Raw genomic sequence first — 56,799 nt, 5'->3', positions numbered from 1 at the left:
TACATCACCCCGATCAAGGAGCCTCCACAGGGCACGCCGGTTCAGGGTCATTCCTTCGAGTGGCTCTATTACTGCGGACGCGGAGAACTCCCTGCCGACTGTCACGATGAGGGATCCGACGAAGGCCGGTCGTGCTCAGGGGGCACCGGCACCACAGGAGGTTTCTTGTTGTCCCGTCGTCAGCTTCACGCCCAGCAAGTCGATGACGAAGTACAGAATCCGGACCACACCACCAAAGCGTCGGTCGAGATCCTCCCGGTGACCGCGGGACAGCGCGAGGTCTGGCTCGCCGAACAACATTCCCCGCACATGAGTCCGGCACTGCGCCTCGGCGAGTACCTGGAGATCAGCGGACCTGTTGATCCGGACCGGTTCGAGGCGGCGCTGCGCCACGTCGTGGCCGAGACGGACGCGTTACGGGTGCGTCTGCTGCCCGGTGACGACGGACCCGTGCAGATCGTGGAGAGCGAGCTGCCCTGGTCGCTGTCGTTCGTCGACGTCTGCGACGAGCCCGATCCGGAGGCGGCCGCACACGCGTGGATCTCGGCCGACATGGCCCGGCCCATGGACCTGTCTTCCGGCCCGTTGTTCAGCTACGCGCTGTTCAAAATCACGCCGGAGCGGTTCTGGTGGTACCACACGTACCACCATGCGGCCGTGGACGCCTTCGGCTACGCACTCGTGGCCCACCGGGTCGCCGAGGTGTACACGGCCTTCGTCCAGGGGGAGGAGCCCGCCCCCGGCCCCTTCGGCCCGTTGTCGGCGCTGGTCAAGGCCGACGTGGACTACCGGGACTCCCAGGACCGTGCCGCGGACCGGGAGTACTGGGCGGGTGAACTGGCCGGATGGACCCGTACACGCGCGCCGTCGGCTTCCGTCGGCCCCACGGACGGGCCCGTTCCGCGAACGGAGTTGCTTCCCCTTCCGCGTCCTCGGGAGCTGAAGGAGGCGGCCTCCCGTGCCGACGTCTCCCGCTTCCGTTTCGTCTTCGCCGCAGTGGCGCTGCACACCCATCGCCTGACGGGCGCTCGGGATGTGGTCGTCGGACTGACCGTGGCCGGTCGGGTGGACGAGGCCTCCCGTGCGACGCCGGGGATGCTGGCCAACAGTGTGCCCGTACGCCTGACGATGCGGCCCGACATGCCGCTGAGGGAACTGCTGGCCCAGGTCGACGAGCGGATGCGCGAAGCGCTGGCACACCAGCGCTACCGCGCCGAGGACCTGCACCGCGACCTCAGCCTGTCCCGTGGACCCGGCAGTGTGTTCTCGCCCGTGGTCAACCTCATCGGGTTCGACTACAACCTCTCCTTCGCGGGCCACAAGTGCATCGCGCACAACCTCTCCTTCCCGCTCGGTGCCGACCTCCTGATCATGGTGTGGGATCGCCGGGACGGCTCCGGCCCGCACATGAGACTGCACGCGGCCCCCGGGACGTACGGCGAAGCGGACCTGATCGACACCCAGCAGCGCCTGCTGCGCCTGCTGGCCGACATGTGCGACCTGGACCCCGAGCTGCCGGTCGGCATGCTCGACGTGCTGTCGGCCGACGAGCGACGCTCCCTCTTCGACCAGGGCGACGCCACAGCGGCAGGCAGCCCTCCCGTGCCCTTCCCGACACTGTTCGAGGAGCAGGTGCACCGCACCCCGGCCGCGACCGCGCTGGTGGGCGACGGCACCTGCTTGACATACGGGGAGTTGAACGCGCGGGCGAACAGGCTCGCGCACGCACTGATCGCTCGCGGCATCGGGGCGGAGGACGTCGTCGCGCTCGCCCTGCCTCGTTCGACAGACCTGGTCGTGGCCGTGCTCGCCGTACTCAAGGCCGGCGCCGCCTACCTGCCGGTGGACCCCGAGTATCCGGCGGCGCGCAGGGACTACATGCTGAGCGACGCCCGCCCGGCCCTGGTGATCGACGACCGGCGAGCCGTGGCCGAGTTGTCGCAGGGACAACCCGACGCCGATCCGGCCATCGCTGTGGACCCGCGGCATCCGGCCTACGTGATCTACACCTCCGGCTCCACCGGGCGGCCCAAGGGCGTGGTGGTGACGCACACGGGCATCGCCTCAATGGCGAAATTCCAGGGGGAAGGAGCGGAGATCACCTCCGACAGCAGGGTGTTGCAGTTCGCCTCGCCCAGCTTCGACGCCTCAGCGCTGGAGATGTTCGCCACCCTGCTGAACGGGGCCGCACTCGTGGTCGCTCCCGCCACCGACCCGGTGTCCGCCCTGACCGGCGGCACCCGCCTCACCCATGTGGTCGTGCCTCCATCGGTGTTGGCGGCCATGTCCGAGACGGACGTATGTGCTCCGACCGTGCAGGTAGCAGGCGAGGCCTGTCCGCAGGGGCTGGTGGCGCGCTGGGCGCCGGGCCGGCGCATGCTGAACGCCTACGGGCCGACGGAAGCCACCGTCATGGCGACCCTGAGCACACCGCTGGTGCCCTCGGCCTCGGCACCCCCGATCGGGCACCCGACCGCCGGCAGCCGCCTCTACGTGCTGAACGGCACGCTGCAACCAGTGCCGTCGGGAGCCGCCGGGGAGCTCTATATCGCCGGCCTGTCGCTGGCACGCGGCTATCTGCGCCGGCCGGCGCTCACGGCCTCCCGTTTCGTGGCCGACCCGTACGGGCCCCCGGGAACACGGATGTACCGGACGGGGGACGTGGTGCGGTGGCGGCCCGACGGTCAGCTGGAGTACATCGGCCGCGCCGACCACCAGGTCAAAGTGCGCGGTTTCCGTATCGAACCGGGAGAGATCGAGGCCGCGCTGACCGCATGCCCCGGAGTGACGCACGCCGCGGTGCTCGCCCGGCCGGGCCGAGAGCAGGGTGATGTCAGGCTCGTCGCCCACGTCGTAGGGGACGAGCAGAGTACGCGACCACAGCTGCTGCGCGAGCTGCTGCGTGAGAGCCTGCCCGGACACATGGTGCCCGCGGTGTTCGTGAAGCTGGAAGAGCTGCCGCTCACGCCGAACGGAAAGCTGGACCGAGAAGCCCTGCCGGATCCGCTCGAGGAGGAGCCCGAGGCATCCGCCGCGCGGGCAGCCCGCACCCCACGCGAACAATTGCTGTGCGAACTGTTCGCGGACGTCCTGAACCGTTCGCGTGTCGGCCCGGACGTGAACTTCTTCGACGCGGGCGGGCATTCACTGCTGGCGATCCGCCTGGTCGCCAGGATCCGCGCCGTGCTCGGCGTGGACCTCAACCTGAGTGCGCTGTTCGAGGCACCCACGGTCGCCGAGCTGGCGGCGCGCCTGGACAGCGCCCACGGCGCCCGCCCGGCCCTGAACGTCCAGGAACGCCCGGACCGCACTCCCTTGTCCTTCGCGCAACAACGGCTGTGGTACCTGCACCGGGTCGAAGGACCCGGCGCCACCTACAACATCCCCCTCGTGCAGCGACTGTCCGGCGCACTCGACCGCAGAGCGCTGGAACAGGCCCTGGGCGATGTGGTGGGCCGGCACGAGAGTCTGCGCACGCTCTATCCGGACGTCGACGGCGAGCCCTTCCAGCGGATTCTCGACGCCACCGTGGTGCGCCCCCCGCTGCCCGTCACCGACGTGGACGACGAGGAGGCACTGCACGCGCGGCTGCTGGACGCCGTCCGCTACCCGTTCGACCTGGCGATCGAGCCGCCGTTGCGTGCCGAGTTGTTCGCGCTGGGGCCCGCCGAGCACGTCCTGGTGATCGCCGTGCACCACATCGCCGCCGACGGCTGGTCCCTGGCCCCGCTGGCCCGCGACCTGGCCACGGCCTACACCGCCCGGAGCCGCGGCGAGGAGCCGGACTGGGACCCGCTGCCGGTACGGTACACCGACTACACCCTGTGGCAGCGCCGGCTCCTGAGCCAGGCCGACGGACCGCTCGCCAGCCAACTGGACTACTGGGCCGTCAGGTTGGCGGACCTGCCCGAAGAGCTCACGCTGCCCTACGACCGCCCCCGTCCGGCCCTCGCCTCCCACAGCGGAGCCCGGGTCGGTCTGCGGATCGACCCGGAGCTGCACACGGCGCTGACCGAACTGGCCCGCCGGTCGGGGACGAGCCTCTTCATGGTGCTGCACGCGGGGCTGGCCGCGCTCCTGACGAAGCTGGGCGCGGGCACCGACGTCCCGGTGGGCACCGTGATCGCCGGGCGCGGTGACCAGGCCCTGGACGACCTGGTGGGCTTCTTCGTCAACACACTGGTGTTGCGCACCGACACCTCGGGCGATCCCACATTCTCCCGGCTCCTGGAACGTGTCCGGGCCGCCGCGCTGGCCGCCTACGCGCACCAGGACGCGCCGTTCGAGCAGGTGGTGGAGGCCCTGAACCCCACGCGGTCACCCGCCCGCCACCCGCTGTTCCAGGTTGCGCTCTCCCTCGACGCCGACGAGGGCGCGGTGTTGGGGTTGCCGGGCCTGACGACCGCCAGGATCACGGTGCCGACCGAGACCGCCAAGTTCGACCTGGACATCGGCGTCTACGAGAATCGCTCCGCACAGGGCGAATGCCTCGGTCTGAACGCGACCTTCGACTACGCCACGGACCTGTTCGACCCGCGCACGGTCGAGGATCTGGCCGCGCGCTGGGTGCGGCTGCTGAACGCGGTCGTACAAGACGCGGACCGGCCGCTCAGCCACATCGACGTCCTGTCCGACAGCGAACGCCGTCACCTCTGCGGCGACCACGACCAACCCGCTGCTGCAGCGGGCACCATTCCTGAGCTCTTCCAGGCCCGGGTACGCGCCACGCCCGACGCGGTCGCCGTCGTCTCGGACGGCACGACCTTGACGTACACGGAGCTGAACGCCCGGGCGAACCGGCTCGCGCACGCACTGGCCGCCCGGGGGATCGGCCCCGAGGACGTGGTCGCGGTCGCCCTGCCACGCTCGCACGACCTCGTGGTGGCCCTGCTCGCCGTCCTCAAGGCGGGAGCCACCTATCTGCCTCTCGACCCGGAATACCCGGCCCAGCGCCTCGCGGCCATGGTCGAGGACGCACAGCCCGCGTTGCTGCTCAGGGACACGACCACCACCGTAGGCCCGGGGATTCCGGCTCTGCTGCTGTCCACCCCGGAGACCGAGGAGGCGCTGAGGGGGCTGCCCGACAGCGACCCGATGACAAGGATGTCACCTGAACAACCGGCCTACGTCATCTACACCTCGGGATCCACCGGCACACCGAAGGGGGTCGTCGCCCGTCACGCGAGCGTGGCCAACCTCGCCGCACAGTATCGGGACCGGGTCTTCGGACCGGCGGCCGAACGACTCGCGGGCCGTCCGCTGCGGGTCGCCCTGACCGCCTCGGTGTCCTTCGACGCCTCATGGGGTCAGCTCTCGGCCCTGACGGCCGGTCATGAACTGCATGTACCCGACTCCGATACCTGGAAAGACGCCGACCGGTTCGTGAACTGGCTGCTGCGGCACCGGATCGACACGGTCGACGTCACGCCCTCGTACCTGCGGATCCTGTACGACCGCGGCCTGTTCAGCGACGCACGCCGACGGCCCAGCGTGGCCGTGATCGGCGGCGAGGAACTGCCCGAGCAACTGTGGACCGAACTGCGGGCCGTGCACGGGCTGATGGCCCACAACATGTACGGTCCGACCGAGTGCACCGTGGACGCGCTCCAGGCGCGGCTGGACACCGCTTCGAGTCCGGTCCTGGGCCGGCCGGTCCCCGGCACCCGGGCCTACGTCCTGGACACCGCGCTGCGGCCTGTGCCGCCCGGAGTGACCGGAGAGCTCTACGTGGGCGGTGCGGGACTCGCCCGCGGCTACCTGCGCCGCCCGGGTGCGACGGCCGAGCGGTTCGTGGCCGACCCGTACGGCCCGCCAGGGACCAGGATGTACCGCACCGGCGACCTGGTCCGTCGGCGCGGCGACGGCCAACTCCTCTTCGCCGGAAGGGCGGACGACCAGGTCAAGGTCCGCGGCCACCGTATCGAACCCGGCGAACTCGAAGCCCTCCTCGCCACCCACCCCGAGATCGCCCAGGCCGCCGTGATCGCCCGCGACGACCACCGCGGCGACACCCGCCTGGCCGCCTACGCCGTACCCGTCGCGGGAGCCGGTCTCGACCCGGCCGAGCTGCGGACCTTCCTGCGCGAGCGAGTGCCCGCACACATGGTGCCGTCCGCGTTCATGGTGCTCGACGCCCTGCCGCTGACCCCGAACGGAAAACTCGACCGCCGTGCCCTGCCCGCGCCGGACTTCTCCGCCGGAGCAGGCGGCGGCCGCGCTCCGGACACCCCTGAGGAACGGGCCCTGTGCGAGTTGTTCGCCGAGGTGCTGGGCCTGCCCGCGGTCGGCGTCGACGACGACTTCTTCGCTCTGGGCGGCCATTCCCTGCTCGCCACCCGCCTGGCCGGCCGGATCGGCGAGACCATGGCCGCCCCCTTCAGCCTGTCGGCGCTCCTGGAGGCACCGACACCGGCGGGCCTGGCCCTCCACCTCCGTACGGACGGCGCGGACACCGAGCCCTCATACGTGCCCCGCACGGAAGCGAAACTCAGCCCCGTCCTGCACTTCGCCTCCGATCCCGAACGCGTCGGTGACCCCCGAGAGATCCTGCTGACCGGAGCCACGGGATTCGTCGGAGCCTTCCTCCTGGCCGAACTCCTGCACAGGACGACGGCCCGGGTGCACTGCCTGGTCCGCGCGCGTACCGACGCCCAGGCACGCGAGCGGCTAGCCAGGGCCCTGCGGGCCTACGGCATCACGGCGACGGCAGACGATCCACGGCTGAGCATCGTGCGCGGAGATCTGACCGCCGTGGACCTCGGCCTCGGCTCGGCACTCTGGGCGCGGCTGCGCGAGACGGTCGACACGATCGTCCACAGCGGCGCGTACGTCCATCACCTCTCACCGTACGCACGGTTGAAGCCCGCCAATGTGGAGGGCACCAGAACCCTGCTGCACCTGGCGGGTGAAGGCCGGCCGAAGGCGTTCCATTACCTCTCGACCCTCGGTGTGTTCCGCTCCGGCCACGACCCACGGCTGGTGACGGAAGACTTGCCGGTCGATGGTGAACGGCACCCGTTCGGGCGGGGCTACGCGGCGAGCAAATGGGTGGCCGACCGGCTCGTGGAGCATGCCATCGAACGGGGAGCGAGCGGCGGCATCCATCGCCTCGGCCGCATCTGGGCCCATTCCTCGACCGGTGCCGTCAATCCGGACGACATGTTCTCCAGGCTGCTCACCAGTTGCGCCGCCCTCGGCTGTTACCCGGCGGACCCGGAACTCGAGGAGACGCTGCTTCCCGTCGATGTGCTCGCAAACGCCGTCGTAGCGCTGCTTCTCGACCGTGAGAAGACCGGCTTCGTGCATCACCTTCACGACTCGCGCAGGACCGGACCCGGCGCCTTCATGGCCGGCTACGACCGGCTGTACGGGACGCACACCGAAGAGGTTCCGCTCACCGACTGGTTGCGCCACCTGTGCGCTGCGACCGAGCGCGGACAGGACCTGCCGATCCTGCCCTACCAGCCCCATCTGGAAGAACACGCCAGGAGGGCGCAGAGCGCGAAGCAGCGGAGCGTGGAGTTCGGCAACGACCGGACGGTCCGCCGACTGCGGCGACTCGGCGTGGAGATCCCCGAGATCGACGATGCCGCGGTGTGCGGCTACTGGGGCTTCATGGAAAGGAGAAGGCCCGGCCACGCCCGCACGAGTGGTGGGCGCGTTCGTGAAACGGAACCCCCTGATGCCGTTGGTGGCATGGCCGCCGGGAACGGTGATAGTTGATGGCCCTGCCCGAAAGCCCTCCGGTCGACCGCCCGACGACACGACGGGCCCCTCTCCGAGCGAGGATGCGACCACGCTCGATCGTCCCCGGCCGCCAGCGCTGGGAGATCGACCTCCTGCGCGGCAGACCCGCCGCCGCGCGGCTGACCGAGACCACGCTCCTCGAAGCCCCGGGCATCGAGGAGGTGCACGCCAGTCCGGTCACCGGCCGGGTCCTGCTGCGGCACGACCGCACGGTCAGCCCCCGTGCGGCCACCCGGTTGCTGCGGCAGGCGGTTTCCCGGACCCTGGCAGCCCTGCTGACGACGACGCCTCGGAAGGACAGACCCGAGACGCCTCCCTCGGCCGCCGTGCCCCGACAGGACGCCGAGAGCACCGGACGCCGGCTGCCGAGCATCCTCTTGGCCGGCGGTGCGGTCGCAGCGGCCGTCGTCGGCGGGCCGTTCCTCCTGACACTGCTCAGCAGACCCCTGCTCATGCTCGGAGTGACGACCGCGGCGACGGCAGGAGTCGTCCGCGGAGCGTGGCGCAGATCTAACAGGGCGAAGCAGTCATCGGACGAAGCCACGGCCCGCCGCCACCCCCTGCGCCGCATCATCGGCCCCCACAAGCGGAAGTTCGCCCTGGCAGCAGTGCTGTCGGGCCTGTCGCAGCTGGGGGAGATGGCGCTGTTCGCCCTCAGCCCCTCGATCGTGCTGCTGGTCGCCAAGGGCGGCAGTTCGACCCTGGCCAGATACGGAGTGGCCGGTGTCGGCAGTCAGTTGGGGCTGCTCGTGGGCGCCGCGGGAACGGCCTGCCTCGCCATGGCGGCCTTCGGCTACGGCGCCACTGTCGCCTGGCGTCAGCTGGCGCAGACCATCGAGGACGACTGGCGCACCCGCACCTACGAGCACGTCCAGCGCGTGGCGCCCGCCGACCTGGAGAACGAGCGCATCAGCAGGGTCAACACCGTCCTGTCCGAGGACATCAGCCAGATCAGCACGTTCGTCGCCTCCAACATGAACGACGTCGTGCAGATGGTCACCAGCCTGGGACTGCTCATCCCGGCCTTCCTGCTGCTCGCTCCGCAGATCGCCTGGGTCGCCTTCGCGCCCGTCCCGCTCGTGGCCTGGCTGTCCTTCCGCTTCCACGAACGGGCGGTCGCCAGCCATGCCGCATCCGACGAGCGGCGGTCACGGCTGAACGGCCGTATCACCGAGAACCTCCACGCCCACACCACCATCAAGTCCGCCGTCACCGAACAGCACGAGATCGTGCGCATCACCGAGTTGAACCGCGAGTGCAGCGAGGCCAACCGCGTCAGCGACCGCAGCGCGGCCGTTCCGCCCCAGATCCTGCGTCTGGCCGGAGGTTCGGCCCTCGTCGGCACCGTGCTCCTGGGTGGCACGGCCGTGCTGCGGGGCACCCTGTCGACCGCCGCCTTCGGCCCGCTGATCGAGATGCCCGGCATCGCCATGCTCAAGCTGTCCCGGCTGGGCAGCACCACCGACCAGTACCAGCGCACCGTCACCGCCCTGGACCGCGTGGAGCGGCTGCACCGCCTCCCCCTCGAACCGGTCTCGGGCGGCCGCCCGCTGCCCGGCCGGCAGGTGAAGGGCGAGATCGAACTGCGGAACGTGACCTTCGCCTACCCCGGCCGGCCACCGGCCCTCAGCGACACGTCCCTGGCCATTCCGCCAGGACGGACCACGGGCATCGTCGGCACCAGCGGTGCCGGGAAGACCACCGTCGCCAAACTGCTGATGCGGTTCCACCACCCCGACCAGGGCCGGGTGCTGCTCGACGGCGCCGATGTGCGCACCCTCGCCCTGCCCGACCTGCGCCGCGCGATCGGATACGTCACCCAGGAACCGTTCCTGTTCGACGCCACCATCGCGGAGAACATCCGCTACGGCACCTTCGACGCCACCGACGAGCAACTCGTGACCGCTGCCCGCACGGCCGGCGCCGACGCCTTCATCGACAGCCTGCCCGACGGCTACCAGACCCGGGTCGGAGAACGAGGTGCCGCGTTGTCCGGCGGGCAGAAACAGCGCATCGCGCTGGCCCGCACGATCTTGCGCGACCCACCGGTCATCATCCTCGACGAGGCCACCTCCGCCGTCGACAACGAGACCGAGGCCATCATCCAACAGGCCCTCCAGGTATTCGGCACGGACCGGACGATGGTCGTCATCGCCCACCGGCTGTCCACCGTCCAGAAGGCGGACCAGATCTATGTCATGGGGCCGGGTGGGCTCGTCGCCGAACAGGGCACCCATGAGGAGCTGGTGAACCGTGGAGGCACCTACACCACACTGTGGCAACTTCAGGCAGGCCGGCCGGCACTGGCCTGACAGCGCCCGCTCAGCTGTCCGTCATCCGTTCGGGTGGCAGCGACTTGCAGCCCCTGGCCGAAGGTACCGCTGAGCTGGCAAAATGAATGATTGATCCGCCGCCTGTCCATGGGCTGGTGTCAACCGGTCGCTCCACATCGGTGAGGTGTGGGCGGCCGAATCCCAGGCCCTCACCGCGCGCCCGCCCCGTTTCAGGGGCGGCGCGACGAAGCCTCGTACCGCCTCAGGCCCGCTCATGCCCGCCTGTCCGTTCTTGCACGCTCAGCTCGGCGAAACACCGTTCGACCGGTCCCGGTCACGCGAGCCAGGAGAACCGCCATGACGCATGCGACCAATCCGTTCGACGACGACGAGATCCGCTTCCTGGTGCTCGTCAACGACGAAGGCCAGCAGTCGCTCTGGCCCGCCTTCGCCGAAGCGCCCGCCGGCTGGACCGTTGCGCATCCGGAAGACACGAGGCAGGCATGCCTCGACTACATCGACCAGGCGTGGACCGACATGCGGCCCCGCAGCCTCGCCGAGGCGGCGGACGGCGGAGGGTGAGGCCTCCGGGACCACATGACGTCCGCCTCGACGCCGTGCACCACCGGAGAACTGCACCCGGACTCCATCTCGGTGAACATCCCTCGTCCCATGAGCCGTTAGGACACCCCATTGTCTCTCTCGGAATCCTGCGCCGTTCTCGCCCGTCATCCCGCTCTGAAGGACTTCGCCTCCCGCGTCAGCGACTTCCTCGACATGCATCTGCCCGAGCCGGTCGCCGAGGAGGCGCCTCGACCGCCGTGGCTCCACCTGCGCAAGCGTGCCGCCCAAGCCGGACTGACGGGGTTCGACGTAGTGTGTGCCAACGTCGGGACAAGGTATGCCCATGGGACGGAGGGGGACCGGGGTGCGGCCGCGGTCGTCCCTCCGCACCTCGCGCGCGTGGCCCAGGGGCTGGCCATGTTCCTGGCCGGGCGACGGGACTGTGACGCACGGGAGGTCTTCAGCTCGGGACACGGCGCCATGGCATTGCGGTACGGCAGACCCGTCGTGGCTCAAGCCGTCTACGACCAGGTCGTGTGCGGGGGCGAGTTGGCCGGCGTCGCGTCCAGCGAGCCGCACTCCGGCTCGGATCTGCGTGGCCTGCGCACCGTAGCGGTCGACCACGGCGACCATTTCGTGCTCTCCGGCATGAAAGGCCTGGTGGGCCGTGTGGACGAGGCCACCGGCTTCGTCGTCTTCTGCAAGGTGGTCCCCTCCGAGCAGGCCGCCGTGCAGGGTGCCGACGTGGCGTGGCTGCGTGAAGTTCCGCTTTCCGCGCTCTGGTTGCCGACAGCGACCGCCGGCGTCCTGACCGAAACCACCGTGCCCCTCGGGCTACGAGGCTGGAGCCTGGGCCACCTGCGCTTCGACGACGTACGCGTCGGCAGTGAACTCCTGCTCGGGGTGCCTGGCGACGGCCGCAGGATCTTCGACACCCACTTCTCCGGCTGGCGGCTGATGATGGCGCTGGTCTGCCTGGGCGCTGCGACCGCCGCGATCGAGGAGACGATGGCGCGAGCCCGCCGGCGCAGTGTCGGCCGCACATGCCTGGCGAACGTCCCCTCCGTCGTGTCCCGACTCGGCATTGCGGCGGCCGAAATCCAGGCAGCCACCGCCTGGTGCTTCTCCCTGTTGGAGCGCATCGAGCAGGAAGGGGACGAGGTGGACGTGGCCGCCTGCTCCGCGGCAAAGGCCCTTGCCACAGACGCGTCCTACCGCGCCGTCGACATTGGGCTCCAACTGCATGGAAGTGAGGGCTACACCCGCCGCACCCCCATGGAGAAGCGCCTCCGCGACATCCGGGGCCTGCGCATCGCCGACGGACCCAACGACACCCTCTATGGCGTCCTGGCCCAGTCTCTGCTCAGCGAGACCCGGCCGGCTGCGCCCTTGGTGGCGCAGCGGCGGGCGTGAGGTCAGGAGAGTTTGCTCCTGAGCATCGTGAGATAGAAGGGGAACTTCTTCACCGCTGTCGCAGGAATCACGAAAACCTCCACCTCTCCGTGTAAATGATCGCTGATGGTCAGTGTGCATTTCCCGTTCGTATGGCGCACTTCAGCGGAGTAGAGAATTTCCCCGGGTGAGGGCTCGCCCGCAGCAATGGTCTCGTCAGTTGCTGTGTTTTCCACATTCACTCCTGGCTCATATCTCTCAGGTGGAGACGGGTATTCACAGCTCGCCCCATGTGACGGTAGGTCACTTGGCGGCCAATGAGATCAACTCGAGCCGGTATGCACACGAACGGGTGAATGATATGAGAAGGCCTGGTGAGAGGCCATGTTGGGTGGCTAGGCTCGGATTTCGAGGATAGCTCCGGTGAAATTCCGGAGTGCCGTGAGAAAGGCTGAAGAAACTATGCTTCCTGTGCTTCCCGTCTTCTTGGTCGGTGTGGCTTCCGCCCCCCTGCTGAAGAAGGTGATCAGGCCGGTGATTCGAGGGACCGTAAAGGGCTCCGTGAAGCTGGCGATGGACGCCAAGCGAGTCGCTCACGAGATCAACGAAGACCTGAGCGACATTGCCGCCGAGGCGACAGCCGAGGCGTTCGCCGCCGATCTGCAGGAGGGGTCGGACGTTCCCCATCAGACCACCAAGAAGGCCCGTACGAGCGCCGTGAACGGGTGACAGGACGCGCGTTACCGGAAAAAGCAGAGTGTCGGCCGGTGAGGGCATCCTTCGATCGAAAGGGAACTCGTGACAGCTCCTGTCGTCCTCGACCACCGGGCATCCGGCTACAGCCTGCGGCACGCCTACTGTCTCGCCCAGGCGTGCGCTCTGGCCTACAAGGACCCGGTCACGATCGAACAGCAGGCGGCCACGTGGGGCTTCGACCGGGTACGCCACCACGAGACGCGGTTCACCCCGCCGTTTCCGCTTCAGGACACGCAGGCCTACACGCTGGCCGGCGACCACATGATCATCACTGCGTTCCGCGGCACGGAGTCGGACCAGATCAAAGACTGGCTGACCGACGGCACAGCCCCGCCCCGGCGAGGCCGAACGGCACGGGGCGTAGCACCTGCCACGGCCCCGGTGCTCCCTCCGCCTCGACCGTGACCCTGTCGCCGTCGCGAGTCGTCCGGAAGTAAGCCGTCGTGGCGTCCCGGGCGGCCGTGACCGGGACCCGGGTCGTGACCGTCGCACCGTCGCTCGGCAGCGCCCGCGTGGTGCGTGGTGCGGATACCGTCACGCCCTCGGCCGGGGACCAGCACTAGACGGTCAGCAGTGGGCTGTTGACGGTGTGGCCGCGGCGCGTGACCTGCCGCACGGGTGCGTGGAGCGTGAACCGGTCCTCGTCGACGCGGACGTCGGCGACCTCGGCGGCGTACGACGCATGGAAGCCGTCGCGCATCAGCCAGTGGCCCTCGGCGAACTTCGTCGGGGGTCCTCACCGGGGGTGGTGCGGGCGCGGTGGGCGGCGATCAGCCGCTGGTACCAGCGGTAGCTGTCCTTGGGTGTGCGTACTTGCGTGTCGTAGTCGACCCGGACGATGCCGAAGCGCTGGCCGTAGCCACGGGCCCACTCGAAGTTGTCCAGCAGCGACCACACATAGTAGCCGCGCACGTCGACACCCGCGCGCAGGGCGGCGGCGAGCGCGTCCAGATGGCTGTGAAGGTAGTCGACCCGCTCCACGTCGCGGACCCGGCCGTCGGCGTCGAGGGTGTCCGCCTCCGCCGAGCCGTTCTCGGTGATCAGGAGCGGTGGCAGCGCGGGGTAGCGCTCGGTCAGGCAGACCAGCAGATCCGTGAAGGTGTGCGGGACGACGGGCCAGCCCATGGTGGTGTGGCGGACATCGTCGCGCCAGGTCTCCTCGGCCCGGACGTCGACCGCGGTACGGGTGGCGGGGTCGGCGTCGCGGTACGGGGCATCGGAGACGGTGATCGGGCGGTAGTAGTTGATGCCGACGAAGTCGAGCGGTGCACCGATGAGGTCGAGGTCGCCGTCGAGGCGGTACGAGCCGTCACGGGAGGACAGCAACTCGCCCCAGGTCTCGGCTTCGTGCTCCGGGTAGCGCCCGGCGAACAGCGGCTCGAACCATACGTCGTTGTGGAGCGTCTCGACGCGGCGTACGGCGGCCAGGTCGGCGGGGGAGTCCGTGGCCGGTAGCAGCCGGTCGGGGTTGAGCGTGATCCCGACCTCCCGTGCCCCCGCAGCGCGCAGGGCGTGCACGGCCAGTCCGTGGCCGACGAGCAGATGGTGCGCGGCGGCGAGCGCGCCGCGGCCCTCGCGGGCACCCGGGGCATGGGCGCCCGCCGCGTAGCCGACGAAAGCGCTGCAGAAGGGCTCGTTGAGCGTGATCCAGCGCTCCACCCGGTCGCCGAGCCGGGCGGCGACGACCCCGGCGTACTCGGCGAACCGCTCCGCCGTCTCGCGTACCCGCCAGCCGCCCCGGTCCTCCAGGGCCTGAGGGAGGTCCCAGTGGTAGAGGGTGGCGGCGGGTGAGATGCCGGAGGCCAGCAGCTCGTCCACGAGCCGGTCGTAGAGGTCGAGCCCGGCCGCGTTGGCGGGGCCGGAGCCGGCCGGCTGGACACGCGGCCAGGCGACGGAGAAGCGGTAGCTGTCCACGCCCAGTTCGCGCAGCAGCGCGATGTCCTCGCGGTAGCGGTGGTAGTGGTCGCAGGCGACGTCACCGGTGGCACCGTCCGCGACGCGCCCGGGCTCACGGCAGAAGGTGTCCCAGATGGACGCGCCTCTGCCGTCCTCGTCGTATGCGCCCTCGATCTGGTAACTGGCCGTGGCGGCACCGAAGAAGAAGCCGGCCGGGAACTCGGGGAACTCGGAGAAACTCACGGGGAGGCACCTGTCTACTTGACCGAACCGCCGGTGATCCCGGCGGCGATGTACTTCTGGGCGACGACGAGCAGGATCGCGGCCGGTACGGCGGAGAGCACCGCGGTCGCCATGACCGCGCCCCAGTCGCTGACATGTGCGCCGACGAACTGGTAGATGCCGAGCGTGATGGGCTTGACGTCGTCCGTGGTGTTGAGGGTGAGCGCGAACATGAAGTCCGACCAGGCGAAGAGGAAGGTGAACAGTCCCGCGGTGATCAGGGCGTTGCGGCTCATGGGCAGCACGATCCGCACGAACGCGGTGAAGCGGTTCGCGCCGTCCACCATCGCGGCCTCGACGACCTCGCTCGGGATCGACACCATGAACGCCCGCAGCAGCACGACCGCGAACGGCAGACCGAGCGAGGCGTCCGCCAGGATCAGCCCCAGATAGGAATTGACGAGGTCGAGCTGCGCATAGGCGCTGTAGAGGGCGTTGGCGATGACGATGCCCGGAACCATCTGCGTGATGAGCGTCGCGAAGACGATGCCCTGCCCGCCGCGGAGTCCGAACTGGGCGAGCCCGTACGCGGCGGGCGCGGCGAGCGCGAGACAGACCACCACGGCGCCGAGTGCGACGACGAAGCTGGTGAGCAGCGAACCACCCTGGGTGCTGATCGCCGTGTCGAAGTTCTTCAGGGACGGTGAGACGGGGAACCACTCGGTGCCGGCGATGCTCGACTCGGGCTGAAGGGCGGTGTTGAGCATCCAGTACACGGGGAAGAGCAGCACGGCGAGGATCAGCAGCGCGGCGGCGGTGTTCCACACCGAACGCATGAGGAGAAGGCTCGCCGGTCGTTGCATCGGTCGGTTCATCGTCGGTCACTTCCCCTTGCCGAAGTCGGCGCGGTTGGCCCGCAGGTACAGCACGGCGAAGACCGCGCTGATGAGGATCAGGACATTGCCCACCACGGCGCCCTGGCCGAAGTCGAGCTGAAGGAACGAGAGCTGGTACGTGACCGTGCCCAGCGTCTGGGTGGAGTCCGCGGGCCCACCCGAGGTCAGCGCCAGGATCAGGTCGAGGATCTTCACCGTCGACATGAAGCCCAGCACGAGCACGACGGTGATCACCGGGCGCAGCATCGGCAGCGTGATGCTGCGGAACGTCCGCCATGGGCCGGAGCCGTCGAGCGACGCGGCCTCGTACAGCTCGCGCGGGATCTCCTGGAGACCGCCGTAGAGGATGACCATGTTGAACGGGATGCCGATCCAGATGTTGACCAGGACCGCCGACAGCAGTGCCACACCGGGGCTGCTCAGCCACGGCACGCCGTCCTGCGGGACCAGGCCGACCGCGTGGAGGGCGGTGTTCAGCATGCCGTGGTCCTGGTCGAGAATGCGCCGCCAGACGACGGCGGAGACGACCATGGGCACGAGCCACGGCAGCAGAAGGACGGCGCGCACGAAGCCGGAGAGCCGAAAACGGCGGGAGAAGAAGACGGCGAGGGTCAGGCCGATGGTGAACTGGCCGAGCAGCGAGCCGACGGTGAACAAGGCCGTGTGCCACAGGGCGTCGGTGAACAGCTCGTTGGCGAAGACGGCCCGCCAGTTGTCGAGGCCGTTGAACGGTGCCTCGCCGGTGAAGTACGTCTTCGGCGTGTAGTGCTGGAAGCTCATCACGATGTTGCGGACGAGCGGGTAGCCGAAGAAGAGCGCCATGTAGGCGAGCGCGGGAGCGACGAAGAGCCAGCGCAGCAGCCCACGGCGCAGGGGAGCGCGGCCGGCGGCGGATTTCGCTTCGGCGGCGCCCGAGGCGGGCGCCGGGGAGGTGATGGTGGTCATGGCCGGTTCCTCACTTCCCCGCCGAAGCCTGCTGCTGGGCCCGGTGCAGGGCCTGTTCGGGACTGGTCCGGCCCGTAAGCACCGACTGGAAGGCGCCCGCGAGCGCGTCGCCGACGACCGGCCAGCCGGTGCCGACCTTCGCGGTACGGGAGCGGGCGGTGGTGACGAGCTCGGCGAACGCGGCGAGCTTCGGGTTCTGCTTCGCGTACGCCTGTGCGGCCGTGGCGCGGGTGGGCACGTTGTTGACAGATTCGCCCCACTGGAGCTGGTTCTTCTCGGAGTTGAGGCAGTTCAGGACCTTGCCGGCGTTCTTCTCGCGGGCCGGATCGTCGTCGTTCTTCGGTACGGCCATGACGGTGCCCCCGATGGGCGGCACCGCCGGCTTGCCCGCCTCGGGTACCGGGATGCTCGCGACCGCCCAGTCCACGTTCTTCTGGGCGCTGAGGACCGGCACCTGCCACGGCCCGTTGATCATCATGGCGGCGCGGCCCGCGACGAACTGGTCGTTGACGTCCTGCTGGTTCCAGTTGACGACGGACCTGGAGGCGGAGCCGTCGGCGACCAGGTCCTTCCAGAGCTGGAGCGCGGCCTCGCCCTTGCCGCTGTCGATCTCTGCCTCGTCACCGCCGGCGGACCAGAAGAACGGAAGGAACTGGTAGACGCCGTCCGCGTTCGGGCTCGCGCTGAAGGCCATCCCGTAGGTGTCGCCCGCGGTCAGCTTCCTCGCGGCGGCCCGCAGCTCCTTCCAGGTGGTGGGCGGGGCGATGCCCGCGTCCTTGAGGAGCTCGGTGTTGTAGATCAGCGCGAGGGAGTTGACGGAACGGGCGATCCCGTACTGGGTGCCGTCGTAGGACCCGAGGGACTTCGCGCTCGCGGAGAGGCCGGAGGTGTCGACCCCGACCGCGTCGAGCGGCCGCAGGCCCTCGGTCTGTGCGAACTGGGGCAGCTCCGAGCCGTCGAGCTCCAGGATGTCGGTGAGCGAGTCGGACGACGCCATCCGAAGCGCCTTGGAGGCGATCTGGTCGGCGGGCACGCTGATCTGCTCGACCCTCAGGCCGAGCGGTTTGCCGCAGCGGTCGAAGAACCGCTGATTGGCGGTGTGTTCGGCGGTGTCGGTCGCCGAGTTGAGCACGGTGACAGTGCCCGGGTCGGGCTCCGCGGCACAGCCGGCCAGCCCTGGCGCGACGATGACACAGGCAAGGGTGACGGCGAACGCGGGAACGCGTCCGCGTCCTGTTCTGCTGCGTCCTAAGAACGGCAAGGTTGATCCTCCGTTACATGTGCGACTGTGGACATGCGGTGGTCCGGCGATGAAGCGTCGCCGGCCGTGCCGTACGGGCGGTCCGAGTGGTCAGCCGGGCGACGGCGGGGCGATGACGGGCCCGGCCATCCGCGGCTGGATCAGGTGGTGCGGCGCGCCGGAGGGCATGCTCGGGGCAGGTGCCCCGAGGGACTCCCGCGAAGTCGATGACCGGTCGTCGCGGCCGGGGCCGATCGCGTCGATGGCGAGCCGGGCCACTGCCGTGGACATCTCCGCGACGGGCAGATCGATCCGCGGCAGATGCCGGATGCCCATCTCGTCGGGGAGGCTGCCGACGAGCACGACGGTCAGATCGTGGGGAATCCGCAACCCGGCCGCCGCCACCGCGTCCAGCAGGCGGGGGAGGAGGATCAGGTGCTGGACGACCAGCGCGGTCGGGACGGGCCGCGCGGCCAGCGCCTCGCTCAGCCGCCGCGCGAGGACGTCCGGGGCGAGGTGGGACGGGATCACGCGGACATCGGCCCCGGTCTCGACGGCCGCTCGCCGCGCGCCGTCGAGGCCGTGCAGGGCATAGCCACGGCGTGCGGCGACCTCGTGCTCGGCCGACGAGAGGAAGAGGATCCGCCGGTGGCCGGCAGCGGCGGTCTCACGCACGGCGAGGGCGACGGCGGCCTCCCAGTCGAGGTCGGTCCAGGGCAGCGCCGCGTGATCGTCGTGACCGAGCAGCGCCCCGGGGAAGCCCAGTTCGCGCAGGACCTCGACACGGGGGTCGCGGTCCTCGACCGCCATCAGCACCGCGGCGTCCGCGAGCCTGCTGCGGGCCACCCGGCGCAGCCCACCGACGCCGTCGCCGTCCGTCATCAGCAGCACGTCGTACCCGTGCACACGGGCGGCGTCGGTGACGTCGATCGCGAACCGCCCGTCGATCGCCCGGTACGCCCCGGGCACGCGTGGCGCGGCCAGCGCGAGCACCCGGGTCCGTGCGCTGCGCAGCGTGCGCGCACTCGCGCGCGGGTGATATCCGAGCTCGTCGATCGCGGCCCGCACCGCGCGCCGGGTGTCCTCGGAGATTTTGCGCGACCCGCTCAGGACGTACGACACGGTGCTCGGCGCGACGCCTGCGCGCTCGGCGACGTCCTTGATCGTGGTCATCTCCACCTCCACCGGCCCGTCTTGGGGGTCCGTCGGCTTCCTCGAATCATTCGAATCGATTCGACAAACGGGGTGACCATAAGCACGGCGGGCCGGGAGGGGCAATACCTTGGGCGGACGTCCTGCCGCGGCTCATCGACGACCGGTCACCAGCGTGGGCGTAACGGAACGTTCGTCGCTCAGGCGGCTTCCACCGGGGGAGAGGTCGGGTCGAGCGCGGAAGCGTGCGGGTGGCGACAGCGGCGACGCCGGCCGCTGTCACCGGCTCGGGACACACCAGGCCTGCCGGCGGCGGCTGGAGAGGTGACCGCTCCGCGGCCCTGCGAGCCACCATGGCGGCCCCGGTCACGGAAACGCCGTGACCAGGGCCCCCGGATCAGCTACCGCCGAGCGTGCCGACCGCCGCTAGTTCCGGTACCGGAACACGATCCTGCCGCGCGTCAGGTCGTACGGCGGAAGCTCCACCAGCACCCGGTCCTCCAGCATGATCTTGATGTAGTTCTTGCGGATCTTCCCGCTGATGTGCGCGAGCACCTGGTGGCCGTTCTCGAGCTCCACCGTGAACATGGCGCTGCGCAGGCACTCGACAACCTTGCCCTCGACTTCGATGACGTTCCTGTTCTTCGTCATCGCACCAGCTCCAGATTGCTGCTCATCGGCCGGGCGCCGATGTCCTCGAACAGTGCCGAGGCTGCCTGGTTGGCCTCGTGGACTTCGGTCCAGGCCGCGGCGAACCCGGAACGGTGCAGCGTCCCCAGCGCATGGGCCAGCAGCGCCCTGGCGATGCCACGGCGCTGCTCGTCGGCGCGGACCGCGACCAGCCCGATGCGCGGCCGGTTCCCCGGCACCACCCGGATCAGACCCAGGTAGCGGTCCGGGGCCGCGGCCACCGCGTACTTCGACGGGTCGACGATCGTGTCGCCTTCGGGGCGGGACATCACCTCTGCGGGCATCGACTGCCACCCGACCGTCGCTTCGACTTCGTCACGGATCGCGCGGTCCACCGCCCGCAGCAGACGCTCGTCCGCCTCACCGGCGGGCACGATCGTCACGCCCGAAGGCGGCAGGACTTCGTTGAGCCCTGTGACCCGCGGGTCGGTCGGCACGACGTACTCCCACTCGCGGCGCCGGATCGTGAAACCGGCCCGCCGCCAGCCGGCCGTCAGCTCGACGTCGGCTTCGTCGACCACCGTGTACAGCGGCGCCGGCAGTACCGCCGGCATCGCCTCGGCGAGCCGGTCGAAGACGGCGTCGTGCCAGGCGTCGATGCTGACGAACAAGCGTCCGTCGGGCCGGTGCTCCGCATGCCCGCGTCCGACCACCAAGTCGTCATCCAGCGCGTGCCATTGCCCTTCCGCGACGCGCGTGATCATCACCGCGTGCTCGCTCAGGCCAGATGTGAAAGGCTTCGTGTCCATCGGAGTCTCCTTCCAGGAGTGCCTCGATCTCAGGCGCTCCTGGCGACACCGAACGTCAGCCGCCGGACCGTGGCGGGTTGAGGGAGCACCCATGGGTAACTGTGTTCACGGGTCTCACCTCCCTACGACGACTTCACGGTCCACCAAGAACGTAGCAGCGAGACTCCGCCTCGCTCAAACCCTTTTCCATGACCTCGTGACGCGATCATGATCCGGTCTTCTTGGGGCACCTCCAGCAGATGAGGCTGCATCAACGAAAGGGTAGGAGGCGTGGACGGCAGGCAGCCGCCTCCGTGAGAACGGGCGTGCCATGGCGAACCGGATGGCCTCCGCCTGCTTGGAATACCCCCGCGCCCCAAGGCCGTTCGTCGTTTCGTCGTCCGTCTGGCGGTCGTCCGTGTGGTGACGGAGCCGACGAGTCGCATCGAGAGAACGAACTCGACACGGGGTCGACCCCCATCGAAGAGGCGGTCCGGGCAAACGTCCGCGAGTGACCCTTTCTACGTCTGCCGCGACGGCCCGTGGCGGTTCCCACGTCGCGCTCGACCACGTTCGCGCCCAGCGGGCCGTCTGGGCAAGGGCGTTGTCCAGCACGTCCTCGGCGACCGGATGACGTTCGGCCTCGTAGGTGTCCAGCAGTGTTTTCCGGAGCCCAGCCGCGGATCTGTGCGGCCAGGTTCCAGCCGAGGTTGAATCCGTCCTGAACGCTCAGGTTGAGGCCCTGGCCGCCAGTGGGTGGATGGATGTGTGCCGCATCGCCGGCCAGCAGCACCCGCCCGACCCGATAGCGTTCGGCCAGCCGGGTGGCATCCCCGAAGCGGGACAACCAGCGCGGCGAGGGCACGCCGAAATCGGTTCCGGCGACGGAGCGCAGCTGTTGTTTGATTGACGCCGTCGAAGGTCAGGCGCGTGCAGCGGGGACTCTCTGCTCCAGGCGAGCGCCCAGGGTGGCGGCGAAATCCTCAGCTCGGGCCAGCTGGATCCGGAGTTTGTCGACCTGCTCGGTGGCGGCCTGCTCGTAGACGCGGACCCGAGCCAGCAGCGCCTCGCGCTCGTCGGTGTCGAGGTCGCCATCGGCGTCCAGGCGATCGGTGGCGTCCAGGAGGTCGCGCATCTGCTCCAGGGTGAAGCCGAGCGGTTTCATGCGGCGGACGACCATGAGCCGGGCGACGTCGGTCTCGGTGTAGAGGCGGAAGCCGCCCTGGGAGCGTGCGGAGGGGATGACCAGGCCGGTCTCCTCGTAGTGCCGGATGGTGCGCAGAGACAGCTCCGTCCGCGCGGCGACCTCACCGATCTGCATGTGTTCGTCATCCACGCCCGTGGTCCTGGCCCTTCCCGTCGTGGTGGGCCGCGTCCCGTGCACCCCACCAGTCTCTACTCTAACGTTAGGGTAGAGTTGTTGTGGCGAGGGCGGCTCGGCTGCCCCGCTACTGCAGTTCCGGGGCCGATGGCGCCCCCGGCGAAGATCCCGATTCTTGCAGGAGAGAGCGTGCGCGAGCCCATGACGCCGATCGCCGCCGCCTGCCCGCCGTGACGCCTCGCCACCAGGTGTGAGTCGCCCGGCCGCGCTTCCGCGCAAGGCCCCGCCTCCGCCTTCCCTTCCGAACTCCGGCCCGCCCTGCGGGTCGTCCGCGGGGCGCCGGCCCGGTCCCTGCTAACTTCCCGCACGTCCCGGGCTGCTGGTGGGGTGTGCCCGAGCACGACAGGTATCCGTCTCCTTGTCTTCTGACGCAGTGACTCCTGCCACGCGACTGCGCGGCCTACGCCCCGACTGGCTGACCAACCCGAAGGTCTGGCGCACCGAGATCCTGGCCGGCCTGGTCGTTGCCCTGGCCCTGATTCCCGAGGCGATCTCGTTCTCGATCATCGCCGGGGTGGACCCGGCGGTCGGCCTGTTCGCCTCGTTCACCATGGCCGTGGCCATCTCGATCTTCGGCGGCCGCCGAGCGATGATCTCCGCCGCCACCGGCGCCGTCGCGCTCGTCATCGCCCCGCTGAACCGCGAGTACGGCCTGGGCTACCTGACCGCCGCCGTCATCCTGGCGGGCATCATCCAAGTAGCGCTCGGCGCGCTGGGGGTGGCGAAGCTGATGCGGTTCGTGCCGCGCTCGGTGATGGTGGGCTTCGTCAACGCCCTGGCGATCCTGATCTTCATGGCCCAGGTGCCCGAGATGCACGACGTGCCGTGGGCCGTGTACCCGCTGATCATCGGCGGCCTGGCGCTGATGGTGTTCTTCCCGAAGGTCACCAAGGTGATCCCGGCCCCTCTGGTATCCATCGTCATCCTCACCGTCATCACCGTCGCGGCCGGGATCGCCGTGCCCACCGTCGGCGACAAGGGCGCCCTGCCGTCCTCACTGCCGGTGCCGGGTCTGCCCGACGTGCCGTTCACGATGGACACCCTGACGACGATCGCCCCCTACGCGTTCGCGATGGCGCTGGTCGGCCTGATGGAGTCGCTGATGACCGCGAAGCTGGTCGACGACATCACCGACACCCACTCCTCCAAGACCCGTGAGTCCATCGGCCAGGGCATCGCCAACATCGTCACCGGCTTCTTCGGCGGAATGGGCGGCTGCGCGATGATCGGCCAGACGATGATCAATGTGAAAGTCTCCGGGGCTCGAACCCGCGTCTCCACCTTCCTCGCCGGTGTCTTCCTGATGGTGCTGTGCATCGTCTTCGGTCCGGTCGTCTCCGACATCCCGATGGCGGCGCTGGTCGCCGTCATGGTCATGGTGTCGTTCGCGACCTTCGACTGGCACTCCATCGCCCCCAAGACACTTCGGCGGATGCCCACCGGTGAGATCGCCGTCATGGCCATCACCGTGATCGTGGTGGTGGCCACCCACAACCTCGCCATCGGCGTGGTCGTCGGCTCTGTGACCGCAATGGTCATCTTCGCCAAGCGGGTCGCCCACCTCGCCGACGTCACCGCCGTCACCGGCCCCGACGGCACCACCGTGGTGTACTCCGTGACCGGTGAGCTGTTCTTCGCCTCCTCCAACGACCTCGTCGGCCAGTTCGACTACTCCGCTGGTCCCGACAGGGTCGTCATCGACCTGTCCGCCGCCCACATCTGGGACGCCTCCTCGGTGGCCGCCCTCGATGCCATCGAGACCAAGTACGCCCAGCGCGGTAAGACGGTGGAGATCATCGGCTTGAACGACCCGAGCGCCGACCTGCACGGCAAGCTGACCGGCGAACTCACCAGCCACTGACCCCGGCCACCACACAACACGAGGGCCCCGGCCGCCGGCCGGGGTCCTTCTCCCTTCTCAGTAACGACCTCTTCTCCGAGGCAAGACCGAGAACGGTCCGCGGCAGCGGTCCGGAGTACGGACTGACCTGCCCGGCTCCGTCGGCCGGTTGCCCCGTGCCGACGGTCGGCAGGCCAGTCAACGGAAGGAGTCGGCGTTCTCCGAAGCCCACTGCCGAAACGTGCGGGCCGGTGTTCCAGTGACCTGTGAAACCGTATCGCGCACCCTCAGCAGCTCCTCGTTCACGTCTCCGCCCGTGACGTCCAGCACTGCTTCCGCGGCGTCGGCCCCGAAGACCGCGGCCATCTGGGCGTGGGCCTCCTGGCGGCCGATCTCGGCGAAGGGGACCTCTCGGCCCAGTACCGCCGCGATGGCCTCGGCCTGCTGGCGGGCGGTGACCGGCTCTGGACCGGTCAAGGTGTACGTCTGCCCCTGATGGCCGGGCTCGGTCAGTGCCACCCGTGCCACCGACGCGATGTCCGCTGGATGGATGGTGGGCAGGGCGGTGTCCGCGTACGGAGCGCGGACGGTCTCGTGGCCACGGATGGAGGCCGCCCACATGAGGGCGTTCGAGGCGAACTGCGTCGGCCGCAGGATCGTCCAGGCCATGCCGCTCGCCTTGAGCAGTTGCTCTACCGCCAGGTTCTCGCCGGCGGGGCCGAGGTGGGGGTGGGTCTGGACGGTAATCGATGACACCAGCACGACGTGCTCCGCACCCGCCTGCCGGGCGGCTTCGAGGATGTCGGCGTCCGAGCCCAGACGCGACACAAGAAACAGTGAGCGCACCCCTTCCAGTGCGGACTTCAGCGATGCCGGCTCCGCGAAATCACCCTCCACCGCCTCGACACCCTCAGGGAAGATCACCCGTGCGGCATGGCGGGTGAGTCCTCTGAGCGGACCGACATCGCGTGCGTGCAGCTCCTTCAACAGTGCAGTGCCTATGTTTCCGGTGGCTCCGGTCACGAGGATCATGGGGGTCTTCCCGTCGTCAGATGATCAACCAGACGAGACGCTAGGACCTCAATCACACTTCAGGTCAAGGAACCCCTGGCCGTTCACGCCGCTGGGCACGTTGGCTCACCGCTTCGCGTGTGGTCCGCCTGGTGAAGGGCGTCTCCTGTCTGCCTATTGCGCCAACAAGAGCAAGCGTCCATTATCAGGAATCCTGTTACTTTAAACTTGTAGCGAAGGGTGCCCGAGGCATGCCATTGAGTCCCAGAATCCAGGCCAGAGGGGTCCAACTGCTGCTCGGCCGGATGATGTCGCGCGTCCACAAGGACCTGCGTTTCACGGACATCCCGAAGCGCACCGAAGCCCTCCTGGTACGGACCGGCGCCGGCCCGGTGCCCTGCACGGTCTACCGCCCGCCGACCGACACCGGAAGTGCCCCCGTGTACGTCAACTTCCACGGCGGTGGTTTCGTGGTCGGCCGCCCGGAGCAGGACGACCACATCTGCCGCTACATAGCCGCCACGGCCGACTGTGTCGTGATCAACGTGGACTACGCCGTCGCCCCGCAGCGGCAGTTTCCGGTGCCCGTCACCCAGGCTTACGACGTCACCGCGTGGGTCGCCGAGAACGGTCCTGCGGGCGGCTGGGACGGCTCGCGCCTTGCCGTGGGCGGACACAGTGCCGGGGCCAACCTGACCGCCGCGGTCTGTCGCATGGCCCGGGATCGCGGAAGCTTCTCCCCCCGGCTCCAGATCATCGACTCCGCGCCGCTCGATCAGCTCGCCGACCCGGCCACCAAGGAGTCCCTCATCGCCAAGCCGCTGCTCAGTCCTCAGCTCATGCGGGTCTTCACGGCCGCCTACGTCCCCGACCCCGCCGACCGTGCCGATCCCCTTGTCTCCCCCGCACTGGCCGATGATCTCGTCGGGCTCCCTCCCGCCCTGGTCATCACCGCGGAGAACGACCGCCTGCGCGGGGAGGGTGACGCCTACGCCAAGGCTCTGGAGGCCGCCGGTGTTCCGGTCATCCACCGTGTCTTCGAGGGAGCCGATCACTACTTCACCCACACCGGCCCGGTACCGGCGGGGAAGACCGCCATCGACATGATGGCAACCACCTTGGCCACCGCACTCAGCGTCTGATGCCAGCCGGTCGGGGCAGGCGAACCCGGTTGCGGCGGGACGGGGCCGCGGAGCAAGCCGTTGTCCGGACGGTCGACCCCTGCCGGCCAGATGGGCCCGCACGCACCCGCATCCGGTGCTCGGTCTTGTGGCTGTAGGCCATCTTCTTCAAGCGCACGCGTTCGGCGGCACTCGGGGCTGTCGGACAGGGGGTGCGGACGGGCACGGCGGGCGAACAATCGGCCGAAGTGGACCCCTGGTGCCCCATAGCCTTCCCCGCCCTTCACCGCCCCAGCCCCCGCAATGACCGGTGCAAGAGGCCACTTGGACAGGGAAAACGCAACTTCGACATGGGCCGCAGAGGCAGCTACCTTCACCTGGTCTTCGGCGATCGCCCACGGTCGCCCAGGTTCCTTCAGGCTGCGCCACCCGCGACGGGATGAGTTGGTCACGCCCCACGAATCCTCGCCGCCAGGCGTAAGCCACCGAACCGGGGTCACACCAGGCACCCCCAACCAGGGAGAGACGCATGCCCCGTCTTGCGCTGTACACATTCGGAGTCCTGAAGTCACCTCTCGCCGATCCCGCACCTCTCACGCGTGAGTTCTACGACAGGGGTGAGGCCGTCTACCGGAAGATCAGTCAGCACCCCGGGTACCTCGCGCGTGCCGAAGCGGCAGACGGTGACCGGGGCATGCTCTTCGAGGCGGACTGGGGTGCATGGGGAGAGTTCGCCGTACCGACTTGGTACGGCAAGGGCCATACGGTGGAAACCACCGCCCTGGCCGCGACCCTCTCACTCTGGACCGACCTGCGCCCCGCCTTCGACGCCGTCTACACCGGTCTGCACCGTGAGGCGCTGAACAGGCGTTACGACTGGTTCGAGAGGACAGGGCACCCAAATTACGTGATCTGGTGGGTCTCCGACGGCGTGATACCCACCTGGCAGGACGGGGTTTCCAAGCTGCAACACCTCCACGACCACGGCTGCGCGCCGCACGCCTTCACCTTCCACCACTCGTTCGCCCCGGAGGGAACTCCGACCAGGCTCGAAGGCATCGGGCCGAAGAGCGACCAGGTTCGCTGACAAGATCTCGTCGAGCCTCCAAGAGGCCGGCGAGGGCTACATCGAGCAAGTCGCAGTGCGCCGTGACCACCGCAACCGAGGTATCGCCGGCCTAGTGCTGCGTCAGTGTCTTCCTGACAGGTGTCAGGAAGACACTGACGGGCAGGCCGGATACGTTTCCCCACATGCCGCAGTGCATCGGCGTGCGAGCGCACCGCCTACCGGCGGGCTCGCACGCCAGGTCACAACCGGTGTGCGTCACGTCCGTTGCTTCCCACGTATCGAGTCAACCTCAGAATCACGGGGCAGCGGAATCCACGCGGAAGGGAGGAAGAGACCGGGCATGCCCGACTCGGCCTTCTCATAGCCCTGACCATGCAAGTCCGATCATGACCACGTTGCCCGGGGGCCGGACCAGCGTCTGGGCGAGTTCCCAGTTGCCTCTTGCTTCATCAGGAAAGGAATCGCATGTCCCTATTGAAGCGGTACGGATCTCTCGCAGCGGCAGCCGTGGCTGTGTTGTCTGTGGGATTGGCGGGGCCGGCATCCGCGGAGACGACGCAAACCCAGGCGGCCTTCGTCGAACAGGCCCGCGCTGCCGGCCTCAGCCGAGAGGATGCCGGCGCTCTCCAGACGAAAGTGGACCGTTACCTTTCCCGCCAGGACGGACGACAGGTCTCGGCGAACGAGATTGTCCTGGCCGACGGTGCCACGCTGACGGTCACCGTTCCCGGCGAGCGGTACGTGCGTGAGTTGAGCACGTCGGCCCGAAGCCGTGCCGCGGCACAGTGGGAGTGCGACTACGAGTACTTCTGCATGTTCCGTCAGCAACTCGGCATGGGTGACCGACTCGCCCTGTACCACTGTCAGGACTACGCGCTGCAGGGCTGGACGGGCGAGGGCTCCTACTACAACCACCAGACCCCCGGCACCCGTGCACTGTTCAAGAACCAGAACCGCAACGTCATCTACACCACGCCTGGCGCTACCTTCAGCGAGGCGAGCTACAACTGGACCCCTGTCTGGTATGTCAAACCCTGCTAGTAAGCCGGCGTTGGGGCCGTCGAACCAGCGGTGCAACTCGGGTTGTTGAGGGCTATCGACAGGCGGACCCGCCGGCCCCGCCCTGCTGCCGGCGGCCTTCTCAGCCGGCACGGGGCTCGTAGGCGGGGGCACCGCCGCGGCGGCCGATGACTGTGGCCCGCACCCGAACCGCTGACTGTTCGCAGCGAGACCATCGGCGCGTCCTTGTCGACCACGCACCACCGACTCCATCACAGGGGGATCACCTTGAACACATCCACGCGCAAGCTCTCGGCCGTCGTCACCGGCGTGGCACTCACCGCTCTGGGCACCGTTTTCTCCGGCACGGCCGAGGCGGCCAATCCGTGCTGGTGGGGCGATGGCGGCATGCGCATGTACTGCAACAACGTCTCGGGCGCCACGGTCTACGCCACCCCTGACACCAGCCGTCCGGTCGGCAAGATGTACTCGAACCCGAGCTGGTTCGAGTGCCGCAGGGACACCGGCGCCTACATCGGCGGCCCGCACCCGAACCGATGGCTCTGGACGCAGGCCGACAACGGCGAGTGGGGCTGGATGAAGGACACGGACATCTACAGCGAGACCGACCCGGTGCCCACCCACATCGGCAACGGCATCCCCCAGCCCTGCTGACGCCGGCACCTCGACGGCCCTGGCCGTCTCCGAGGGCCTCACCGGCCCTCGGGGTGGCCGAGGCGCGTTCTGGGACGATGCCAGGCACCTTGTAGGGGTTATGCCTGTCCCCGCCGGTGCCGCTTTGCGTACGACCAGGTCACCGCGGTCATCAGGGCTGGGATGGCGAACAGCGGGGCGAAGGCGAAGCCCCAGACGGTCTGTGCTGGGAGTGCGCACGTCCCCGCTGTTTCCGGGGCGGGCGGCACGGCGTCCCGTACGACGCGGGTGAGGACAAGGCCGAGGGGACGTAGTTGCGCTCGTGCGGGGTCATCTTGTCGATGTGGAGTTCTCTGTCGTCCATGGCGCCAACCTAGAAGGAAGGCAAGAGGACCCTGCCGACCTACGGGACAGGATCCTGCCCCGCAGACCCGGCTCCGGGAGCCGTCCACGGGCTTCGAGGGCCTGGCGACTGCTCTGGTGGGCCAGATGCTCTACCCGCTGCGACGGCACCGTCGTTCCGGCTATCCGCACCTTCTGACCTGGACGTATCTGGAATGCAAGGGGTTCAGTGCTCGCAGAGGGAGAACTCTCGTTCGTAGAGCTGCTCGTTGTGTTCGTCGACGAAGAACTTGCGTTCCCGCATGAGTTGTTCGCGGTAGTTCTCAGCCTGTTCAAGCGTCATGGTCGAGGTGTCGGACCACGGTTGTTGCGCTGGCACATCGGATGTCGAGACGATTGTTTCCGATGGGTCGACCAGGAAGAACGCGAGAATCTTGCGGTGTCCCGGTCGGGTGGGGTCGACAAGGCGGAATGAGTCGACCCGGTGTTGCAGGATGTTCGGGAAAGCAAGACAACGGCCCGCTGGGGTCGATGCCGATCCCAGCATCTGGTTCAGCGCGTCTTCGTCCTCCAGGCCATAGACCTCACGCAGACCGTTGTCGTCGTTCTGCTCGTAGTGCGGGTCGTCGAGCGCCGCCCGGAAGCTCAGCCGGCTTTCGGTGATGTTTTCGCTGTCCCAGTAGTAGATGCCGGTGGAGACGATCCGCTCGTTCAGCATTCCCTCGACATGCCAGGATCCGCCGGGATACTCGGGCTTGTCGGGGGTGAGGTGAATGGTGGCGAGCTTGACGATCACCTGGAGACGGTGGCCACGCAGGTCGACTCGGGCGGATGCGTCGGGGCGCTCGGGCGGGGTGAAGGCCGGGGCGTCCGGGATGACAGGGCGGCGGTTTTCCCACCAGTCGTCCTGGGCCATTTCCCATACGCGGACGGCTTCTGCGTGGGCACCGTCATCACTGTAGGAGGATTTGTCTGGATACTCTGGCTTCGAGTCGTACCAGCCGTAGGGATCGGCCTCGATTCGCGCGGGCCGCCCATGGCGCAAATCGGTGAGCACGTTCTCCAGTAGCGGGCGCATACGCGCGAACAAGTCTGGCAGGACGGAGGCCAGTTCGCGATGAGTCTCGGGGTGGACGTTGTTGACGTACGAGCGGAAGGCGACATCGCCGTCGTCACTGACGTCGACATCCGTGGGCAGCCATTGGAATTTCTCCGAGAATTCGTATTTCGAGTAGCGGTCCGTCGGGTTCTGCCAAGCCCGCTCGGGCGCGCCGCTCACCCCTCTCACTAGGCAATAAAGTGAGGGATGAACCAGATCCAACACCTGGCCGTCGGATCCGGGATGCCAGTCCTGCTCTGCTTCGGGGACCTGTTCCAGAACCTGAACCGCCTTGCGCAGTCGCGATCTGAGCGTGTCGTCGACCAGTGTGTCCGACTGCCACACCCCGTCGACGGCGGACACCTCGACCCCGGTTCGCCCATCCCGCAGTGCGGCGTAATGCTCGAGTTCGGCAAGCACGTAGCGGACTTGCGCTTCGGTGAGGCCCTGGGCGACCGCTTCTCGCGTCCACCTCGCGACGATGTCGGGATCGTTCATCTTGTTGACCCACCCCGGCTTCGCACGGATGTGTGCGCTGCACTGCATCATCTGGAGTTCCCGCAGCGTTCGGGGTGTCGCGAACGAAAGGGAACGGGAAGCGTGAAAGGGCGAGGGGAAAGCAGACAAGCCGGTCAATTCTCTTGGTCCTCCCAGTCGGTGCGCGGTGGCGGGAAGGATACTTCAGCAGACTGACACCGCAGCCGTGTCCCTGGCATCGCTCATCCGGGAGCCAGGGCCTCGATGTAGTCGCGTGAGGTCCGGTTCGCGCTCGCCTGGTTCCTCGCCGCGCTGTTCACGTGGCGACTGACCAGTGTGGCTCAGTCACCACTGCGTGGTCCGTGAGTAGGGGCCGCGTTGGCCTCAGCCCCAGGTCTGGCCGGCCGGATCCTTGATGGTGCGGTTGATCCGGTTGAAGAAGTTGGTCAGAGCGATCTCCAGGTTGATCGCGCCGATCTGCTCCTCCGTGAAGTGGGCGTTGGCCTCGTTCCAGATCTCGTCGGTGACTCCCTCCGCACCGTCCTGCAGCCGGGTGGCAACCTCGGCCAGCCTCAGTGCCGCGCGCTCCGCGTCGGTGTAGAACGGCACCTCAGGCCACGCCGCCACGTTGTGCAGCCGCTCGTCGGTGTCACCGACCTTCCTCCCTCCTGCGACACTGGCGTAGACGCACGCCGAGCGGCTGTTGATCTGGCTGACGCGCAGATGGATCAGCGCGAGCAGCTTCAGGTCGACGCCCCCGGCGGCGATCGCCTTGTGCAGGTGCCGGACTGCGGTCCACACGTCGGTGTTGTCGGTGTTCTTGTTCTTGAGCCGGTTTTCCATGGGGGAGTGCTCTCCTTCATCGGGGTTACATTGCGGGGCTCGTGCCCGTCACCCCGTCCGGAACAACTCCCACAACCCCTCCGGCACCAGCGTCTCAGCGAAGGCCATCGAGTACAGCCCCCTCCGTCGGCGCCGGACTCTCCGAATCGTCAGCGACGCTGCAAGGCGCCCCGAAACGCGCGAGGTAGTGCCACACTTTCTTGATCGCCTGGGGGTCGTGGTGGCCGGCACGCGCTGCATCCGCGACGATGCGCGGATTGAGTACGCCGTCGACGGCGATCCGTGCGCCCAAGTCGACGTATTCCTGACCGCGGTAGCCGGGATGACGGAGGAGTTCCTCGACCCTGAGTCGGAAGCCGGGGTGCCACTCCACGGGGCAGCCCAGGCGCAGGGCCGCCACCTCGACAGCAGTACCTCGATAGCAGGGGTCCAGGACCAGTGCCTCCACGTGGCACTTCGGTCGCACAGGCCCGTGGACCTGCGCCTCGATGTAGTCGTCCAGGTCGTCCTGACGATCGGCGAGGGCGAGCTCGATGAGCCCCATGCGCGCCGCGACACCGAAGTTCGAGGGTTCAAGGAAACTGTCCGGGTAGCAGAACGTGGTCCGCGCCAGCGTCTCGGCTGCCAGCCGGAAGTGGGCAGAGCCGAACCGCGGCGCCCCGCCTTCGGGCTTGCGACGGAAGTTCAACGCCCCGTAGACGGGCCGCTCATGAGCCGGCGCTTCGTCGTACGCCCCGCCGAAGATCCGGCTCTCCCAACGCCACCGGTCGCCCCCGGGGTATGCGGTCAGTCCGCCGTTACTGGTCGCAGGCGCCCGTCGCTGTCACCCGCACCTGTCAGACCCCGGGGTACACTGCTCCGCTCCACCCTGACTGGAGGTCATCTGAGTGTTCCCCGCACGGGCACTTGCCGGTGCTCCGTTGGCTCTGGTGATTTTCGCCCTGTCAGGCTGCTCTTCCCACTGGGGCTGCACCGACACGACGGCGGAGCGCGGTGAGGCCGGTGTCAGGGTGCAGGTCGAGGACACGTCTGGGCGGCCTCTCGGCGTCACCGCCGAGGTCGTTGACTGGCGCCTTGAGCCCCATCCGCAGGTGCCCTCCGAAGGTGACCAGGTCCACTTCCACTACCGCTTCGACGGCGCTGACGAGATATCCGGTCCTGCAGTGGACGCCTGCGCGGTCGATGAGGAACGCGTGGCGTTGGGGTGTCAGACGGTCTATTCGTCCGAGGCGTTCGGGCCGGACGGTGACCTCACGGGCGACGCCTGGCTCGCCGTCGAACACCCTGAGCAGGTTGCCGGAGTGCTGTTGATCCCCAATGACCAGTCCTACGACAGACGTACCTGCGAGCAGGACATCATGGACGGTGGCGGGCCGCATCCTCCGGAACCAGTCGGCATGGGGGACCAGCTGTAAGGTCATTCGGTTGGTGAGCCGCCAGCAGTCAGGCCGTCGCCCCGTTGCGTCCGAGGCGGGCGAGCTGCTGTTCCCGGTCCTCACCGGCGACCGGCAGGCCATGGCCGAGCCCGTACGCAGCGTCCTCGGCCCGCTCCCGGGCAGCACGAGGTGGCGGCCAGGTCATGCGCCGCCAGCTTCGGTGCGCTGGTAGATGCCAGGGATGCCGTCGGCTCCGCGTCGAGGTTTTCCTCCTCGTGCAGGCGCCGGTGTACGGCGTTCCTGCGGCGCAGGAGCAGGCCGGCCAGTAGGGCGGCGGTGAGTGAAGCGATCAGGACGGCGGCCTTGACGTGCTCGCCGACGGCCGGGCCGGGGAAGGCGAGTTCGCCGTGCGGGGTGACTCCTTCTCGTCCTGGTCGCGGACCGTGCGCAGGATCAGGCCCATGGCGACCCCGGCGACGGTGGCGTGGATGCCGCCGTTGTACAGGAGCGCCCAGATCGCCGGCCCGAGTGGCACATACCACCGTAGCCGCAGCGGACCCGGCGGCCCCCCGCCTCGTCCGCCGCAAACGGGCAGGCAGCGATCTCGGTGACGTAGTCGGGCGAGGCACCGGTGCGGACGTGGTACACACCTGGCCTGGGAATGATCGCGTCGGGCAGGAGGTCTCAGTGACGCTTTCGGACGTGGTCTACGTCTTTCTGGGCCTGGGGGCGCTGGGGGCGGCTGTGCTGCCCCGGGTGGTGTCCAAGCGGCCGTTGTCCCTGCCCATGGTCTTCCTCGCCGCGGGGGCTCTGATCGAGTTGCTGCCGTTGGGCGTGCCGGCCGTGGATCCCGTTCGTGATCGCCTGTGGGTCGAGCACACCACCGAGGTGTGTGTGATCGTGTCGCTGATGGGCGCTGGGCTCGCCATCGACCGGCCCTTCGGCTGGCGCCGCTGGTCCGGTACGTGGCGGCTGCTGGGCATCACGATGCCGCTGACCGTGGCGGTCGTCGCCCTGCTGGCCTGGGGGCTGCTCGACTGGCCGCCCGCTGCCGCTCTGCTGCTGGGGGCTGTGCTCGCGCCCACGGATCCCGTGCTGGCCGGTGAGGTGCGCGTCGGCGAGCCGCTCGGTACCGAGCGCGACGAGGACGAGGTGCGGTTCTCCCTGACCAGTGAGGCGGGGCTGAACGACGGACTCGCCTTTCCGTTCGTCTACGCGGCCATCGCTCTCGCCGCGGCGGCCGGGACGGGGTGGTCGACGGACTGGATCGGATCGTGGGCTCTGACCGACCTGCTGGGCAGGTGTGCTGTCGGGCTGGCCGTCGGGGGTGGTGTGGGCTGGGTGCTGGGGTGGATGTTCTTCCGGGTGCGCACCTCGGCGCTGCGGCTGTCCGAGCACATGGAGGGCTTCGTGGCGCTGGGCGCCACCTTCATGTCGTACGGCATCGCCGAGGTGCTCCACGGCTACGGGTTCGTGTCCGTGTTCGTGACCGCCTGTGTGATCCGGGCCGCCGAGCGCAGCCACGGATATCACAAGGTGCTGCACGAGTTCACCGAGCAGATTGAGCGGTTGCTCACGGCCGTGCTGTTGTTTCTGCTCGGCGGTTACCTGGTGGCCGGCGCCTTGTCCGCCCTGACGCTGATGGGCGCGGTGCTGGGCGTGCTGGTGCTGCTGGTCGTGCGACCGCTGACCGGGTGGCTGGCACAGGTACGGACCGCCATGGGGAAGAAGGAGTCTGCCGTGGTCGCTCTGTTCGGGATCCGTGGCATCGGTTCGCTGTTCTACCTGTCCTACGCGTTGGGGCAGGACTCCTTCGGCGGGCTGGAACGGGAGTTGTGGGCGATCGTGGCCCTGACCGTCGTGATCTCGGTGGTGCTGCACGGGATCATGGCGACCCCGGCCATCGGTTACCTGGACCGGCGGCGCGACGGGGCGGAGCACGCCGGTCGGCCATAGACGGCAGACGTACGGGCCCGTGCTCACCAAGGCGCGAGGTGAGCATGGGCCCGTACCGAAGCCGGGCCGCCGCGGGGGCGGTCAGAGGGTGGTCTTCACCGACCCCTGGTCTTCGTCGTCGTCGCTGATCTCACCGGCCTTGCGGGCGCGGACGAACTCCAGGAAGGAGCCGAGCTCGCGCTTGACGATCGGGGCGAGCAGGTACAGGCCGATGATACCGGCCCTGCTGCCGGATCCCGGCAACGCGGACCGCGTCCGCCCGTCCGGCGCCGGGCAGTGCGGAGCGTTCACGCACGCACCAGGATGGCGGAGGCGGAAGCGAGGCGGAAAGGAGTGGCACGCATGCGGCGTGAACGACACTCCGCGACCGCGGCGGAACCACACCTGATGGAGCATCTGCGCAGCATGGTGTGGGGACCGGCCGAGTTCGTCGGCCCGCCACCGCTCCGGCTGACCGCGAGGGGAACTCTGGCCGGGTGTCTGGCAGCGGCCGCCGTCGTCGGCACTACGATCGCCGGTGCCTGGTACGGGGTCCCCGGACTGGCCGCCGGAGAAGGCGGTCTGGTGTGTGCCGCCCTGCTCGTTCTGTACCTGTGTGGAGTGAGGGCAGGACGTGCGCTGGTCGGTGTCGTCGCGGTGCTCGCGGTCTGCCTGGCCCTCCGGACGCCCCAGGCCGCAGCGGGTTTTGTGCTGGCGGAGCGGGGGCGTGTGGAGCCCGTGGTGGTGACCTCGGTCGATAGCGGCTCGAAAGATGGCACGGGCAGTGGCCGCTGTCTCTGCTCGGTGATCGACCGGAACGGCGTTCCCGTGAAGGTCTGCATCTGGCGCGGTTGCGAGCAGAACACCCGGCCTGGTGACGCGATCGCCGTCGTGTACGACGTGAAGGGCCGGGTGCCGCCGCGCGGTGCGGAGGGAGGGGGATCCCCCCTGGACGCGCTGAGCGGACTCGGCGGCTGTCTGGCCGGACTCCTGTCCGCATGTGTGGTCGCCGTCGTGCGTTCCTACCGGCTCTCCGCTACCGATCCAGCGCCTCGTCCGTCGCTCTGAGGCGGGCCGTTGGGCCGCACCCTGGTTCTGCCGGACGGCACTGATCACCCATCAAGGCTGCGGCCCGCGTCCCTGCACGGCCGCTGGCGCTCACAACATCGCGCGAAGTTTGCCATGAACGTTCGGCGAGAAGGGAAAGCTTCCAGGGCTGCGTACCCGCGGGGGTGCCGCATGGTGAATCGGTCGGGTCCACGGTTAGGGGGCGGTTGACCAGGTGCGCGGGTGTCGGGGGGCGGCTCTGCTGTTCGTGCTCCTGTGCGGGTTTCTCGGCGGGCAGATGCTCCTGTGGCCGGACGTCGGTCGGTCCGAAGGGCTGCCGGTCGTCGCGCGGGCGGACAACGTGCTCACCGTGCCCGACTGTGCCGAACGGGGGCTCAAAGGTACGACCGGCCGGGCCCGGATCGCGTTCGACCACGAGGGCCGGACGTACACGAAGGTGACCAGTGATCTGACCGTCACCGTTCCGATGTCCTGGACGCATGCCGACAAGTTGCTGTTCGGGCCGTCGAGCGAGGGGTACCGGCTGGCGATGCGGTGTCTGGTACGGGGGGACTGGCGGTTCGACACGCGCTGGGAGGAGTGGCGGTCGCACGACCCCGTCGTGGAGCCTGGAGCCCGGTCGGTGACCGTGGAGATCCGTACCCACGCCTGGGTGGACGAGCGGCGGAAGCTCCTCGTCGGGCCGTGGACCATCGACGTACGGCCGGCATGGTGGGGGGTACGGTTCACGCCTCCGAAGATCCTGGGTGCCGTGCGCTGGCAGAGCGTCGTCGTGGACCCCGGCCGGCCGGGAGTCTCCATGGCGACGCCGCGTGCCACCCGGGGCGAAGGCGCCCACGGGCTGCTGTGGACCTCCGTGGCGCCGGAGCGGCCCGTCACCGTACGGATCGAGCCGTCCTGGCCCCGGCGCTGGTCCGCGCAGGACGACAACGCGCCTTTCGGAGTCCTCAACGCGGCGGGGTACTTGCTCTGGGACCTCCTGGTCGCCGGAGCGCTGTGGCGGGCGGCGGTCCTTCACCGGAGCCGGCATCGGCTGCTCGACCCGGTCGAGCAGCGGGTCACGGCCAACCTGAGCAACTGGGGTGCGGCCCTGTTCTGTCTTTCCCTGCTGGCCAACGCGGACGAGATGCTGTTCGTCGCCGCAGGTGCGTTCGAAGACCCTGACGAATGGGCCCAGCAGGCACGTCTTGCCGTACACGCGTGGTGGCTGACGGCGCTGGCGGGCGTGGTCCTGCTGCTGTTCGCCGGTGCGCGGCGCCGTCTGCGCGTCGTCGGCATCGTGCTCGCGCTGGTGGCAGCGGTGCCCGGGGTGCTGCCGAGCGCGGTCGGACTGCACGCCCCGACCTTCGTCCGCCCCGAGGCGCACGGCCATGCCTGGTACACCGTGGCGTCCGTCGCCGCGGCTGCCCTCGCGTCGTTCACGCTCCTGGCGCTGGGCACGTGGGCCGCTGCCTGGCGGCTGTTGCGCGACGGCAGGCTCCTCCGCGATACAAGTGCGGACTTCCCCCTCAGCAGGGCGCTCGCCGTCTCCGTCGGCGGTGTACTCATGATCGGTGCGTGCCAGGCCGTCGCGAAGGAGCGCGACTGGCTGCGGGGCAGCTGGCCGAGTGCCTTCGTCGACCCGACGTACGTGCTCCGATGGAGCGACGGCACCTTCATCTCCCGGCACACGGGATACGGGGCCTGGCACCAGGCCGAGTTGCGCAGCGGTCTGCTGTGGTCCGCCGATCAGGCGCAGGACTGGTGGACGGGCAAGCTGTGGGTCCTGACGGCCCTGGCCATGCTCGCGTTCCTGCACGTGGCCTCGCGCCGGCGTACGGACTTCTCGGCGCCCGCCGGGCGGCTCCCGGTGCTGCGTACCGAACCGGGGCCCGTGGAGCGCTGGTTGCTGATGGTCTCCTACCCGGCCGTCGTGGTGCTGTTCCTCGGGATCTACGCGGCAAACAGCGTGCCCGCGCTGCTCTGGTTCTTCGTGGACCTGGCCGCCCTGGCCGTGTGCCTGCGCGTGGGGTCGCGGCGGGCAGTGCTGTACCGGCGGGCCGGAAACAAGCCGCGGCTCGGGAATGTGGTGACACCGGCGGACCGCGCCGTTCTGCTCACGGCGGCACGGGAGCACCGGGAGGGGCTCGCCAAGCTCCGCCGACTCGACCACGGGCAGGCCGACGAAGGCGTGGTCGACCGCGAGGGGATCGAGGAGGAGCTGAGAAACCTCCGTCAGTGGCAGAGCGGGCCGGGCGGGGCGGCGTCGGAGCGTGAACTCCCGCCGGGCGTCACGGTCGTGGACGCGGTCCTCGCGCTCGGACCCCGGGACACCTGGTGGGGCAACGCGACGCGGGCCGCCCGGTACGCCGCGCTCGTCTCCGTACCCTTCGCGGGGTTCCTGACCTGGGCGCAGACGCTGCGCGGCGATGCGCTCAACGGCACGCTGTACGACCCGTTCGGCTTCCCCGAGGTGGTGTGGTCGGTCGCCTCCTGGGTGTTCGCCTTCGCCTGGGCGGGCTTCCTCCTCGGCGCGCTGTGGCGCCGGCTCCCCGGCCGGCGCGGCCCGGTGAAGGCGCTGCCCCTGGCCGTCGCGTACGCCGTACCGGTCGGCCTCTTCGCCGTCGGCAACCATCTGCTCGGCGAGGAACAGGACATCCTCGCGCTCGCGGCAGCGGCGGTCCTGCTCGTCCTCACCCTCACGGCCCTGGCGATGGACCTCGATACCTTCCGCGCTGAGCGTGCCTTCTGGCCGTCCCGGACCCAACTGTTGCTGTCCGTCTACCAGATGCGGTTCTTCTCCTTGCAGATCGCGTGGATCTTGGCGCAGCTTGTCGCAGTGGTCACCCTCTGGCAGTTCTTCACCAGTGCCGACGCCCCGCCATCCGGTGGCGGCTCGGTGACCAAGTGACCCCACAAGCGGTCGTGCCTGCTGCGCGCCCGACGCGCTCAAGGAGTCGGTCTCGGCAGCCGCACGACCAGGTCGTAGGAATCCTCGACCGCCTCGGTGACCAGTCGTTCGGTGATGCCGGGTCCCGGCCCCAGGGAGATCCAGTGCCGTTTGTCGAGATAGCGGCCCGGTGTGATCGAGGTGTAGCCGCGTACTTGCGCGCGGGCGCGTTCGGGTTCGCACTTGACCGTGATGATCTGCTCGTCCGGGTCGTCGGTGACGATCAGGAACACTTTGCCCGCGACCTTGTACACGTCCAGGTGCTCCGTGAAGGGGTAACCGTGGTCCGTCCCGGGCAGCGCGAGGGCCGCCCGGCGGGCGGTGTCCTGGAGCCGGTCCCCGGCCGCGCTCACCGGGCCGCCCGCGTTCCGCCGCCGTAGGTGCGCGGGTCGACGGGCTGCTCGGCCTTGGGCAGGTGAGCGACGACGAGCCGGTAGGAGTCGGTGACAAGCTCCCTGACGAGCGCCTTGTCGACGCCTTCCCCGCCCTCCAGAGTGATCCAGTGCTTCTTGTTCATGTGGTAGCCGGGGGTGATGTGGCTGTTGTGTTCCCGCAGGGCGAGGGCCTCGCCGGGGTCCGCCTTGAGGATCACGACGGGACGCCCGGGGACCTCGGTCATCAGCATGAACACCTTGCCGCGGACCTTGTAGACCTCCCAGTCCGGGCCGAAGGGGTACTCCAGGTGGGCTCCGGGAAGTTCCTCCGCGCAGTCGGCGGCGGTCTTCTGCACGGTTGATCCGTTCATCACGTCGTTTTGTCTTCCTTGAGGCGGTGATGGGCTGCGGCGTCGAAGGACGCGGAGGGCGCGTCGCGCGGTCGCGGCGGCACAGTCCATCCTTGCCCCGGAACAGACACAGAGGGGCGGTAGGCTGCGGACACGTGATGGTCGACAAGCGACACCGCATGCCGAGCGACCGGGCCGGACGGGCCACGGTTCCGCTCTACGGTTTCCAGCCCCCGGTCGGCACTCCCTACGGGCTTGAGGTGAGTACCGTCGAGGACTTCTTCGCCGAGCACGACAACTGGCCGTGGAACCCTCCCCGCCCGGGCCGGGCCACCTTCCACTACCTCATCGCGGTTACCGAGGGCGAGCTGCGGCACGACGTCGACCACGTCACGCGGAGCACCGCTGCCGGCCAGTGGCTGTGGGTGCGTCCCGGACATACGCAGTGCTGGCATCCGCCCGGCACCGCCCGCGGCCCGTTCATCCTGTTCGAGCCGGACGTGCTGACGCCCGGCACCGCCCGCCTCCTGGCCCCGCTCACCGCGCACGACGCCCCGGCCGTACTGAGCCCGCACCCCGACGACGCCGCCTGGCTCCAGCAGACGGCACGCCAGCTCCTGGACGAACACCGCGCACTCGGACGCCGCCCCCTCGACATCCACCACGCCCTGCGCCGCAGCCTGCTCGAATCGCTGTTGCTGCGCCTCGCCAACTCCCCCGGCATCACCCCTGCCGACACGACGGCCCGTACGGGCCGTGGTGTCACCTACGGACGGTTCGTGGACGCCCTGGAGCTGAACTTCCGTGAGCTGCACCAAGCCGCGGACTACGCCGAGTTGCTCGGCTGTTCGGTCCGCACCCTCAGCCGCGCCGCCCGGGACGCCACGGGCAAGGGGGTGCGTGAGCTCATCGACGAGCGGCGCCTGCTCGAAGCCCGGCGCCTGCTGGGAGGTGCCCGGTGGGACGCCCGGGCCGTAGCCGCTCACCTCGGCTTCACCGATCCCGCGAACTTCGGCCGCTTCTTCCGCGACCGCACCGGTCTCACTCCGGCCGCTTTCGCGGCCCGCGAGACGACGACCGGTGTGTGACGCCCGCGCGGCGGCACTCTGCGGATCCATGACGGACCAGACCATCCCGGCGCGCCTCAGGATGTGGATGTGTTCGGCCCACGGACAGCGGTCCTCTGGTGGTCACCAGGCGACACTTCCGTGCTCCTCTTCTGGTCGGTCACCTCGTCGGCTGTCTGGTCCGCTCCGGCGCCACGCCGCTCTCCGTCCTCGGTGACCGCAACCCCATCCGCGACATCCACAGCCCTCGGCCGACAAGAGCACGACAGCCAGCCGCGCCCGAGAGGGACAACGGCAAGCCGAGTCAGGGTCTGGGGCGGGAGTGTCGTGAACGATGCCGCATCACTGCTTCGGTGTTTCCGCAGCGTGCTACTGGTGGTCCCTCTACCCGTGCCTGAACGCCGGTTACGCGAAGCCCTTGTGCGGGCTGGCTCAGGGGCGCCGGCCCCAGTCCAGGCGGTCGGCCAGACGGGCGGCGGTGAACGCGGCTTCCAGCTCGTCACGGCCCTCGGTGAAGTGGGCCCAGCTGTCGTAGTGGACGGGCACCACACGGCGGGCGCCGAGGAGGCGGGCAGCTTCGGCCGCCATGGCACTGTCGAGGACGATCACCCTTCCGTCGAAGACCTCGGCGAAGCGGGGGGCTCCGGCGAAGAGGATGGCGGTGTCCACCGGGGCGAAGCGCTCAGCGATCTCCTTGACCGCGTCGAGGGAGGCGTTGTCGCCGCTGACGTAGACCGTGGGCAGACCTTCCCCGGTCAGGACGAAACCGACGACCTCGCCGCAGATCGGCTCGACCTCCTCGCGCGGGCCGGGGCCGTGGATGGCGGGGACGCCCGTGACGGTGACCGTGCCGCCGTCGGGGCGGTCGAGGTCGATGGACTGCCAGTCCGCCAGGCCCGTGGCCTTCTCGCCGAGGCGCTGGCCGCCCCCGGGGGTGGTCAGGGTGAGGGGTACGTCCGCAAGCAGGGTCCGGCCGGAGGTGTCCAGGTTGTCGGCGTGTTCGTCGTGCGAGAGGAGCACCACGTCGATGGGGCCGAGGTCGGCGGGCGCGCCGGCGGAAGGGGCGGTCTTGGTCAGGACCACGGCGGGCGCCTGAAAGTCGCCGGGACCGTCGAAGGTCGGGTCGGTCAGGAAACGCAGACCGCCGTATTCGAAGAGGGCGGTCGGGCCGCCGAAGACACGGACCGCGAACTGGTCGGTCATTGCGGACAGAGAAGACACGTAGAAAGCACCTCACGGATAAGTATCGCTTGAACCGTGAGACGACCGTAACCGTTTCTCACGGAAGCATGCAAGCCGTACCATGAGAGAAATGGAGGAGTCCGTGATCGAAGAGCCCGCCCCGCCGCCCGCACAGGGAGAGGAAGAGCACCTGTCCCTCGCTCTCGTCAACAGCGCGATGGCAATGCCCGGCGGCCACACGGCCGATCGCTTGGGGACTCCCGCGCAGACCAACCGGTGGCTGACCGAGCGCGGTCTCGCACCGGTCGACGCCGGCATGCTGGACATGTGTGCGTCACAGCTGCGCTCGCTGCGCGAACAGATCAGGTCGCTGTTCGCCGCCCGCGCCGCAGGACTCCCCGCCCTTCCTGCGGCCGTCACGGCCATCAATGACGCCATGACCCGCGTCCCCACAGCCCCGCTGCTGCAGTGGGACGACAAAAACGGCCCCTACCGCGCCACCCCCCACCCCACCACCCAGATCGTCGACCACGCCCTGGCCGCCCTCGCCGCCGACGCGGCAGACCTCCTCACGTCCCCCGAGGCCGAACGCCTCACCGCCTGCGGCTCCCCGCCCTGCAACCGCTACCTGCTCCGCCAGGGCCGCCGCCAGTGGTGCTCCACCCGCTGCGGCGACCGCGCCCGCGCCGCCCGCGCCTACGCCCGCCGCACCCAGTCCGGGAAGACCACATAGCGAGCCCCGCCTGGCGGAGGGCGCCCCCTTCTTGGCCGAGCTCGACTCCGGCGGCTGAGTGCGGCCTCCTGCTCATCGGGCCCGCCGTCGCCGTGCGGAGACGGCTCCTCCGCGTTATCGCAGGAGTTGTTCGGCGCGGCACCAGGCTCGCCGTGGCAACTTCCGTCAGACCAACGGCTGTTGCTCAGCTGACGCCCCGGAGTCGTCCAGGCTCTCTGCCCCAGGTAACACCTTGAAGGGTGTGTGACGTGCGTCACCTCATCCCATTGGTTACGTTGAGGTGACTGGTTACCGATGGTGAGTATGGGCGTGCAGCAGGACGAACGCACCTGAGGAAGAGGGGCCGAGCACGGGGATCGTCACGGGCACGGCGTCGACCTGCTGCGGATCGAAGGCGAGCGCGTCGCGCCTCGCATCCAACCCATAACAGCATGTCGTACTGCCTCTATGTCGGGGGCGTAAGGAGCAAACGGCTATGACCAGCAAGAACATCAACATCGCGCGTGAGTACTTCCAGGCCGTACAGAAGGGTGACCTGGCCAAGGTGGGCGAGCTTCTGGACGAGGAAGTCGTCTGGCATCAGCCGGGCGCCAACCGGTTCTCCGGTGAGCACAAGGGGCGCGACGCCGTCTTCGCGATGCTAGGCGGGATGATGGAGGCCAGTCGGGGCTCCTTCGCCATCGACACGATTCACGCTCTCATGGGCAACGGCGACACGGTGGCCGCTTCGATCCACTTCGTCGGCCGGCGCGAGGACGCTTCCATGAGCATGGACGGCGTGGATGTCCTGCGCCTCGAAGACGGGAAGATCGTCGAGATGTGGCTGTTCTCCGGCGACCAGGAGGCCGAAGACGCCTTCTGGGGGCGGTAGGCCGCCAGCACCTCGCCCTGGCGGAAGCCGTCCGGCACGGCGGTGCCGTGCAGGACGGCGTGGCCCCGGTCACCAGGCAGGCTGTGCCTCCATGGGCCGCGTCCGCGACCTCGCCTGGAGTGATTACTGACGCGCGTCGTAGTTTTCTCGCGCCGCGACTACTTCGGCGATGTGCTCTTCGGCCCAGTGGCCCAGTGCCTGAAGAGGGGCGTGCAAGGTGCGTCCCAGTGTGGTCAGCTCGTACTCGACCCTGGGTGGTACCTCGGCGTACACGTGCCGGGTGACGATGCCGTCGCGCTCCAGGTCCCGGAGCGTCTCGGTGAGTACTTTGGCGCTGATGCCGTCGACGGTGGCGCGCAGGTCACGGAAGCGCATGCGGCCGGCGCTGAGAGCGATGACCACCATCGCCGTCCATTTGTTGGCGATGCGAGCGAGCGAAGTACGAGACGGGCAGGTCGCCGTCATGACATCGAAGGCCGGATATTGTGGCATGCGTGACGCCTCCTCATGGTTACGTCGAGGCCATTGGTTACTTGTGGTGAGTATAGGCCCCGGCAGTCGGTACTCGACTGGACCCGACCAAGGAGAGTCCAAGACGTCGTGCCGGTCGAAGGGCGCCGGGTCCGAAACCCTCGGACGTCACCCTCAGAAGGAAAAGCGATGGCGCACGACGAGGCAACGCGCGCACGAGGTACGGACGCGGCGCATCCGCCGCTGGCCATCCGGGTACACGGGGCGAAGGTCCACAACCTGAAGAACGTCGACGTGACGGTGCCGCTGCGTCAACTAGTAGTGCCCTGAGCCAAGTCGAAGGGTGGGAAGGCCTGGGGGTAGTGACGAAGGCGCATCGCCCCTGTCGGCAACGCCCGGCGGGGCCCGCTGTCGTCGCGGGCGCCGTCGGGATCGTCCGGTCGGTCAGGCGGGTGTGGGCTGTGTCCGCTCGAGGGTGGGTTCGAGGCGGACGACGATGCCCTTCGACGTGGGCTGGTTGCTGATGTCGGCGACGCTGTCCAGCGGCACCAGGACGTTCGTCTCCGGGTAGTAGGCGGCGGCCGAGCCCTTGGCGGCCGGGTAGGGCACGATCTCGAAGTTCTCGGCGCGGCGCTCGGAACCGTCCGCCCAGACGCTCACCAGGTCGACGTGATCGCCCTGGGTGAGGCCGAGTTCGGTCAGGTCGGCCGGGTTGACGAGCACGACGTGGCGGCTGCCGTGGATGCCGCGGTAGCGGTCGTTGTTGGTGTAGGGGACGGTGTTCCACTGGTCGTGCGAGCGCAGCGTCTGCAGCAGCAGGTGACCCTCGGGTGCCCGGGGGATCACGTGCTCGTTGCAGGTGAACAGGGCCTTGCCGACCTTGTTGTTGAAGACGCCCTCGTTGACCGGGTTGGGCAGTTGGAAGCCCCCGGGGCGCGTCACCCGTGCGTTGAAGTCGTGGAAGCCCGGCACGATGCGGGAGATGCGGTCGCGGATGGTGTCGTAGTCGCCCTCGAACGTGTCCCAGGGGATGTCCGCCTTGCCGTCCAGGGTGCGGCGGGCGAGCCGGCACAGGATGGCGACTTCGCTGAGCAGCAGCGGGGAGGCCGGTTCGAGGCGGCCCTGGGAGGTGTGCACCTCGCTCATGGAGTTCTCGACGGTGACGAACTGCTCGCCGTCGGACTGGACGTCACGCTCGGTTCGCCCCAGGGTCGGCAGGATCAGCGCGGTGTCGCCGCAGACGGTGTGCGAGCGGTTGAGCTTGGTGGAGATGTGGGCGGTCAGCCGGCACGAGCGCATCGCCTCCTCGGTGACCTCGCTGTCGGGAGCGGCGCGGACGAAGTTGCCGGCCAGGGCGAGGAAGACCTTGACGCGGCCCTCGCGCATCGCCTTGATCGAGTTCACCGAGTCCAGGCCGTGCGGGCGCGGCGGGTCGAAGCCGAACTCCTTCTGCAGGGCATCGAGGAAGGTGTCCGGCATCTGCTCCCAGATGCCCATGGTGCGGTCGCCCTGGACGTTGCTGTGACCGCGCACCGGGCAGGCGCCGGTACCGGCGCGCCCCAGGTTGCCGCGCAGCATCAGGAAGTTGACGATCTCCCGGACGGTGGGCACGCCGTGCTTGTGCTGGGTGATGCCCATCGCCCAGCACACGACGACGCGTTCGCTGTTCAGGACCTCGTCGCGGACCTTCTCGATCTCCTCGCGGGTCAGTCCGGTCGCCGTGCGCACGTCGTCCCAGTCCACGGTGCGGGCGTGCTGGGCGAACTCCTCGAAGCCGGTGGTGTGGGCGTCGATGAAGTCATAATCCAGGACGGTGCCGGGCCGGGCGTCCTCGGCCTCCAGCAGCAGGCGGTTGAGAGCCTGGAACAGGGCGAGGTCGCCGCCGGGCTTGATGTGCAGGAAGCGGTCGGCGATCTGGGTGCCGCGTCCGACGAGCCCGCGTGGTTTCTGCGGGTTTTTGAAGCGCCGCAGCCCGGCCTCCGGCAGCGGGTTGACCGCCACGATCCGGCCGCCGTTGCGCTTGGTCTCCTCCAGGGCGGTGAGCTGGCGCGGGTGGTTGCTGCCCGGGTTCTGCCCGACCAGGAAGATCAGGTCGGCGTGGTGGAGGTCGTCGAGGCCGACGGTGCCCTTGCCGGTGCCCAGGGTCTCGCTCAGGGCGAAGCCGCTGGACTCGTGGCACATGTTGCTGCAGTCGGGCAGGTTGTTGGTGCCGAAGGCGCGGGCGAAGAGCTGCAGGACGAAGGCGGCCTCGTTGCTGGCGCGGCCGGAGGTGTAGAAGACGGCCTCGTCGGGGGAGGCCAGCGCCTTCAGTTCCTGCGCCAGGACGCCCAGGGCCTCGTTCCAGCTGATCGGCTCGTAGTGCTCGGAGTCGGGCCGCTTGATCATCGGCTCGGTGAGCCGGCCCTGCTGGTTCAGCCACATGTCGGAGCGGGCGGCGAGGTCGGAAACGCTGTGCTCGCGGAAGAAGTCGGCGGTGATCCGGCGCGTGGTGGCCTCGTCGTTGATGTGCTTGGCGCCGTTCTCGCAGTACTCGTTGCGATGGCGCCGGCCCGGAGCCGGGTCCGCCCACGCGCAGCCGGGGCAGTCGACCCCGCCCACCTGGTTCATGGTCAGCAGGTCCACCCCGGTCTTGCGCGGGGAGGTCTGCTCCAGGGAGTACTCCAGCGCGTGCACGACGGCGGGGACTCCGGCCGCCCACTTCTTCGGCGGTGTCACGGAGAGGGTGGTCTGCGGCTCCTCACCGGGCGGGTTCTGCATCGGTTCGCCTTTCTCTTGCCGTGTCCGGCACGCCGGTCAGCCGACGGGCCACTGGGCCACGCGGCTCCTGGGAGGTTCCGGGTGATCGTGCTGCACGCGGCCGTTGCGGATGGTGCCGCGCCAGGCCCCGCCCTCCTGCCCCAGTCCCTCGATGAACTGCTTGAAGTTCATGAGTTCGCCATGCACCAGCCGAGCGGTCAGCCGGACGGCCCTGGATGAGCTGGTGAGGATCCTCGCGGCTCCCTGCGGTTCCAGGAGCATCCGGACAGTGATCGCGGTGCCACCGGACTCCGTCGGCCTGAACTCGACCTCGCCCTGGTGGGAGGGGTTCTGCTCCAGAGCGCGCCAGGCCATGTAGGCGTCGGGGTCCTGCTCCACGATCTCGACCGCGAAGCGGTGGCGCAGGGGCCCGTAGCCGATGGTCCAGGTGGTCACGGTGGACCTGATCTGCTCGACGCCGTGCACCACGGTCGAGAAGCGCGGGAAGGTCTTGAACTGCGTCCACTGGTTGTACGCCGTCCGTACCGGCACCGCGACCTCGACCGTCTCCTCGACGTGCCGCTCCCGCAGCGGGCGGCGGCGCGTGACGCCGTCGCCGTCGGTGCGCGTCCCCGGCGTGTTCGGCACGGCCTGCTGGGCGTCGTCTTCGTGCGCCATCGTGGTCTCTCTTCCGGTGAGGGAGCCGGGCGTCCGGGCACCCGGCCTCCCCTCGTGCGGCAGGGCTTCCCTTCAGGTTCCCCCAGCGTGCGCTTCGAGTCGCCCCGGTGCCTGCGTTGCCTGCGGTGCCTCCGGTGCCCCGCGCGATCCCGGCAACGAGAGGGGCTGGCCGGTCACGGGGCTTTCCTGGCTGAGGCGGCCGGCCAGCGGTGGCGTCGCGGACGGCGCAGCGCGGAAAGTCGTAGCGTGGCGGTGGCGAACATGTCGCCGGGGCCGGCCCCGCCGTCCAGCAGGAGGCCGGCCATGCGGTTGTCGAGTTCCGTCTGGATGGTGCGGCGCAGCGGTTGGCCGCCGCATGCCGGCTGGCGCCTGGGCGATCAGTGGCTTCTCCGCCAGCAGCTCCAGTTTCACCTCCTGTGCGTCCATCCGCCACTCGCTGTGATCCAGCAAGGGGCCGACGCTCGCGCCTGGGGCGTCGGTGGTGAGGCTGAATCGCCATGCTCGAGGTGCAGCGGCAGCGGGTCCAGCCGCGGGGTGCTGATGACCTGGGCCGCGAGGGGGCTCACGCCGCGACCGCCTCGGAGCGCTCGACGAGCCGGCCGCGTTCGAGGCGGGCTCTGGCCCGGACGAAGGCGACGAGATGGGGCGTCATGGTGTGGCGTTGCCGCCTCGGCCGAGATCCTTCAGGAACTGTCGCTGGTCGTCCAGGAAGCCGTTCACGAAGAGTGAGCGGGGGGAGAAGAGGGCGGTGAGCGTGGTCTTGACGCCCGACTGCTCGACGGACTGCTTGAGCAGTGAATGGGACGCCTGCGGATAGCGTTTGACCGTCAACGCACTGCCTGGGTCCAGTACCTTGCGGTAGACGCGCTCCGTGTCGGCGGTGTCCACGTTGATGTCATGGCCGGCGAGGGTCAGCAGCACCGGGATGCCGCGCAGGGCGCGCAGGTCTCGTGTGGCGTCCGCGGTGTAGTTCTTGGAGATGAAGCCCCAGCGGGCGGCGGTCATGCCGTCCGTGTCGCCGCCCGTGGCCTTCACGTACTCCTCGAAGGTCGCTTGCCGTGCGAGCAGTCGGCGGGTGGTGTCGCTCTTGGCGATCGCGGCCTTGGTGCGGGCCGCCGATGCGCCGTCGGCGCGCAGTTCGGCGAGGAGATGGTGGCGGCCCTGCTGGAGCCAGTTGATCGCCGGTGAGACGGCGATGACGAAACTCACCGGGGTCCTGGCTGCGATCTTTGGCAGGACCCAGCCCGCCTGGCTGGCGCCCCAGAGCCCGATTCGGTCGGCGTCGATGTCCGGGCGGGAGCGGGCCCAGGTGATTGCGGCGGCCGCCTCGGCGGCCCGGTCGTCCATGGACTGGTCGAGCCAGTTGCCCGGTGCGCCGGCGACGCCGGGCTTGTCCCAGGACAGAGAGGCGTAGCCGGCCTTGGCGTTCGCTTCCCAGATGGGCTTGTACCCGTCGTCGTGGGTGGCGTCGATGGGGCCGTCGCCGTGGACGTACACGACCAGGCCGTGCTGCCGGCGGCGGTCCTTGGGGGTGGCCAGTACGGCGTTGAGGGTGTGGCCGCCGTGGCGGATCGTGACCCGCTGCTCGTCCATGTCGTAGGAGTTCTGCCACAGCACCACACCGACGAGACCGGCGGCCACGACCAGGACGGTGACGAGGGACCACGCGGTGATGCGGAGCCCGCGCCGTCGGGGCTGGGTCTTCGGACACATGGGACGGCCGCCTCTGTTCGGTTTGCACAGGAGTTTGAAACTATCATCGCGGGAACGATCGTTGGAAGTCTGATAGATTTGGGTTTCGGTTTTCGAGGCGATGGGAGGGACGGCATGGGACTGGATGAGACCGGCTCCAGGACCGGGCCGGTGAAGGTTCAGCGCGGCGTTCCGGAGGGAGCCGAGCTGCGGGCGGCCGAGCTGTACTGGGACGCCTTCGGCCGCAAACTCGGTCCTGCGCTGAACCCGCCGGGCAAGGCGGTGCCCTTCATCGCCGCGCATCTGAACGCCGATCGCGCGGTCTGCGCCAGCTTCGAAGGGCGGCTCGTCGGCCTCGCCGGCTATCAACTCGGCGGGCGGGCCCTCACCGGGGGCACGGCCTCCGCCGTGCTGCGCGTGTACGGATACCTGGGAGGTCTGCGCCGTCTCCTGCTCCTCGCCCTGTTCGAACGCCGGCCGGCCCCCGGGCAGCTCGTCATGGACGGCATCGCCGTAGACCCGGACGCGCGCGGCCGCGGGATCGGAAGCCTGCTCATCGAGGAAGTGGCAGCCGTCGCGGCGGAGCATGGCCGCCGGGAGATCAGACTGGACGTGATCGACACCAATCCGCGGGCCAGAGCCCTGTACGAGCGACGCGGCTTCACGGCCGTACGGACCGAGCGCACGCCCTGTCTCCGAGGGTTGCTGGGGTTCGGCGCGGTGACCACCATGCACCGCCCCGTCGAGGCGGACGAGCCGAGAGGTCTGTGCGCACCGTGACCGACCACGTCGAGATCCCCACCCGCATGCTCGTCCACGCGCTGATCCGGGAGGACGGCACGGTCAGCGCGAACGAGCTGTACACCGTCGCTGCGACCCTCGGCATGAGCGACCAGCAGGTACGGCTGTGCGTCAAACGCCTCGTGGCCGAGAGCCGGTTCACCTCCCAAGGCCGCGGGCGCAAAGCAGTGCTGCACGCCAGCGACGACACCACACAAGCCCTGGCCCCCAACGCGGACTTCCTGCGGCTGGCATTCCGCCAGGATGCCGGGCTGGCTCCCTGGGACGGCGTCTGGCACCTGGCGGCCTTCGCCGTGCCCGAGTCGGCGCGCACGACCCGGGACGCCCTGCGCGAGACGCTCGTCCACCTCGGGGGCGCCCCGCTCCAGGGCGGACTGTACGTCTGTGCCAACGCCTGGGAACCGTACGTCGAAGAGGCGGCGCACCGCCTGGGCGCCCACAGTGCGCTCACCCTCCTCAGCACGACGGATCTACGCAGGGGCGACGCCCAGGAGCCTGCCGAACTCGCCCGACGCCTGTGGCCCCTGCAGGAGATCGCCGACCGCTACCACCGCCTCAGCCGCATCGCCCGACCCCGCCTCGACCGGCTCACCGGCTCCGCCGAACTCTCCCCGTCCGTCCTGCTCACCATCGCTGTCGAGCTGGCGGCCGAACTCACCCGTGCTATGGAGCCCGACCCACTGCTGCCGCCTCAGCTCCTGCCCCAGCCCTGGCCCGGTACCCAGGCCCGGGAGCTCATCGCCCGGTGCTGGGCGGCCCTGCCCGAGCGTGACCACGGCGAAGCCCGGCCGACCCTTTTCCGTCTCTACGCCGACATCACCCGAGAAGCAGCAGACCGGGCCGCGCGCTGAGGATGCAACAGACCGCGCCGTGCATGCCTGTTGGGTGAGGGCACCGTATGTTGAGGGGACTGATGGTGAGTACGGGTTCCAGCAAGGACGTCATCGCGCTGATACGCCTGGACCGCCCGGTCGCCCAGCAACCCGTCAAGATCTCCGAGCAGCAGGGCCGCCTGGCACACCGACCCGGCTCCTGGGCTCGGCCCCACCGTCGATGCCGAGTTCCAGTTCCCGGACCGGCTGCAGGAGCTGAGCGCCCGCAGGGGCGCCGAGTCCGAGTGCGCACCGGGCTACGCGGACCGGACCCCGCTGTGGCTGATGACCACCGTGCCCCATGCCATGGCGGGGCCGCAAGGCCGGTGGCGGGCGCCGCGTGGCTCGTCTTGGACCGCTCACCGCTCGGGCGGTATTCGCAGTCTCGTGGCGGTCGGTGGTACATGGTCCGGTCGCGTCAGTGTCGTGAGGGTCAGCTCGCATCCACGCAAGGAGCTCGGTTCGGCACTCACAGGATGGTCGGCACTTACGGGATCAAGAACTCCAGCTCGGGCCGGTCCCAGGCCACCGCGGGCGGATTCGCGGAGGCGGTCCCGGTGAGCAGCGCGCCCACGCTGCGGTAAAAGCCCTCCGCGGGGGGATGCGACACCACCCGGACCCGGTCCAGCCCCGCCGCGCGAGCCTCGGACCTCATGTGCTCGACGAGCAGCCGCCCGATGCCACGGCCCTGCCTCCCGTCCTCGACGAAGAGCAGGTCCAGCTCCGCCGGCACGAGGATCAGCGCGTAGAAACCGAGCACCCGGCCCGCGCTGTCATCGGCGTCGACGGCCACGAAGACCCGATGAGTTTCGATGTAGTCGGGCCCGACGCGGTAGTCCGCGACCATCGCCGCGTACTGGCCCTCGTAGGCGCGCGAGCCGCGCACGAGTCGCGTGAGCCGCTTGGCGTCCCGGGCGACGGCCCGTCGTATGACGATCTCACCACGCGCGGACGTAATACTCGACTTCATGGGGAGCATATTACGCAACCGGAAGAGGCCGGGGTGCCCCGCTGTGCACCGGGCGACCCGGCACGTCAGAGGAGCCCGCTACGGCGTGGACGCCGGGCGCGTGCGCTCCCGGCGCCCACCCGGCGTCGAAGTCCACCGCGCACCACGGCCGCGCCCAGGTCGTCCGCCGTGCATGTCGCGCCGGGCGGACGCGTCCGATGCCCACTCCCCGTCAGAGCCCTCTTCCCCTCCAGCCAGGGCGACGACACCTTCGCCCTGTACGACCGTGAGGTGAGCGAGGGCGACGAGTACGAGGGCGGATTCCGCGTCGGCGCGGCCTCGGCGACCCTCGACGGGTCGGAGGAGGCGACGGCGCTGCTGTACTGAACGCACCGCTCGGCAGCCGCTTCCCGGACGGCCTGCTGGTCGTCCAGGACGGTCACGACACCCCTGAGGTCCCCGACGGAGAGGGCGGCACGCGCACCGCGACCGGCTTCAAGTTCCTCGACCTGCGCGATGTGGTGGATGCCGCGGACCCTTTTGTCGTGAGGCCGTCTGTTCGCAGCCGGGCTGCCCGCCGGGTCAGTCCTCGGCCGGGGAGCGCAGCGGCTCGCCGACGCTCCTGAGGTGGCGCAGCGCTTCCCGGTGCGAGGCGATCAGTCCGGTCCGGTGGTACGGGATGCCCAGCTCCGCGCAGTACCGCTCGGTGATGATTTGCGCCCTGGTGAGGGCAGGCGTGGGCATACTGGGGAAGAGGTGGTGTTCGATCTGGTAGTTGAGCCCGTCCATGAAGGCGTCGACCAGTACGCCGCCCCGGACGTTGCGCGAGGTGAGGACCTGGCGGCGCAGGAAGTCCAGCCGGGTCCCCTCCTCGATCATCGGCATGCCCTTGTGGTTGGGCGCGAACACCGAACCCAGGTAGATCCCGAACAAGCCCTGGTGGACGGCGAGGAAAAGGAGCGCCTTGGCGGGGGAGAGGACGGCGAACAGGCCGCCGAGATACACCGCAAAGTGCGCGCCCGGGCCGGCTGCGGACGCGTCGCTGTGGCCGGCGCCGTCAGCTGGTCAGGTGGGTGACCACCGAGCGCATCGCATGGTGCAGCGCCGGGACCGTCTCCTCCGGTGCGTCGAGGGTTTCGAACCCATGGTGGCCGTCAGGGACGTCGACCACTTCGAGTCGCGCCGCACAGTCGTTGGCCGCGGTCACGAACGCAGCGACGGTCGCGGCGATCTCGGGTGTCTCTCGCCCTGCGCGGAGGAGGACGACGGGCAGGGCCCCTGCCTGCTCGACCGCCCTGGCGGGTTGGAAGCGGCTGCCGACCAAGCCCCAGGCGGGAAGGGGGGCCAGGACGGGGTAGGAGGCGGCCAGGCAGCGCAGCCAGGCGGGGGGCTGTGTCAGCCAGTCCGTGGTGAGGAGGCCACCGCCGGAGAAGAACCACAGCGCGATCCGGTCGGCGTCCACCCGGGCATCGGCCCGCACCAGTTCCACGGCGGCGGCGATGTCCGCGGCGGCACGTTCGTAGTCCGCGACGTCGTGGAGGCTGTGGTCGAGGGTCGCGCCGACCATGCCCTCGGCGGCGGCCAGGCGGGCATAGCCCACCAGGGTCGGCCACTCACGTGGACGTGGCCGCGCTCCGGCGGGCACCGGCCCGCCGTGGACGAAGACCACGGCCGGTCGCGGTCCCTCGCCGTCGGGGACGTACAGATCGACATGACCTTGGCGGTCGCGAGGCAGCTCGGGCACGTCCACCGGGAACGGGCGCAGGTGGGCAGGCACCGGCGCATCGTCGCCGACCGGCCGCAGGCGGTGCCCGTCACCGGCCGCGGCCCGCAGCAGGACGTCAGTCAGTGCGGCGGGGCAGGACAGCATCGGCCAGTGCCCGGTGGGAAGCTCGAAGAAGGTGACCTGAGGTTCGGTCAGGACGGCCAGCGCGGGGTCGCCGAAGTCGACAAGCCTCTGCACCAGGTCGATACTGGCGCCGTTCCGGGCGCACAGCACGCCGGTGATTGGAACCGCGGCCACCGCTCCGGTCAGCCGCAGCGGCTGAAGCAGGGTGCCCAGCGGCTGAGGCGTCGCCAGGGCGGTCAGCCGCTCCAGGGCCGCCTCGCCGACGCCGGCAGTGCTACCCCAGCGCTCCCACTCGTCAGGGGCCGGTGGCGCCAGCACGCCCTCGCGCTCGCCTGCCTCGGCGTGTTCGGTTAGCTGCGCGCGCAGCGCCTGGTCCGGTACGGCGACCAGCGCCGGAACACCGTTCTGCGGCATCCCGCAGTCCAGGTACACGACGCGTGCGACGCGCTCTGCCCGCCGGTCAGCGGCGCCGAGCACCGGGTGGATCCCGTAGTCGTGCCCAACGAGTACGATCTCCTGCCCGGACGTCACGTCCACCGCGTCGATCGCCGCGATCACATCCTCGATGTGGGTTTCCAGACCGACGTGCGTCGGCGTGGCGGGCCGGGACGGGTCGACGCCCGTCAGCGGGACCGCGTGTGCCGAGCTGCCCGCCGCGACAAGCCGCGCGACCGTCTCCTGCCAGACATGGGCTCCGGTGAACACACCCGCCACCATGATGAACACGTGCACAAATCCCTCCCCGGGGTCGTCACATGGCGCCGCGCCCGGTCGCGTACGCCATTTCGTCCGCGGACCACGGCCTATGCCCGGCCCGCGCACCGGTACCGTAGGAACTCCCCTTAAGGGAGGTTCAACTGTCCACTTCGCACGAGCTGTTGTGGAGCATCGGGGAGCTCGCCGAGCGCGCCGGTGCCACCGTGAAGACCGTCCGCTTCTACTCGAACCAAGGCCTGCTTCCCGAAGCCGCCCGCAGCAGTGGCGGACATCGCCGCTACGGCCCTCCAGCACTGGAGCGACTGCAGCTGATCCGCTCCCTGCGCACCCTTGACCTGCCCCTGCCCGAGGTACGCCGCATCCTCGAGGACGAAGGCGCGGCCGGCCGTACGCTGGAGAGCGCCCTCGACAGCCGCCTGCGCGAGTTCGGCGATGAGCTGAAGGTCCTGCGCTGGCGGGAAGCGGCACTCCAACTGGTGCGGGACTGCCCACCGCCTCAGCGCGCCGGCCGGCTGATGCTGCTCAGTGCGCTGAACACCCCGCCGAGCACCGCACCACTGGCCAGGTTCTGGCGCACCTGGCTGCCACCACGGATGCCGCGCCAGACAACTGCGGCATTTCTGGAGGTGGCCGTCCCCCAGCCGCCCGACGAACCGCACCCGTCCCAGGTACTCGCCTTCGCCCGGCTGCACGCGATGACGACGGCTTCCTGTCCAGACGGTCGGCAGCCCCAACCGGAGGTGCACCGGGTAGCAGGGGCCCGCGGCGCCGCCCTGCTGTACGCGGGCCTCATGGAAGCATTCGAACTCGCGGCCCCACACCTGCGCAGCGCACACGACCCGCATCCGGGCGAGTCCCTGGACGCCTACGTCGCGGCATACGCGAGCGCCTACCGCAGCCGCGACACACGCGAGTTCCGCCGCTTGCTGGCCGCCCGCCTGTCGGTCGAGCCGCGCCTGGACCGATACTGGGACCTCACCGCCGTCGTCCTGACTCCGCCGGGCAGCCGCCCGCAGCCGACCCCGGGCTCCACGGACGACTGGCTGCGCACGGCACTGCGGCTGGACAATGCCGAAGCAGCGTGAGCCACGTCCCATGAGGCACCCGGCGGATGCCCTTCCTGCTGCTGCGGTTGTCGCGGCGTACGACGACGGCCGCCGTGCGCACGTCGGGGTCCTCCAGCAGGGCGGAGCGGATCTCGTCGAGTTCGACGCGGAAGCCGCGGATCTTGACCCGGCCGTCGATACGGCCGAGGTGTTCGAGGCGTCCGTCCGGGCGCAGGCGGCCGAGGTCGCCGCTGCGGTACATCGTGCCGCCGGTGAAGGGGTCCGGTACGAACCGCTGGGCCGTCAGTTCCTCCTGGCACAGGTAGCCGAGTGCCACGCCGGCACCGCCTACGCAGATCTCGCCCGCGACTCCAGGGGCAGGAGTCTTCCGTACCGGTTCAGTGCCCGGCGTGACGCGGTCCCCGCCGCCCACCTCGCCGGCGGCACCTTCACCCTCAACAACTACGGTCCCCTCGGGGTCGACGGTGCCACCCCGATCCTCAACCACCCCCAGACGGCGATGCTCGGCTTCGGCCGCCTCGTCGACCGTCCCTGGGCGGTGGACGGCCGCGTGGAGGTACGCAAGGTCGTTCACCTGTCTCTGACCTTCGACCACCGCGGCTGCGACGGCGGCACGGCGGCCGGATTCCTACGCCATGTGATCGCGCGCATCACTGCCGCGGAAGACCCCGCAACAAGCCAATGAGGCCGCAGAACAGCTCGACGACGCCCACGGCATCACTGGCTGCCCCTCACGGCGGCCCCGACCTCGAGGCGGAGTTCGAGACAGCTCGACGGCGGCCGGCGTTCCTGCGGCCGGCTCCGGGAATGAGCTTCTGCTCGCCGATGCGGCGGGTCAGGAACCCGGCCGGCAGCGGGATGCCGAGGAAGAGACAAGCCTCCGGGTGCGTGACCCGCTCGATAGCGCCGTGCGGTCGATACGCATTCCCTGCCGGTCGGGCGGGCGGATCAGCGCAGTCCGGCGAAGAGATCGTTCTCGGGTATGGCCGCGCCGGTGGCATCCTGGACACGTACGAAGGTCTCCATGCCCATCAACTCGCCGAACCTCTCCTTGCCCATCCTGAGGAAGAAGATGTTCTCGCCTTGACTGGCGTGCGCGGCCAACGCGTCGAACTTCTGACCGCTGAACGCGGTGGTGTCCACCCACGTGGTGATCTCATCGTCGGGGAGGCCGATCTCGGCCATCGCGGCGGCCTCGGCAGGATCCGGCTCCGGCATGTCCTCATGAAACTCGCGCATGATTTCGCCGAACCGCTGCATCATCGAGCGGGGCATCGTGGTCCAGTACACCTTCGGTGTCAGCGCGGTCATCTCCAGCGCCGCCATCGTGATGCGGTGGGCCTGGATGTGGTCGGGGTGGCCGTAGAAGCCGTTCTCGTCGTAGGTGACGACCACATCGGGTCGGTAGTGCCGCATGAGTTCCGCGAGTCGGGCCGCGCCTTCCTGCACGGGGGTCTGCCAGAAGGATCCGGGGGCGTCGTTGCTGGGCCAGCCCATCATCCCGGAGTCGGCATAGTGCAGCATCTCCAGATCGCTGACCGCCAGGACGTCACAACTCGCCTCAAGTTCTTGGCGGCGCATCGAGGCGACCGCCGCCGGATCGTGCCCGGGATCGCCCGGCTTGACACCGCTCGGTCCGTCACCGCAACCGCCGTCGGTACACGTCACGAGGACCGTGCGGATGCCCTCCGCCGCGTACCGCGCGAGGACCCCTCCGGTTCCGGTGGCCTCGTCGTCGGGGTGGGC

General features: G+C 69.3%; 51 protein-coding genes and 6 pseudogenes (1 of these 57 cut by a window edge). 26 read left to right on the top strand and 31 right to left on the bottom strand.

All coding sequences use genetic code 11. From position 1 onward, the window contains the following. Positions 1-135: 135 nt before the first annotated feature. Entirely contained in the window at positions 136-300 is a 165-nt protein-coding gene (locus tag CEB94_RS01380) for a hypothetical protein (RefSeq protein WP_175430190.1), read from the bottom strand. A 9-nt stretch (positions 301-309) separates the two neighbouring features. On the opposite strand from CEB94_RS01380, the gene CEB94_RS01375 reads away from it, so the two are divergent. From CEB94_RS01375 to CEB94_RS01360, 4 genes are all read left to right on the top strand, one after another. Continuing rightward, entirely contained in the window at positions 310-7,722 is a 7,413-nt protein-coding gene (locus CEB94_RS01375) for a non-ribosomal peptide synthetase (protein WP_246111670.1), read from the top strand. Next, on the top strand, positions 7,722-10,058 hold the full coding sequence (locus CEB94_RS01370) for an ABC transporter ATP-binding protein/permease (RefSeq protein WP_175430391.1): 2,337 nt from the start codon (positions 7,722-7,724) through the stop codon (positions 10,056-10,058). The genes CEB94_RS01375 and CEB94_RS01370 overlap by 1 nt, the downstream gene beginning before the upstream one ends. Positions 10,059-10,376: 318 nt before the next feature. Next, positions 10,377-10,601: an MbtH family protein gene (locus CEB94_RS01365; protein WP_175430390.1), complete on the top strand. Its 225-nt coding sequence runs from the start codon at positions 10,377-10,379 to the stop codon at positions 10,599-10,601. Positions 10,602-10,712: 111 nt separating this feature from the next. Then, complete coding sequence (locus CEB94_RS01360) at positions 10,713-11,996, top strand: acyl-CoA dehydrogenase family protein (protein ID WP_246111668.1); 1,284 nt, start codon at positions 10,713-10,715, stop codon at positions 11,994-11,996. A gap of 2 nt (positions 11,997-11,998) precedes the next feature. On the opposite strand, the gene CEB94_RS01355 is transcribed toward CEB94_RS01360, so the two are convergent. Beyond that, positions 11,999-12,211 (bottom strand): hypothetical protein, encoded by a 213-nt coding sequence (locus CEB94_RS01355; RefSeq protein ID WP_175430389.1) that lies wholly within the window; start codon positions 12,209-12,211, stop codon positions 11,999-12,001. 259 nt (positions 12,212-12,470) lie between these two features. Between CEB94_RS01355 and CEB94_RS01350 the strand changes: the two genes are divergently transcribed. Then, the gene (locus CEB94_RS01350; RefSeq protein ID WP_342789333.1) at positions 12,471-12,704 is read left to right on the top strand and encodes a DUF5132 domain-containing protein; all 234 of its coding nucleotides are present in this window, start codon (positions 12,471-12,473) and stop codon (positions 12,702-12,704) included. Positions 12,705-12,773: 69 nt separating this feature from the next. Next, a complete protein-coding gene (locus CEB94_RS01345) occupies positions 12,774-13,136 on the top strand; it encodes an alpha/beta hydrolase family protein (RefSeq protein WP_425472413.1) in 363 nt (120 codons plus the stop codon). 154 nt (positions 13,137-13,290) lie between these two features. Here the strand turns inward: CEB94_RS01345 and CEB94_RS01340 are convergent, their stop codons facing one another. The 10 genes and pseudogenes from CEB94_RS01340 to CEB94_RS01295 all read right to left on the bottom strand — a co-directional run bounded on the left by CEB94_RS01340 (position 13,291) and on the right by CEB94_RS01295 (position 21,836). Continuing rightward, the gene (locus tag CEB94_RS01340) at positions 13,291-13,431 is read right to left on the bottom strand and encodes a hypothetical protein (protein ID WP_175430388.1); all 141 of its coding nucleotides are present in this window, start codon (positions 13,429-13,431) and stop codon (positions 13,291-13,293) included. Next, on the bottom strand, positions 13,431-14,870 hold the full coding sequence (locus CEB94_RS01335) for a GH1 family beta-glucosidase (RefSeq protein WP_175430387.1): 1,440 nt from the start codon (positions 14,868-14,870) through the stop codon (positions 13,431-13,433). The genes CEB94_RS01340 and CEB94_RS01335 overlap by 1 nt, the downstream gene beginning before the upstream one ends. A gap of 14 nt (positions 14,871-14,884) precedes the next feature. After that, positions 14,885-15,724 carry a carbohydrate ABC transporter permease gene (locus CEB94_RS01330; protein WP_175430386.1) on the bottom strand — a complete coding sequence of 280 codons (840 nt, stop codon included), beginning with the start codon at positions 15,722-15,724 and terminating at the stop codon, positions 14,885-14,887. Between the two features lie 6 nt (positions 15,725-15,730). Further along, positions 15,731-16,690, bottom strand: a complete 960-nt coding sequence (locus CEB94_RS01325; RefSeq protein ID WP_175430385.1) for a carbohydrate ABC transporter permease — start codon at positions 16,688-16,690, stop codon at positions 15,731-15,733. Between the two features lie 10 nt (positions 16,691-16,700). Next, positions 16,701-17,951 (bottom strand): sugar ABC transporter substrate-binding protein, encoded by a 1,251-nt coding sequence (locus tag CEB94_RS01320; RefSeq protein WP_246111665.1) that lies wholly within the window; start codon positions 17,949-17,951, stop codon positions 16,701-16,703. Between the two features lie 90 nt (positions 17,952-18,041). Then, positions 18,042-19,103 carry a LacI family DNA-binding transcriptional regulator gene (locus CEB94_RS01315; RefSeq protein ID WP_175430384.1) on the bottom strand — a complete coding sequence of 354 codons (1,062 nt, stop codon included), beginning with the start codon at positions 19,101-19,103 and terminating at the stop codon, positions 18,042-18,044. A gap of 405 nt (positions 19,104-19,508) precedes the next feature. Further along, positions 19,509-19,733, bottom strand: coding sequence for a translation initiation factor IF-1 (infA, locus tag CEB94_RS01310; RefSeq protein WP_161241757.1), 225 nt, complete (start codon positions 19,731-19,733; stop codon positions 19,509-19,511). Beyond that, complete coding sequence (locus CEB94_RS01305; protein WP_175430383.1) at positions 19,730-20,521, bottom strand: GNAT family N-acetyltransferase; 792 nt, start codon at positions 20,519-20,521, stop codon at positions 19,730-19,732. Before CEB94_RS01305 ends, infA begins: the two co-directional genes overlap by 4 nt. A gap of 570 nt (positions 20,522-21,091) precedes the next feature. Beyond that, positions 21,092-21,401, bottom strand: a pseudogene (locus CEB94_RS01300) (FAD-dependent monooxygenase); the annotation flags it as partial. Positions 21,402-21,422: 21 nt separating this feature from the next. After that, positions 21,423-21,836, bottom strand: coding sequence for a MerR family transcriptional regulator (locus tag CEB94_RS01295; RefSeq protein WP_175430382.1), 414 nt, complete (start codon positions 21,834-21,836; stop codon positions 21,423-21,425). Positions 21,837-22,254: 418 nt separating this feature from the next. On the opposite strand from CEB94_RS01295, the gene CEB94_RS01290 reads away from it, so the two are divergent. After that, entirely contained in the window at positions 22,255-23,742 is a 1,488-nt protein-coding gene (locus tag CEB94_RS01290; protein ID WP_246111664.1) for a SulP family inorganic anion transporter, read from the top strand. Positions 23,743-23,919: 177 nt separating this feature from the next. Here CEB94_RS01290 and CEB94_RS01285 read toward each other — a convergent pair whose 3' ends face one another. Beyond that, on the bottom strand, positions 23,920-24,753 hold the full coding sequence (locus CEB94_RS01285) for an NAD(P)H-binding protein (RefSeq protein WP_175430380.1): 834 nt from the start codon (positions 24,751-24,753) through the stop codon (positions 23,920-23,922). A gap of 230 nt (positions 24,754-24,983) precedes the next feature. On the opposite strand from CEB94_RS01285, the gene CEB94_RS01280 reads away from it, so the two are divergent. The 5 genes from CEB94_RS01280 (at position 24,984) to CEB94_RS01265 (ending at position 28,596) form a co-directional block, all read left to right on the top strand. Further along, positions 24,984-25,874, top strand: a complete 891-nt coding sequence (locus CEB94_RS01280; RefSeq protein ID WP_175430379.1) for an alpha/beta hydrolase — start codon at positions 24,984-24,986, stop codon at positions 25,872-25,874. 508 nt (positions 25,875-26,382) lie between these two features. Further along, on the top strand, positions 26,383-26,940 hold the full coding sequence (locus CEB94_RS01275) for a DUF3291 domain-containing protein (protein ID WP_175430378.1): 558 nt from the start codon (positions 26,383-26,385) through the stop codon (positions 26,938-26,940). A gap of 4 nt (positions 26,941-26,944) precedes the next feature. Continuing rightward, entirely contained in the window at positions 26,945-27,286 is a 342-nt protein-coding gene (locus tag CEB94_RS41830) for a GNAT family N-acetyltransferase (RefSeq protein WP_342790402.1), read from the top strand. Between the two features lie 101 nt (positions 27,287-27,387). Further along, positions 27,388-27,963, top strand: a complete 576-nt coding sequence (locus CEB94_RS01270) for a hypothetical protein (protein WP_175430377.1) — start codon at positions 27,388-27,390, stop codon at positions 27,961-27,963. Between the two features lie 246 nt (positions 27,964-28,209). Then, a complete protein-coding gene (locus tag CEB94_RS01265; RefSeq protein WP_246111663.1) occupies positions 28,210-28,596 on the top strand; it encodes a hypothetical protein in 387 nt (128 codons plus the stop codon). A gap of 547 nt (positions 28,597-29,143) precedes the next feature. On the opposite strand, the gene CEB94_RS01260 is transcribed toward CEB94_RS01265, so the two are convergent. The 3 genes and pseudogenes from CEB94_RS01260 to CEB94_RS01250 form a co-directional block, all read right to left on the bottom strand. Next, positions 29,144-30,652 carry a DUF4246 domain-containing protein gene (locus CEB94_RS01260; RefSeq protein ID WP_175430376.1) on the bottom strand — a complete coding sequence of 503 codons (1,509 nt, stop codon included), beginning with the start codon at positions 30,650-30,652 and terminating at the stop codon, positions 29,144-29,146. A 225-nt stretch (positions 30,653-30,877) separates the two neighbouring features. Next, complete coding sequence (locus tag CEB94_RS01255) at positions 30,878-31,336, bottom strand: carboxymuconolactone decarboxylase family protein (protein ID WP_175430375.1); 459 nt, start codon at positions 31,334-31,336, stop codon at positions 30,878-30,880. Between the two features lie 94 nt (positions 31,337-31,430). After that, positions 31,431-32,141, bottom strand: a pseudogene (locus CEB94_RS01250) (DUF3626 domain-containing protein); the annotation flags it as partial. Between the two features lie 82 nt (positions 32,142-32,223). On the opposite strand from CEB94_RS01250, the gene CEB94_RS01245 reads away from it, so the two are divergent. After that, entirely contained in the window at positions 32,224-32,751 is a 528-nt protein-coding gene (locus tag CEB94_RS01245) for a hypothetical protein (protein ID WP_175430374.1), read from the top strand. Positions 32,752-32,779: 28 nt separating this feature from the next. Here CEB94_RS01245 and CEB94_RS01240 read toward each other — a convergent pair whose 3' ends face one another. Both CEB94_RS01240 and CEB94_RS42105 read right to left on the bottom strand, forming a co-directional pair. Beyond that, positions 32,780-32,917 carry a hypothetical protein gene (locus tag CEB94_RS01240; RefSeq protein ID WP_175430373.1) on the bottom strand — a complete coding sequence of 46 codons (138 nt, stop codon included), beginning with the start codon at positions 32,915-32,917 and terminating at the stop codon, positions 32,780-32,782. A gap of 144 nt (positions 32,918-33,061) precedes the next feature. After that, on the bottom strand, positions 33,062-33,247 hold the full coding sequence (locus CEB94_RS42105) for a Na+/H+ antiporter NhaA (protein ID WP_425472412.1): 186 nt from the start codon (positions 33,245-33,247) through the stop codon (positions 33,062-33,064). 152 nt (positions 33,248-33,399) lie between these two features. On the opposite strand from CEB94_RS42105, the gene CEB94_RS01230 reads away from it, so the two are divergent. Further along, positions 33,400-34,668, top strand: a complete 1,269-nt coding sequence (locus CEB94_RS01230; protein WP_175430372.1) for a cation:proton antiporter domain-containing protein — start codon at positions 33,400-33,402, stop codon at positions 34,666-34,668. A gap of 81 nt (positions 34,669-34,749) precedes the next feature. On the opposite strand, the gene CEB94_RS01225 is transcribed toward CEB94_RS01230, so the two are convergent. Continuing rightward, entirely contained in the window at positions 34,750-34,959 is a 210-nt protein-coding gene (locus CEB94_RS01225) for a hypothetical protein (RefSeq protein ID WP_175430189.1), read from the bottom strand. A gap of 51 nt (positions 34,960-35,010) precedes the next feature. Between CEB94_RS01225 and CEB94_RS01220 the strand changes: the two genes are divergently transcribed. Both CEB94_RS01220 and CEB94_RS01215 read left to right on the top strand, forming a co-directional pair. After that, positions 35,011-35,715 carry a hypothetical protein gene (locus tag CEB94_RS01220; protein ID WP_246111662.1) on the top strand — a complete coding sequence of 235 codons (705 nt, stop codon included), beginning with the start codon at positions 35,011-35,013 and terminating at the stop codon, positions 35,713-35,715. Between the two features lie 214 nt (positions 35,716-35,929). Continuing rightward, positions 35,930-38,605, top strand: coding sequence for a DUF6185 family protein (locus CEB94_RS01215; protein ID WP_175430371.1), 2,676 nt, complete (start codon positions 35,930-35,932; stop codon positions 38,603-38,605). Positions 38,606-38,643: 38 nt separating this feature from the next. Here the strand turns inward: CEB94_RS01215 and CEB94_RS01210 are convergent, their stop codons facing one another. Both CEB94_RS01210 and CEB94_RS01205 read right to left on the bottom strand, forming a co-directional pair. Next, a complete protein-coding gene (locus tag CEB94_RS01210) occupies positions 38,644-38,997 on the bottom strand; it encodes an MmcQ/YjbR family DNA-binding protein (RefSeq protein WP_175430370.1) in 354 nt (117 codons plus the stop codon). After that, positions 38,994-39,389, bottom strand: coding sequence for an MmcQ/YjbR family DNA-binding protein (locus CEB94_RS01205; protein WP_175436833.1), 396 nt, complete (start codon positions 39,387-39,389; stop codon positions 38,994-38,996). The genes CEB94_RS01210 and CEB94_RS01205 overlap by 4 nt, the downstream gene beginning before the upstream one ends. Positions 39,390-39,523: 134 nt before the next feature. On the opposite strand from CEB94_RS01205, the gene CEB94_RS01200 reads away from it, so the two are divergent. Beyond that, positions 39,524-40,456 carry a helix-turn-helix domain-containing protein gene (locus CEB94_RS01200; protein ID WP_175430369.1) on the top strand — a complete coding sequence of 311 codons (933 nt, stop codon included), beginning with the start codon at positions 39,524-39,526 and terminating at the stop codon, positions 40,454-40,456. Between the two features lie 411 nt (positions 40,457-40,867). On the opposite strand, the gene CEB94_RS01195 is transcribed toward CEB94_RS01200, so the two are convergent. Next, a complete protein-coding gene (locus CEB94_RS01195) occupies positions 40,868-41,638 on the bottom strand; it encodes an MBL fold metallo-hydrolase (protein WP_175430368.1) in 771 nt (256 codons plus the stop codon). Positions 41,639-41,747: 109 nt separating this feature from the next. Here CEB94_RS01195 and CEB94_RS01190 point away from each other — a divergent pair, with 109 nt between their 5' ends. Together CEB94_RS01190 and CEB94_RS01185 are read left to right on the top strand one after the other, a co-directional pair. Beyond that, a complete protein-coding gene (locus tag CEB94_RS01190) occupies positions 41,748-42,350 on the top strand; it encodes a CGNR zinc finger domain-containing protein (RefSeq protein ID WP_175430367.1) in 603 nt (200 codons plus the stop codon). Positions 42,351-42,825: 475 nt separating this feature from the next. Then, positions 42,826-43,221, top strand: a complete 396-nt coding sequence (locus tag CEB94_RS01185) for a nuclear transport factor 2 family protein (protein ID WP_175430366.1) — start codon at positions 42,826-42,828, stop codon at positions 43,219-43,221. 123 nt (positions 43,222-43,344) lie between these two features. Here CEB94_RS01185 and CEB94_RS01180 read toward each other — a convergent pair whose 3' ends face one another. Continuing rightward, entirely contained in the window at positions 43,345-43,713 is a 369-nt protein-coding gene (locus tag CEB94_RS01180; protein WP_175430365.1) for a winged helix-turn-helix transcriptional regulator, read from the bottom strand. A 168-nt stretch (positions 43,714-43,881) separates the two neighbouring features. Here CEB94_RS01180 and CEB94_RS01175 point away from each other — a divergent pair, with 168 nt between their 5' ends. Then, complete coding sequence (locus CEB94_RS01175; protein WP_175430364.1) at positions 43,882-44,022, top strand: hypothetical protein; 141 nt, start codon at positions 43,882-43,884, stop codon at positions 44,020-44,022. Positions 44,023-44,136: 114 nt separating this feature from the next. On the opposite strand, the gene CEB94_RS01170 is transcribed toward CEB94_RS01175, so the two are convergent. The 3 genes from CEB94_RS01170 to CEB94_RS01160 all read right to left on the bottom strand — a co-directional run bounded on the left by CEB94_RS01170 (position 44,137) and on the right by CEB94_RS01160 (position 48,819). After that, positions 44,137-46,449 (bottom strand): FdhF/YdeP family oxidoreductase, encoded by a 2,313-nt coding sequence (locus CEB94_RS01170; protein WP_175430363.1) that lies wholly within the window; start codon positions 46,447-46,449, stop codon positions 44,137-44,139. Positions 46,450-46,485: 36 nt separating this feature from the next. Then, positions 46,486-47,106: an SRPBCC family protein gene (locus CEB94_RS01165; protein WP_175430362.1), complete on the bottom strand. Its 621-nt coding sequence runs from the start codon at positions 47,104-47,106 to the stop codon at positions 46,486-46,488. A 648-nt stretch (positions 47,107-47,754) separates the two neighbouring features. Continuing rightward, positions 47,755-48,819, bottom strand: coding sequence for an alpha/beta hydrolase family protein (locus tag CEB94_RS01160; RefSeq protein WP_175430361.1), 1,065 nt, complete (start codon positions 48,817-48,819; stop codon positions 47,755-47,757). A 114-nt stretch (positions 48,820-48,933) separates the two neighbouring features. Between CEB94_RS01160 and CEB94_RS01155 the strand changes: the two genes are divergently transcribed. The 3 genes and pseudogenes from CEB94_RS01155 to CEB94_RS42100 all read left to right on the top strand — a co-directional run. Next, entirely contained in the window at positions 48,934-49,578 is a 645-nt protein-coding gene (locus tag CEB94_RS01155; RefSeq protein WP_175430360.1) for a GNAT family N-acetyltransferase, read from the top strand. Continuing rightward, on the top strand, positions 49,575-50,450 hold the full coding sequence (locus CEB94_RS01150; protein ID WP_175430359.1) for a PaaX family transcriptional regulator C-terminal domain-containing protein: 876 nt from the start codon (positions 49,575-49,577) through the stop codon (positions 50,448-50,450). The genes CEB94_RS01155 and CEB94_RS01150 overlap by 4 nt, the downstream gene beginning before the upstream one ends. Before the next feature lie 74 nt (positions 50,451-50,524). Beyond that, a pseudogene (locus CEB94_RS42100) lies at positions 50,525-50,801 on the top strand (serine protease); the annotation flags it as partial. A gap of 157 nt (positions 50,802-50,958) precedes the next feature. On the opposite strand, the gene CEB94_RS01145 reads toward CEB94_RS42100, so the two are convergent. Then, a complete protein-coding gene (locus CEB94_RS01145) occupies positions 50,959-51,441 on the bottom strand; it encodes a GNAT family N-acetyltransferase (protein WP_175430358.1) in 483 nt (160 codons plus the stop codon). A gap of 219 nt (positions 51,442-51,660) precedes the next feature. Between CEB94_RS01145 and CEB94_RS01140 the strand changes: the two are divergent. After that, positions 51,661-51,956: pseudogene (locus tag CEB94_RS01140) on the top strand (phytase); the annotation flags it as partial. Positions 51,957-52,002: 46 nt separating this feature from the next. On the opposite strand, the pseudogene CEB94_RS01135 reads toward CEB94_RS01140, so the two are convergent. Together CEB94_RS01135 and CEB94_RS01130 are read right to left on the bottom strand one after the other, a co-directional pair. Further along, positions 52,003-52,437: pseudogene (locus tag CEB94_RS01135) on the bottom strand (fatty acid desaturase family protein); the annotation flags it as partial. Between the two features lie 40 nt (positions 52,438-52,477). Then, positions 52,478-54,001: an alpha/beta hydrolase gene (locus tag CEB94_RS01130; protein ID WP_175430357.1), complete on the bottom strand. Its 1,524-nt coding sequence runs from the start codon at positions 53,999-54,001 to the stop codon at positions 52,478-52,480. 125 nt (positions 54,002-54,126) lie between these two features. Between CEB94_RS01130 and CEB94_RS01125 the strand changes: the two genes are divergently transcribed. Beyond that, positions 54,127-55,071, top strand: coding sequence for a MerR family transcriptional regulator (locus tag CEB94_RS01125; RefSeq protein ID WP_175436832.1), 945 nt, complete (start codon positions 54,127-54,129; stop codon positions 55,069-55,071). Between the two features lie 46 nt (positions 55,072-55,117). Here the strand turns inward: CEB94_RS01125 and CEB94_RS01120 are convergent. Next, positions 55,118-55,411 (bottom strand): annotated as a pseudogene (locus tag CEB94_RS01120) (peptide synthetase); the annotation flags it as partial. Between CEB94_RS01120 and CEB94_RS01115 the strand changes: the two are divergent. Next, complete coding sequence (locus CEB94_RS01115; protein WP_425472532.1) at positions 55,328-55,738, top strand: 2-oxo acid dehydrogenase subunit E2; 411 nt, start codon at positions 55,328-55,330, stop codon at positions 55,736-55,738. The pseudogene CEB94_RS01120 and the gene CEB94_RS01115 overlap by 84 nt on opposite strands. A gap of 263 nt (positions 55,739-56,001) precedes the next feature. Here the strand turns inward: CEB94_RS01115 and CEB94_RS01110 are convergent, their stop codons facing one another. Then, positions 56,002-56,799 carry the 3' portion of a PIG-L family deacetylase gene (locus tag CEB94_RS01110; RefSeq protein WP_175430356.1) on the bottom strand. The gene runs 36 nt beyond the window's last position, so 798 of the gene's 834 nt are visible here — the last part of the coding sequence; its start codon lies off the right edge, out of view; it ends in the stop codon at positions 56,002-56,004.

Origin of the sequence: Streptomyces hawaiiensis (genome assembly GCF_004803895.1) — a bacterium.
GTDB classification, from domain to species: domain Bacteria; phylum Actinomycetota; class Actinomycetes; order Streptomycetales; family Streptomycetaceae; genus Streptomyces; species Streptomyces hawaiiensis.
This window is presented reverse-complemented; position numbering and strand designations above follow the sequence as displayed.

What these genes read in the sequence shown, in the direction of transcription:
- CEB94_RS01380 (WP_175430190.1), bottom strand. Translation starts at nt 300, where the DNA reads ATGTTGTTCGGCGAGCCAGACCTCGCGCTGTCCCGCGGTCACCGGGAG.
- CEB94_RS01375 (WP_246111670.1), top strand. Translation starts at nt 310, where the DNA reads ATGAGTCCGGCACTGCGCCTCGGCGAGTACCTGGAGATCAGCGGACCT.
- CEB94_RS01370 (WP_175430391.1), top strand. Translation starts at nt 7,722, where the DNA reads ATGGCCCTGCCCGAAAGCCCTCCGGTCGACCGCCCGACGACACGACGG.
- CEB94_RS01365 (WP_175430390.1), top strand. Translation starts at nt 10,377, where the DNA reads ATGACGCATGCGACCAATCCGTTCGACGACGACGAGATCCGCTTCCTG.
- CEB94_RS01340 (WP_175430388.1), bottom strand. Translation starts at nt 13,431, where the DNA reads ATGCGCGACGGCTTCCATGCGTCGTACGCCGCCGAGGTCGCCGACGTC.
- CEB94_RS01330 (WP_175430386.1), bottom strand. Translation starts at nt 15,724, where the DNA reads ATGAACCGACCGATGCAACGACCGGCGAGCCTTCTCCTCATGCGTTCG.
- CEB94_RS01325 (WP_175430385.1), bottom strand. Translation starts at nt 16,690, where the DNA reads ATGACCACCATCACCTCCCCGGCGCCCGCCTCGGGCGCCGCCGAAGCG.
- CEB94_RS01315 (WP_175430384.1), bottom strand. Translation starts at nt 19,103, where the DNA reads ATGACCACGATCAAGGACGTCGCCGAGCGCGCAGGCGTCGCGCCGAGC.
- infA (WP_161241757.1), bottom strand. Translation starts at nt 19,733, where the DNA reads ATGACGAAGAACAGGAACGTCATCGAAGTCGAGGGCAAGGTTGTCGAG.
- CEB94_RS01305 (WP_175430383.1), bottom strand. Translation starts at nt 20,521, where the DNA reads ATGGACACGAAGCCTTTCACATCTGGCCTGAGCGAGCACGCGGTGATG.
- CEB94_RS01285 (WP_175430380.1), bottom strand. Translation starts at nt 24,753, where the DNA reads ATGATCCTCGTGACCGGAGCCACCGGAAACATAGGCACTGCACTGTTG.
- CEB94_RS01280 (WP_175430379.1), top strand. Translation starts at nt 24,984, where the DNA reads ATGCCATTGAGTCCCAGAATCCAGGCCAGAGGGGTCCAACTGCTGCTC.
- CEB94_RS01275 (WP_175430378.1), top strand. Translation starts at nt 26,383, where the DNA reads ATGCCCCGTCTTGCGCTGTACACATTCGGAGTCCTGAAGTCACCTCTC.
- CEB94_RS01270 (WP_175430377.1), top strand. Translation starts at nt 27,388, where the DNA reads ATGTCCCTATTGAAGCGGTACGGATCTCTCGCAGCGGCAGCCGTGGCT.
- CEB94_RS01255 (WP_175430375.1), bottom strand. Translation starts at nt 31,336, where the DNA reads ATGGAAAACCGGCTCAAGAACAAGAACACCGACAACACCGACGTGTGG.
- CEB94_RS01240 (WP_175430373.1), bottom strand. Translation starts at nt 32,917, where the DNA reads ATGACCTGGCCGCCACCTCGTGCTGCCCGGGAGCGGGCCGAGGACGCT.
- CEB94_RS01220 (WP_246111662.1), top strand. Translation starts at nt 35,011, where the DNA reads ATGCGGCGTGAACGACACTCCGCGACCGCGGCGGAACCACACCTGATG.
- CEB94_RS01205 (WP_175436833.1), bottom strand. Translation starts at nt 39,389, where the DNA reads ATGAACGGATCAACCGTGCAGAAGACCGCCGCCGACTGCGCGGAGGAA.
- CEB94_RS01195 (WP_175430368.1), bottom strand. Translation starts at nt 41,638, where the DNA reads ATGACCGACCAGTTCGCGGTCCGTGTCTTCGGCGGCCCGACCGCCCTC.
- CEB94_RS01190 (WP_175430367.1), top strand. Translation starts at nt 41,748, where the DNA reads ATGGAGGAGTCCGTGATCGAAGAGCCCGCCCCGCCGCCCGCACAGGGA.
- CEB94_RS01185 (WP_175430366.1), top strand. Translation starts at nt 42,826, where the DNA reads ATGACCAGCAAGAACATCAACATCGCGCGTGAGTACTTCCAGGCCGTA.
- CEB94_RS01180 (WP_175430365.1), bottom strand. Translation starts at nt 43,713, where the DNA reads ATGCCACAATATCCGGCCTTCGATGTCATGACGGCGACCTGCCCGTCT.
- CEB94_RS01175 (WP_175430364.1), top strand. Translation starts at nt 43,882, where the DNA reads ATGGCGCACGACGAGGCAACGCGCGCACGAGGTACGGACGCGGCGCAT.
- CEB94_RS01170 (WP_175430363.1), bottom strand. Translation starts at nt 46,449, where the DNA reads ATGCAGAACCCGCCCGGTGAGGAGCCGCAGACCACCCTCTCCGTGACA.
- CEB94_RS01165 (WP_175430362.1), bottom strand. Translation starts at nt 47,106, where the DNA reads ATGGCGCACGAAGACGACGCCCAGCAGGCCGTGCCGAACACGCCGGGG.
- CEB94_RS01160 (WP_175430361.1), bottom strand. Translation starts at nt 48,819, where the DNA reads ATGTGTCCGAAGACCCAGCCCCGACGGCGCGGGCTCCGCATCACCGCG.
- CEB94_RS01155 (WP_175430360.1), top strand. Translation starts at nt 48,934, where the DNA reads ATGGGACTGGATGAGACCGGCTCCAGGACCGGGCCGGTGAAGGTTCAG.
- CEB94_RS01145 (WP_175430358.1), bottom strand. Translation starts at nt 51,441, where the DNA reads ATGAAGTCGAGTATTACGTCCGCGCGTGGTGAGATCGTCATACGACGG.